Below are 56238 nucleotides of genomic sequence, written 5' to 3'. Positions count from 1 at the left end.
CGCCATGATCCACACCGACAATAAAAAAGGCCGTCCATGAACGTGATCTTCGAAGAACGCAACGCCCTGCACGGCGCCCGCATCGGCATCGCGACGCTCGACTCGGAAAAGAGCCTCAATGCGCTGAGCTTGCCGATGATAGAGGCGTTGCTGACTCAGTTCGGCCAGTGGGAAAAGGACCCGGCAGTGGTTTGTGTCGTACTGCGCGGCAATGGCGCCAAGGCGTTCTGCGCCGGGGGTGACGTCAGGCGGCTGGCCGAGGCGTGCCTGGCTCAACCCGGCGAAGTTCCGGCGTTGGCGGCACGCTTTTTCGCCGACGAGTACCGACTCGATCACAAGCTGCACCGCTTCCCCAAGCCGGTAATTGGCTGGGGCCACGGCTATGTGATGGGGGGAGGCATGGGTTTGCTGCAGGGCTGCTCGATCCGCATCGTCACCCCCGACAGCCGCCTGGCCATGCCGGAAATCGGCATTGGCCTGTATCCCGATGTCGGCGCCAGCTGGTTCCTGCAACGGCTACCGGGCAAGCTGGGCGCGTTCGTCGGGCTGACCGCCACCCAGATGAACGCACGCGACGCACTCGATATGGGCCTGGCTGATCGATGCCTGCGGCAGGATCAGCAAAACAGTCTGATCGAAGGATTGATCCAGCTGAACTGGCAGGATCAACCCGCCAGTCAGCTCAACAGCCTGCTGCGGGCCCTGGCGCAGGATGCCAGCCAACACCTGCCGCCAGCCCAACTGATGCCGCGTCGAGAAACGATCGACCAACTGCTCGATGTCGCCGATCTCCCGATGGCTTGGCGAGCCCTCACGGCGCTAGCGGACGATAACGATCCGCTGTTCAGCCGCGCCGCCGAAACCTTGCGAAACGGCTGCCCGCTGACCGGTCATCTGCTCTGGGAACAATTGCGTCGCGCGCGACACCTGTCGCTCGCTCAAGTCCTGCGCATGGAATACACGATGAGCCTGAACTGCTGCCGCCACCCGGAGTTTCCCGAAGGCGTCAGGGCGCGACTCATCGATAAGGACAACCAGCCGCGCTGGCACTGGCCTGACCCGGCGAGCGTGCCGCCCGCCGCTGTCGACGCCCACTTCCAGCCCACCTGGGATGGCGAGCACCCGCTGGCTGACCTGGACTGACGGCAGGCTACCAGCGGCGATATGACCCGTTGAACTGCCGTTGCGGCTGACCGTAGTAGCCACGAGGTTGGTGCTGATATTGCGGTGGACGGTAGCCATGCTGCGGCGGGCGGTAGCCGTGCTGCGGCGGGCGGTAATGAGGGTGTCGCTGGTCGACTCGCTGATCGTTGCGCTGCCAGCGATCCAGACGGATGTCCGTCCTGGGTTTGACGCCGGTCTGCGGCGGACGGTAGCCGGGCTGGTTCGGCAGGTTGCGCTGATACTGAGGGTGTTGCGGATAGGGGCTACGCGGATCGTACTGGTAGGAACGCACCTGCGAACCGCCGCCATAGTAGCCATGGTCGCCGGCCTTGTAGACGTAGACGCCGCCCCGGGTATCGGCATGAGCACCCAGAGCCAGACCAAGGCCCACGATTCCCACGAGAGTTCGAACGTTCATCACCACCTCCGGGCCATAGGCATGGTGCCCAGGCTTTGGACATTTGACCGCATCATCGGCGACTTGCCACAGGTTGCGAGCGTGGGTTCGTATCAGGGTGTTACGTACGTCGAGTGGGCGCCCACGCCTTTTGCCATCGGGCGCTGCGGCAACCGCCACGGTTGTATGCCCCACCCGCCTTCCCGATAATAGACGCCCTTTTTTCCCAAGACGCCCACCGGCGCGACGGATCCGATGACCGAACTCGCCCTGATCATGGTTAGCGCCATCCTGGTCAATAATTTCGTCCTGGTCCAGTTCCTCGGGCTGTGCCCCTTCATGGGCGTTTCCAAAAAAATCGAGGCCGCCATCGGCCTGTCGCTGGCGACTACCTTCGTGCTCACGCTCGCAGCCATGTGCAGCTACCTGGTGCAGCGGTACGTGCTCGCGCCGCTCGACCTGGAATACCTGCGTACCATCGGCTTCATCCTGATCATCGCGGTGGTGGTGCAGTTCACCGAAATGCTGGTGAACAAGACCAGCCCTTTGCTCTATCGAGTGCTGGGTATCTTCCTGCCGCTGATCACGACCAACTGCATCGTGCTCGGGGTCGCGTTGCTCAACGCCAATCGTCAGGAACTCAACTTCCTTACCGCGACGGCGACCGGCTTCGCGGCGGGCCTGGGCTTTTCGCTGGTGCTGGTGCTGTTCGCCGCCCTGCGGGAGCGGATCGCCATCGCCGACGTGCCCCAGGCGTTCCAGGGTGCCGCCATCGGCATGATCACAGCAGGCTTGATGTCGCTCGCGTTCATGGGCTTCAGCGGGCTGATCAAGCTATGAGCCTGGTCGTGGTAGCCGTGCTGGTGCTGGCTACGCTGTGCCTGGCCTGTGGCGCCGTGCTCGGCTTTGCCGCGATACGCTTCAGGATCGAGGGAGACCCGGTTGCCGAGCGGATCAACGCCCTGCTGCCGCAGACCCAGTGCGGCCAGTGCGGCTATCCCGGCTGCAAGCCATACGCCCAAGCCATCGCCGCCGGGGACAAGATCAACAAGTGCCCACCGGGCGGCGAGTCGACCATCCAGGCGCTGGCCGATCTGCTGGACCTGGACGCCGAACCGCTCGATGCCGAAGGCGGAGAGAAACCGCCGATGGTCGCCTACATTCGCGAGGCCGAATGCATCGGCTGCACCAAGTGCATCAAGGCCTGTCCGGTGGACGCGATCGTCGGCGCCGCCAAGTTGATGCACACAGTGATCGTCTCTGAGTGCACCGGTTGCGATCTGTGCGTTGAGCCCTGCCCGGTCGATTGCATCGACATGATCGAAGTGTCCAGCGGACTTCGGCAATGGAGCTGGGACCGACCGCCAGCGCCGGGCCGACTGATCGCCAGTGACCGGGAGCGCGCCGCATGAGCGAAGCACGGCTGTGGGACTTTCCCGGCGGCATCCATCCACCGGAGTGCAAGGCGCTCTCCAATCGCACCCCGATCCAGGCGGCGCCGCTGCCGAAATACCTGTGCGTCCCCCTCGGCCAGACCATAGGCGAGCCGGCTCAGCCGTGCGTTGCCGTTGGCGATCGGGTACTCAAGGGGCAGAAGATCGGCCAGGCCAGCGGCACCCTGGGCGTTGCCCTGCATGCGCCGAGTTCCGGCGTGGTGACCGCTATCGGCCCGCAGCCCTACCCCCATGTCTCCGGGCTGCCGGCGCCGGCCGTCGTGATCGAAACCGATGGGCTGGAACACTGGACCGACCTCGAGCCCTGCAGCGACTTTCGCCGCGAGCCTCCCGATCGTCTGCTCGAGCGCATCCGTGAGGCGGGCATCAGCGGGCTTGGCGGCGCAGGCTTTCCGACCGCGGCCAAGCTTGCCGCAGCGCCACGGCAGAAAGTCCGCACGCTGATCATCAACGGCGCCGAGTGCGAGCCCTACATCACCGCCGACGACCTGCTGATGCGCGAGAAACCGGTCGCGCTGGTGCAGGGCATCGACATCCTCGTGCACCTGCTTGACCCCGACGAGGTGCTGATCGGAGTCGAAGACAACAAGCCCGAAGCCATCACGGCACTCGAAGCCGCCATTGGCGAACGCCCATTCGCCGTGCGGGTCATCCCGACCCGCTATCCGTCGGGCGGCGAAAAGCAACTGATCCAGATTCTCACCGGCCTCGAGGTGCCCTCCGGCGGTCTGCCGATGGACGTCGGCGTGCTCTGCCAGAACGTCGGCACCTGCGTCGCGATCCACGACGCCATCATGCTGGGGCGCCCGCTGATCTCGCGGATCACCACCCTGACCGGCGAAGCGCTCGAGCGGCCGATGAATGTCGAGGCCTTGATCGGTACGCCGGTAGCCGAACTGCTGGCGCTCGCTGGGTTGCGCGACAGTCGCCTGCAACGCCTGCTGATGGGCGGCCCGCTGATGGGCTTCGCGCTACCCTCTCGCGACGTACCGCTGATCAAGACCACCAATTGCCTGCTCGCCGGCACCGCGGCCGAACTGCCGCCACCAGCCCCCGAGTTACCCTGTATCCGCTGCGGCGACTGCGCGCAGGTTTGCCCGGCGAGCCTGCTGCCCCAGCAGTTGCACTTCTTCGCGCTGGGCGAGGATCACTCGCAGCTCAAGGCACACAATCTGTTCGACTGCATCGAATGTGGCGCCTGCGCTTACGTCTGCCCTTCGAATCTGCCGCTCGTGCAGTCCTACCGGGCGGCGAAGGCGGACATCCGCGAGATCGAGCAGCGCCAGCACAAGGCCGAGCAGTCGCGGATGCGCTTCGAACAGCGCCAGGAACGCCTGCGCCGCGCCGACGAGCAGAAGGAGGCCGACCGCAAGGCGCGCGCCGAGAAACGGGTCCGCACTCAGGCCGTGGACGCCGAGACCCGCTCGGTGCCTGTCCAGGACGACCCGTTGGCTCGTGTGCAGGCGCAGAAGGCCAGCACGCTGTCGGACATGCAGAAGAAGCTGAAGATAGAAGCGAGCATGGCCCAGGTGGCACTGAAGAAGGCTCAGAAACAACTGGCGGCCCATGCTTCGCCCGAACTCGAGCGCCAGGTCGAGGAGCTGCGCAGCGTTGCCGAAGCCGCCCAGGCAGCGCTGGAACGCGCCCTGACCGAACAGCCGCAGCAGGAACAGCCCGCGGCGATGGACGAAGCGGCCCTGAAGAAGCTCAAGATCGAGGCCGCCATGCTGCGCGCACAGTTACGCAAGCTGGAAAAGCTCGGCTCGCCCGGCGCCGACCAAGAGCGCGAGCTCCGGCAACTGCGCGAGGCACTTCAGGCCGCAGAACAGAAACTGGCTGAACCCCAGCCCAGCGAGAAGGCAGCGACACCCACTTCTGGCGGTCCGCTGAAGAAAGCCAAGATCGACTTGGCCATGCGCCGAGCCGCGCTGAAAAAAGCCGAAACCGCCGGTGCCGACGAAAGCGAGCTGCAACCTCTGCGCGAGCAGCTCGGTGTGGCCGAACAGGCGCTACATGCCGCTGAAGAACAGTCGCAGCATCCAGCTCCCGAGCTGATCCGCATCGACAAGCGCCCCATCGACGAAGTTACCCGCGCATTGAAGACCGAGCTTGCTTATGCGCGTGCCGACCTGCAAAGGCTAGAGCGTGATGACGCGGTCGCTGCCGACGAACTGGAGGCGGCCCGCATACGCCTGACCGAAGCGGAACGCCGGCTATCCGAGCGCCACACTGAATCGCAGCCGTGAAAGGCGTCGAAAACGCGGCGCCCCTGACCGCCAACTGATCAACCGAACCGGAGAGCCGATGGCCCTGCCCCGTCCCACCTCACCCCATGCCAAGGGCGGCAACCGCACCCAGCAAGTCATGCTGACGGTGTTGGCCGCAACCGTGCCGGGGGCGCTCGTGCTGACCTGGCTGTATGGCGCCGGCACCCTGATCAACCTGCTCTGGGCAAGCAGCGCGGCGCTGGCCATCGAAGCGGTGATCCTGCGGCTGCGCCGGCGGCCGGTGGGTTTCTTCCTGCGCGACGGCAGCGCGCTGGTCACCGCGGTGCTACTGGCGCTCGCGCTGCCGCCATACGCGCCCTGGTGGCTGACGCTGATCGCGGTCACCAGCGCCATCGTGCTCGGCAAGCAGCTCTATGGTGGCCTGGGGCAGAACCCGTTCAACCCGGCGATGGTCGGCTATGTGGTGGTGCTGGTCTCGTTTCCCCTGCAGATGACCACCTGGCCGGTCGCCCACGCCGTGTCCCTGGGCACGGGCCTGCAACAGATTCTCGGCCTGGTCGCGGCACCCGACGCCTGGACCCAGGCTACCGCGCTGGACGTACTGAAGAACAACCAGAGCCTGACCGTCGATGAGCTCTGGCAAGGGTCTGCGTTCGGCCATTTCGGCGGCATCGGTTCGGAAGTGGTGAACCTCGCGTTTCTCGCCGGCGGGCTGTTCCTGCTGCACAAGCGGCTTTTCACCTGGCACGCACCGCTGGGCATGCTGACCGCGCTGTTCGTCATGAGCCTGGTGTTCTGGAACGGCTCGGGCTCGGACTCCAACGGCTCGCCGCTGTTTCACCTGCTCAGCGGCGCGACCATGCTCGGCGCCTTCTTCATCGTCACCGACCCGGTCAGCGGCGCCACCAGCAACCGTGGCCGGCTCATCTTCGGCATCGGTGTCGGGGTGCTGGTCTACGTCATTCGCGCCTGGGGCGGCTATCCCGACGGCATCGCCTTTGCGGTGCTGTTGATGAACCTCGCGGCACCCACCATCGACTACTACACCCGCCCTCGCACCTATGGCCATGACAAGCCGGTGCGCGGTCTGAAGACGGAGGACTAGCCATGGCGCTGCCGGAAATCAGCCGCTCGATGCTGCGCAATGGCCTGGTCCTGGCGCTTTTCGCGGTCGTCACGGTCGGCAGCGTCAGCCTGCTGCGCCAGGCGACCGCCGAACGCATCCACGAGGCCGAGCGCGCGGCTCAGTTTCGCGTCCTGCAGGAAATCCTGCCGCCAGACAGCCACGACAACCTGCTGCTCGACAGCACCCGCGACGTGCAACACCCCCTGCTCGGCTACAGCAGCCCGTTGCCGGCCTATGTCGCCATGCGCCAGGGCGTCCCCACCGCGGTGATCCTGCAAGTGCTGGCGCCGGACGGCTACAGCGGTGCCATCCATCTGCTGGTCGGAGTCAACGCCGACGGCCGACTCGCTGGCGTACGCGTGGTCAGCCATCGCGAGACGCCCGGGCTAGGGGATCGCATCGAGACAGGCAAAAGCGACTGGATCCTGGGATTCACAGGCACGTCGCTGCAGGAACCGGAACCGTCACGCTGGGCGGTCAAGCGCGACCGCGGCGCCTTCGACCAGTTCGTCGGTGCCACCATCACCCCACGGGCGGTGGTCAGGGCGGTGCACAACGCGCTGCAGTACTTCGATGCCAACCGTGAGACATTGCTCGCCACCGATGCCCTGCAGCCAGCCCCCGAAGATGCGCTGGAGCGGCCCGAGTCTGTCAGGGAGCCCGCCCGCCATTCCAGGGCCGGCAGCGATGCGGCGAGCGACCATCTACCGGCTAACCAACCCCACGTGCAGGACGGAGCGTCCCGATGAGCACACCGAATCTTCGCGAGCTGAGCGTCAACGGCCTATGGCACAACAACCCGGGGCTGGTGCAGCTGCTGGGCCTCTGCCCGCTGCTGGGCGTCAGCAATTCGGCGGTCAATGCGCTGGGGCTGGGACTTGCGACCCTGCTGGTGCTGACCTGCTCCAACATTGCCGTCTCGCTGGTACGCGGCGTGGTGAACACCGCCGTGCGCCTGCCGGCATTCGTGATGATCATCGCTGCGCTGACCACCTGCATCGAATTGCTGATGCAGGCCTTCACCTATGAGCTGTACCAGATCCTCGGCATCTTCATCCCGCTGATCACCACCAATTGCGTGATCCTCGGCCGCGCCGACGGCTTCGCCTCGCGCCACAACCCGCTCATCGCAGCCTACGACGGCGTCATGATGGGCCTGGGCTTCTGCGCCGTACTGGTGGTGCTTGGTAGCCTGCGGGAGCTGATCGGCACCGGCGCGGTGCTGGCCAACATGCACCTGCTGTTCGGCCCCATTGCGGCAGGCTGGACGATCACCCTGTTCCAGCATCACGAAGGCTTTCTGCTGGCGATTTTGCCGCCTGGTGCCTTCATCGTTCTCGGCCTGCTGATCGCGCTGAAGAACCGCATCGACCACCACCTCGCCGAGCGTGCCCGGGCAGCCGTGCAACCACAGGCTCCGTCGGCCAGCCGCCGGGTCCGCGTCACCGGCGTGATCGACTAAGACCCCATGGCCCTCATCATCCACTCCATCCGCGTCGAGCCTGTATGAACGCCGCAAAACGTCTGGAAATCTTCCGCCGCTTCCACCGGGAAAATCCCGAGCCCAAGACCGAGCTGGCCTACAGCACGCCGTTCGAGTTGCTGATCGCCGTGATCCTGTCCGCCCAGGCCACCGATGTCGGGGTCAACAAGGCGACCGCCCGGCTTTACCCGGTGGCCAACACGCCCGAGGCGATCTACGCGCTCGGCTACGACGGCCTGTGCGAGTACATCAAGACCATCGGCCTGTACCCGAGCAAGGCGAAGAACGTTCTGGAGACCTGCCGGATCCTGATCGAGAAGCACGGCAGCCAGGTACCCGACAACCGAGAGGACCTCGAAGCCCTGCCCGGCGTCGGCCGCAAGACGGCGAACGTAGTGCTCAACACAGCCTTCCGCCAGTTCACCATGGCGGTGGACACCCATATCTTCCGGGTCAGCAACCGCACCAATATCGCGCCCGGGAAGAATGTGCTCGAGGTCGAACGCAAGCTGATCAAGTTCGTGCCCAAGGATTATCTGCTCGACGCCCATCACTGGCTGATCCTGCATGGCCGCTACGTCTGCAAGGCCCGCAGGCCGCAATGCGGCAGCTGCCTGATCGAGGATCTGTGCGAGTACAAGCACAAGACCTCGGACGATTGAGCGATCCAGGGATTTTTCGTCTTCTCGATTGAAAAAATCTTTTTTACCACCCTCCGGAATGCCGCTATAAGGTGCGCCAACAGCGCCCCCGCAGTAGTGGAGTGAGAACAACGTGGCCGAGAAAGAAGAAATCGAAATCGAAGACGATTTCGTTGCCGAAGATGAAGACGACGCCGCCGAAGCCCCTGTCGAAGTGGCCAAGACCAACCTGACCAAACGTCGGATCATCGACAATCTGCTCGAAGAGCGTCGCCTGCAAAAGCAGCTGAACGACTTCGACTTCGACATCTGAACAAACGAAAGCCCCGCGAAGGGGCTTTCGTTTGCCGCTGCCGTATCAGTCAGCCCGCTTGGGCGACAGCAGTTCGATCTTGTAACCGTCCGGATCCTCGACAAACGCCAGGATGCTGGTGCCGTGCATCATCGGTCCTGGCTCGCGGGTGATCTTGCCGCCTCGCGAACGGATGTCCTCGCAGGCCTTGTAGACGTCTTCCACCTCGAGCGCGATGTGACCGTAGCCGGTCCCCAGCTCGTAGCTTTCCACGCCCCAGTTGTGGGTCAGCTCGATCACGCTGTTGTGCGCCTCGTCGCCATAGCCGACGAAGGCGAGCGTGAATTTGCCCTCTGGATAGTCCTTGCGACGCAGCAGCGTCATGCCCAGCACCTCGGTATAGAAGGCGACGGAGCGCTCCATGTCGCCGACACGCAGCATGGTATGCAGCAGTCTCATCAGGGTTTCCTCATTGTTTGCCCGCAGTTGCGGCTGGATAAAATGCAGACCCCGGCTCGTGGCCGGGGTCTGCTGCGTTTATCGCTTGAACCTTTGCCGCTGTTTTATCAGAACAGCTTGCGGCCCTTGCCAGCGGCGATACGCATGCGCAGGGCGTTGAGCTTGATGAAGCCCGCCGCGTCCGCCTGGTCGTAGGCGCCGGCATCGTCCTCGAAGGTCGCGATGTTGGCGTCGAACAGCGAGTCGTCGGACTTGCGGCCAACCACGATCACGTTGCCTTTGTAGAGCTTCAGACGTACCACACCGTTCACGTTGGTCTGCGACGCGTCGATCATCTGCTGCAGCATCAGACGCTCCGGGCTCCACCAGTAGCCGGTATAGATCAGACTGGCGTACTTGGGCATCAGCTCGTCTTTCAGGTGAGCGACTTCCCGGTCCAGGGTGATCGACTCAATGGCGCGGTGAGCCTTGAGCATGATGGTGCCGCCGGGGGTCTCGTAGCAGCCGCGCGACTTCATGCCGACGTAGCGGTTCTCGACGATATCCAGACGGCCGATGCCGTTCTCACCACCGATACGGTTCAGCTCGGCCAATACCTGAGCAGGCGTCAGGTCCTTGCCGTCGATGGCGACGATGTCACCCTTGCGGTAGGTCAGCTCGATATAGGTCGGTGCATCTGGAGCTGCCTCGGGAGAGACAGTCCACTTCCACATGTCCTCCTCGTGCTCGGTCCAGGTGTCTTCCAGCACGCCGCCCTCATAGGAGATGTGCAGCAAGTTGGCATCCATGGAATACGGAGACTTCTTCTTGCCGTGACGTTCGATCGGGATCTGGTGCTTCTCGGCGTAGTCCATCAGCTTCTCACGCGACAGCAGGTCCCACTCGCGCCAGGGAGCGATCACCTTCACGCCCGGCTTGAGTGCATAGGCGCCCAGCTCGAAACGCACCTGGTCGTTGCCCTTGCCGGTGGCACCATGGGAGATGGCGTCTGCACCAGTCTCGTTGGCGATCTCGATCAGACGCTTGGCGATCAGCGGACGGGCGATGGAGGTACCGAGCAGGTACTCGCCTTCGTAGACGGTGTTGGCGCGGAACATCGGGTAGACGAAGTCGCGGACGAATTCTTCGCGCAGGTCGTCGATGTAGATTTCCTTGACACCCATGGCCTTGGCCTTGGCACGTGCCGGTTCCACTTCCTCGCCCTGGCCGAGGTCGGCGGTGAAGGTCACCACCTCACAGTTGTAGGTATCCTGCAGCCACTTGAGGATCACCGAAGTGTCCAGGCCACCGGAATACGCCAGGACCACCTTCTTTACATCGGCCATCGCCATCCACTCCCGGGGTTGTGCGGAAAAACGCGATTCTACTGGTCGCGACGGCGCTTTTACAGGGGGCGAGGGAATCAGGAGGCCGGCACTACGCCTGGCAAGACAGCGGCCGCGGTGTCGGGGGTGGGTGCATGACGCAGCAATTGCAGCGTCACCCGGCGGTTCTTGGCGCGGCTGGCGGCGTTGTTGTTCGGCACCAGTGGATAGCGTTCGCCATGAAAACGCAGGGTCACCTGATCTTCGGCGATACCGTTGGCCTGCAGGTAATCCTTGACCGCCAGCGCACGTCGACGCGACAGGTCGCGGTTGGCCAGGCGGTTGCCGCTGTTGTCCGAATGACCATCGAGCTGGATGTGCTTGATAGTGGGGTCGGCCTTGATGAACTGCAGGATGATGTCGAGCTTCGCGCGACCGATGTCGTCGAGTTCGACCGCATTGTTGGTAAAGGCGATGTTGGTCTGTTTGATCTGGTCGAAGTTCACCGGCAACAACTTCGCGGTGCAGGCCTGGTAATCCTCGTAGGCCTTGGCGAACCGTGCGGGCAGCAGGCGCACCTCCAGCGCATCGCCACCGTGCAACGTGCGATGGCGCACCACAGGGCTGCGCCCTTCGAGCAGACCGGTCAGCAAACGGCCTGCCTGCACCTGCGTACTGTTGAACGGAATCTCCCCGGACCCCACCGAAACCACACCGAGGTTGATGTCTCCGCGAGCAGGCTGCCAGGGCGCGGCGGCCGCAAGCAGCGTCGCCGAACCGGTGTCCAGCCAACGATCCTTGGCCTTGAGACGGAAAGTCGCTTGCTCGCCTGCGCGCCGCACGAACTCGCCGGCACCGAACCCGGCAATGGGTTGCGCCAACCGGCATTCGAACTGATCGCCCTCGACCTGCCACTCCACCTTTTCCAGACGCGTCTGGAACGTGATGGCATGGACCGGTTGCACGGCCAGCAGGCTGAAAAGGATAAAAGAACGCAGGCGCACAGCGGGCTCCGCAAAGGATGTATTCAACTGGAGGTATCGGTGGGTGGTGGTAAAACTTGAGCGCAAGCCCCAAGGCTGCGCGCCCCGGTCATCTAGCGAAGCCACAGCCGGGCGCTGCCGGAGCGCGGCGCAGCCCCGCATCACCGGGTAACGCGGCGTGCCGCCGCATGGCTTTTCCGGTAGCATTCCCGCACGTTCGACCCGCCTGGAACTCTGCATGTCCGATCGACTCACCCTGCTGCGCCCCGATGACTGGCACATCCACCTGCGTGACGGCGAGGCGCTGTCCCACACCGTCGCCGATGCCTCCCGCCAGTTCGCCCGGGCGATCATCATGCCCAACCTGGTTCCGCCGGTGCGCAACGCCGAAGAGGCGGACGCCTATCGCCAGCGCATCCTTGCCGCCCGGCCCGCCGGGAGCCGCTTCGACCCGCTGATGGTGCTCTACCTCACCGACGCCACGCGTCCGCAAGACGTCCGCCAGGCCAAGGCATCGGGTTTCGTCCACGCCGCCAAGCTCTACCCGGCCGGGGCGACGACCAACTCCGCCTCCGGCGTGACCCGCATCGACAATATCTTCGAGGTGCTCGAAACGATGGCCGAGGTGGGCCTGCCGTTGCTGGTGCACGGCGAGGTTACCCTCCCGGAGATCGACGTCTTCGATCGAGAAAAGCATTTCATCGACGAACATCTGACTCGTGTCGTCGAGCGCTTCCCGACGCTCAAGGTGGTGTTCGAACATATCACCACCCGCGATGCCGTGCAGTTCGTCGAGGCAGCGCCGGCCACCGTCGGCGCCACCATCACCGCGCATCACCTGCTCTACAACCGCAACCACATGTTGGTGGGCGGTATCCGGCCGCACTTCTACTGCTTGCCGATCCTCAAGCGCAACGTACATCAGGAAGCGCTGCTCGACGCGGCCACCAGCGGCAATCCCAAGTTTTTCCTCGGCACGGACTCGGCGCCCCACGCCCAGCACGCCAAGGAATCGGCCTGTGGTTGTGCCGGCTGCTACACCGCCTTTGCCGCCATTGAGCTGTATGCCGAGGCGTTCGAACAACGCGGCGCGCTCGACCGGCTGGAGCCTTTTGCCAGCCACTTCGGCGCCGATTTCTACGGGCTGCCGCGCAACACCGAGCAGATCACGCTGGTACGCGAGGGTTGGACGGTACCGAGCCACTTGCCCTTCGGCGAACGACAGGTCGTGCCCTTGCGGGCAGGCGAAACCCTGCAATGGCGACTGGAGACCGGCGCATGAGTGAAGAGCAGTTCGAGGACGAGCTGGACGGCAACCTCCCCAACGATACGCGCCATCCAATGGCACGACGCTTCCGGGGCTATCTGCCGGTGGTCGTCGACGTCGAGTGCGGTGGCTTCAATTGCACCACCGACGCGCTGCTGGAAATCGCTGCCGTCACCATTGGCATGGACGAACAGGGTTTGCTGTTTCCCGAGCACACGCACTTCTTTCGTGTCGAGCCGTTCGCGGGAGCCAACATCGAGGCGGCCGCACTGGAGTTCACTGGCATCAAGCTCGACCATCCGCTGCGCATGGCGGTTGCCGAATCCCACGCGCTGGGCGAGATCTTCCGCAGCGTGCGCAAGTCGCTGAAAGCCAACGGCTGCAAGCGCGCCATCCTGGTCGGCCACAACAGCAGTTTCGACCTGGGTTTCCTGAACGCCGCGATTGCTCGCTGCGACATCAAGCGCAACCCGTTCCATCCGTTCTCCAGCTTCGATACCGCCACCCTTGCAGGCCTCGCCTATGGGCAGACGGTACTCGCCAAGGCCTGTCAGGCAGCCGGCATCGACTTCGATGGCCGCGAGGCGCACTCGGCACGCTATGACACCGAAAAGACTGCCGAGCTGTTCTGCGGCATCGTCAATCGCTGGAAGGAGATGGGCGGCTGGGAAGACTACGAAAGCTGAGCCCTTCGAATGCCCTGTAGGAGCCGGGTGGGAGAGCTGCATACTCTCATCCGTCCTGCGAGCCACCTCTCCCGCAGGGAGAAGGGAAATGCCCGGTGCCGCCTGCCCCGCGAAGCGGTCTTGACCGCGAACAGGACGACACCGCAGCCCCGCCTCAGGCCAGCGCCCGCTCCAGCACCCTCGCCACGTGCAACGCCGTTCTCTGGGCCCCGTCGTGGATCTGGTGTCGGCAGCTGGTGCCGTCGGCCACCACCAGGTCATCCGCCTCCGCCTTGCGCACCGCCGGCAACAGCGCCAGCTCGCCCATCTGCATCGACGCCTCGTAGTGCTCGCGCTCGTAGCCGAAGCTGCCGGCCATGCCGCAGCACGAGGTCTCGACCGTCCTGACCTCCAGCTTCGGTATCCAGCGCAGCACCTGCTCCACTGGGCGCAGCGCGTCGAACGCCTTCTGGTGACAATGCCCGTGCAGCAGCGCCCGGGTTTCGGCCAGCGGCTTGAGGTCGAGCCGCAGGTGACCGGCCTGGTGCTCGCGCAGCAGGAACTCCTCGAACAGGAAGGAGGCCTTCGACAGCACCACGGCCTTCTCGCCGTAGCCATAGCGCAGGAACTCGTCGCGCATGGTGAGCAGACACGAAGGCTCCAGGCCGACGATGGCGACGCCGCGCTCGACGAACGGCAGCAGATGCTCCAGCGCCCGTTTCGCCTCGGCCTTGGCCTTCCCCACCTGCCCGGAGGCCAGGTAGGTGCGGCCGCAGCACAGCGGGCGCTGCCCTGGCGCCTGGTTGAAGTGCACCCGATAACCGGCTGCTTCCAGCACCCGCCGCGCAGCCCGTGCGTTTTCCGGCTCCATGTAGTTGTTGAAGGTGTCGACGAACAGCAGCACCTCCCGCGTCTGCGTCGCGCTCCCCGTGTCGCTGGCCTCGGCCAGGAAGTTGCCGACGAAGCTCGGCAGCGCGCGCTGGTCGGCCAGGCCCAGCCGGCGCTTGACCCAGCGCGACAGCAACGGCACCCGCTCGACCGCCGCCACCGCGCTAGCCAGATGGCGTGCATAGGGCGCATAGCGCGGCATCTCCGCAATCAGACGTTCGCGTAGCGGAATGGCGTGTTTGCTGGCCCACGCGGCGCGTGCCTCGATCTTCATCTTCGCCATGTCGACGCCGGTCGGGCACTCGCGCTTGCAGCCCTTGCAGGACACGCACAGATCCAGCGCCGCCTTCACGTCCTCGCTGGCCAGCCCTTCGCTGCCAAGCTGCCCGGACAGCGCCAGGCGCAGCGTGTTGGCGCGTCCGCGGGTCAGGTGTTGCTCGTCGCGCGTGGCGCGGTAGCTCGGACACATGGTGCCGGCGTCGAACTTGCGGCAGTGGCCGTTGTTGTTGCACATCTCCACGGCTTTGATCAGCCCGCCGGTGGGGTCGCCGGCGCTGCCCGGCGCGCTCTGCTCGCCGGTCAGCGGGTCGCGCAGCACGTCCCAGCCCGACCAGTCGAGTACCGGCGTGACCGGGATCGGCTGGTAGGTCCGCGGGAAACGGAAGTAGCTGTGATCGTCCATCCGTGGCGTGTCGACGATCTTGCCGGGGTTGAGCAGGTTGTCCGGGTCGAACAGTTGCTTGATCTCTTTGAACGCGGCGTTGAGCTGCGGGCCGAACTGCCAGGCCACCCATTCGCCGCGACAGATGCCATCGCCGTGCTCGCCGGAAAACGCGCCCTTGTACGCGCGCACCAGCTCGGACGCCTCCTCGGCGATGGCGCGCATCTTGTCCGAGCCGTCGCGACGCATGTCGAGGATCGGTCGCACATGCAGGGTGCCGACACTGGCGTGGGCGTACCAGGTCCCCTCGGTGCCGTGCTTGTGGAACACCTCGGTGAGCTTGGCGGTGTATTCGGCGAGGTGCTCCAGCGGCACCGCGCAGTCCTCGATGAAGGACACCGGCTTACCGTCGCCCTTCATGCTCATCATGATGTTCAGGCCGGCCTTGCGCACGTTCCACAGCGCTGTCTGCTCGGCGCCCTCGATCATGCAGACCACGCTGCCCGGCAGCCCGAGGTCGGCCATCAGCTCGCTCAGCCGATCCAGCTGTCGACGCAGCTCACCCGCGTCCTCGCCGGCGAACTCGACCAGCAGCAGCGCGTCCGGCTGGCCGATCAGGGCCTTCTCGATCACCGGGCGGAAGGCTGGGTTCTCCAGCGACAGCTCGATCATGGTGCGGTCGACCAGCTCGACCGCGGTGGGGTCGAGTTTGACGATGTGCTGGGTCATGTCCATCGACTGGTAAAAGCCGGGGAAATTCACCACCCCCAGCACCTTGTGACGCGGCAGCGGCGAGAGCCGGAGCTTGATCCGCCGGGTCACGCCGAGCGTGCCCTCGGAGCCGACCAGCAGATGCGCCAGGTTGACCTGTCCGTCCGGGTCGTAGGGCCGCTGGTTCTGGCAGTCGAACAGGTCGAGGTTGTAGCCGCCGACCCGTCGCAGCACCTTGGGGAAATGCTCCTGGATGTTCGGCTGCTCGCGTTCGGCGATGCGCTGCACCTGCCGGGCGAGCTCGCGCATCCGCTCGCTTGCCGGCAGTTCGTGCAGAAAACCGAAGTAGCCCTGGCTGCCGTCCGCCAGCAACGCCTCGATGCCGAGCACGTTGTGCACCATGTTGCCGTAATGGATCGAGCGCGAGCCGCAGGAGTTGTTACCGGCCATGCCGCCGATGGTGCACTGGGCCGACGTCGAGACGTCCACCGGGAACCACAGGCCGTGCGGCTTGAGCCAGCGATTGAGGTCGTCGAGCACCATGCCCGGCTCGACCACCACGGTGCGTGCCTCGGGGTCGAACTCGACCACCTGGTTCAGCCAGCGGCTGGTGTCCACCACCAGCGCGTCGCCCACGGTCTGCCCGCACTGGCTGGTGCCGCCGCCGCGCGCCAGCAGCGGCACCTTGGCCTCGCGGGCGATGTCCAGCGCGACCTGGAGGTCATGCTGGTGCCGGGGAATGACGACGCCCACCGGCATCACTTGGTAGATCGAGGCATCGGTCGAATACCGCCCGCGCGACGCGGCATCGAACAGTACCTCCCCGGCGATCTCGCGTTGCAGTCTCGCCGCCAGCTCGGTCACGCGGGCCGCCGGCACCTTGCTCGTCTGTAAACCTGATCCGCTCAACGAAGTCATCACGACCTCCTACTCTGCCGTCGGGGAAGACATCAGCTGGCGGCAGCCAGCGGATGCGCCGCGAAATAGTCCAGGGCTGCGAGCACGCCGCTGCCCTGGAGCTTCGCCCCGGACAGCTTGAGGCCGGCCTCGCAGCCGCCGAGAGTGGCGATCAGCGTCAGGTCGTTGCAGTCGCCCAGGTGGCCGATACGGAACATCTTCCCCTTGGCCTTGCCCAACCCGGTGCCCAGCGACAGGTCGAAGCGCTTGTAGATCAGGCTGCGCACGGCGTCGGCGTCGATGCCCTCGGGCATCACCACACCGGTTAGCACCGGCGAGTAGACACTCGGGTCCTGGCACTGCACTTCCAGCCCCCAGCACTCGACTGCGGCGCGCACGCCGGCCGCCCAGCGCTGGTGACGGGCGAACACCTGCTCCAGCCCCTCCTCGAGGAGCATGTCCAGCGCCTCGTTCAGGCCGTACAGCAGGTTGGTGTTGGGGGTGTACGGCCAGTAGCCGCTCTTGTTCAATTCCAGGATCTCGTCCCAGGCCCAGAAGCTCTTCGGCAGCTGCGCGCGGCGGCTGGCTTCGACGGCCTTGTCGGAGACGGCGTTGAAGCTGATGCCCGGCGGCAGCATCAGGCCCTTCTGCGAACCGGAGATGGTCACGTCGACGCCCCAGCCATCGTGCTGGTAATCGGCGCAGGCGAGGCCGGAGATGGTGTCCACCAGCAGCAGCGCCGGGTGCCGCGCCTCATCGATCGCCCGGCGCACGGCAGCGATGTTGCTGGTCACGCCGGTGGAGGTTTCATTGTGGACCACGCAGACCGCCTTGATCGTGTGGCCGCTGTCCTCCCTCAGGCGCCGTTCGATCATGTCGGCCTGCACCCCGTGACGCCAACCCTCGTACCCCTGCAGGCTGAGGAACTCGGGTTCGAGCCCAAGCCGACGCGCCATCTTTTCCCACAGCGTGGCGAAATGGCCGGTTTCGAACATCAGTACCCGGTCGCCCGGCGAGAGGGTGTTGACCAGCGCCGCTTCCCAGGCGCCGGTGCCGGAGGCCGGGTAGATGACCACCGGCTGCTGGGTCTTGAATACCTCGCGGATCTTGCGCAGCACTTCCAGCCCCAGCGCGCCGAATTCCGGGCCGCGGTGGTCGATGGTCGGCAGGCTCATGGCCCGCAGGATACGATCCGGTACCGGAGACGGACCGGGGATCTGGAGGAAATGGCGACCGGAGGGATGGAAATCGAGTTTCAACATGGCGGCTCTCCTTAACTTTTGTTCTTGTTGTTTTTTGCGTTTTGCATGCAATCCAAATCAGCAAAAACGCGGATTCAACGGACGCAGCCTTCGCTGCGCAGGCTCTGGATCTCGTCGTCGCTCATGCCGATGCCCTGCAGCACCTCGTCCGTATGCTGGGCGAACAGCGGCGCCGGATAGCGGATCTGCAAGGGGGTCCGGGAGAACTTGGTCGGGAAGCCGATCGTCTTCATCTCGCCGATCACCGGATGGCTGACCTGCTTGACCATGTCCCGCGCCAGGTAGTGCTCGTCGTGCATGGCCTGAGCGAAGTCGTTGATCGGCCCGGCCGGCACCCCAGCCGTGTCGCAGCGCTCGAGCCAGTGCTTCATCGGTTGCCGCACCAGGATTTCCTCGAGCAGCGTCTCCAGCACCTCGACGTTGCGCCCGCGGTCGCTGTTGGTGACGAAGCGCTCGTCGGTGAGCAGGTCCTCGCGGTCGATCACGTCGCGGCAGAAGCGCTCCCAGGTTCGCTGGTTGGCGCACCCGAGCATCAGATAGCCGTCCGCGGCCTTGACCGCCTGGTACGGTGCCGACACCCGATGGCGCGAACCGGTGGGCTTGGGCACGGTGCCCTCGGCAAAATAGGCGGCCGCTTCCCAGCTGAACCAGGGCAGCCCGCACTCGGCGATGGCGATGTCGATGTGCTGCCCTTCCCCGGTGTTCTGCTTGTGGATGTAGGCAGCGAGGATCGAATAGATGGCGGTAATGCCGGCCCCGATGTCATACACCGCGATGCCGGTCTTCAGCGGACGCTTGCCCGGCTCGCCGGTCATCGACATCAGCCCGGTCATACCCTGCGCGACCAGATCGAAACCGCCCTTGTTGCTGTACGGCCCGCTCTGGCCGTAGCCGGAAATCGAGCAGTAGATGATCCCTGGGTTGATCCGGCGGATCGTCTCGTAGTCGATCTCCAGCGACTGGGTCACGCCCGGCCGGTAGTTCTCCACGATCACGTCGGCGTCGGCGGCCAGCCGGTAGAACACCTCGCGCGCGCGCAGGTCCTTGAGGTTCAGCGAGATGCTCTTCTTGTTCCGGTTGATCTGGAAAAAGCAGGTGGACTCGCCGTTGACGTAGGGTCCCATCTGTCGGCTGTCGTCGCCGCCATTGGCCTTCTCGACCTTGATCACCTCGGCCCCGAGGTCGCCGAGCACCATGGTGCAGTAGGGGCCTGCCATGATCTGCGAGATGTCGAGGATTTTCACGTTGTTCAGTGGAAGCATGAGTTATCTCCAGGCAGCGGGCGCGTGACTACTGGCCGGTCCATTCGAACGGCGTCTTGCTGGCGAACCGCTCGACGGCCGTCTTGAAGTCCCGGCTGCCGTAACAGGCGCGTATCCAGTCGTCGCTGGCGTCCGCCGAGGCACGGCGGTGCGCCAGCACCCGATTGATGGTGGCCTTGGTGGCTTGCACGGTCAGCGGCGCGCGCTTGGCGAAGGCCTGTGCCTTGTGGGCAACTTCCTGACGGATCGCCTCCGCCTCGATGACGCCGCTGACCAGGCCGATCGCCGCCGCCTCCGGCGCCTCGATCAGCCGGGCGGCCATCAGCACCTCCTTGGTCCGCGCGACGCCGAGCAGATCCATCAGCCGCGAGACATTGGTCACCGACAGGCAGTTGCCAAGCGTCTGTGCGATCGGCACGCCGAACTTCAGCGACGGCGTGCAGTAGCGGAAGTCGCAGGCCAGGGCAATGGCCGCCCCGCCGCCGACGCAGAACCCCTCGAGCAGCGCGAGGGTGGGCTTGCGCATGTTCTCCAGCCCGGCGATCACGCTGTCGATACGCCGCTCGTAGGTGACCCCCGCCTCGCCGCCCTCGAAGTCGGCGAACTGGGCGATGTCGGTGCCGGCGACGAAAGCCTTGCCGCCGCAACCGTGGAACACCACGGCGAGCACCTCGGGGTTGTCGTCCACCTCCTGGCGAAGCTGGTCCAGGCTGTCGTACATGCTCCAGGTCATCGCGTTGCGGCTTTCCGGTCGGTCGAAGCCGATCCAGGCGACGCCTTGCTCGATCTGGCAGACCACCTGCCCCTGTGTCGTATCAGTCATGGTTGCGTCCTCCCGTCATATCCATCAGGTGCCGTACACCAGGTTCACCAATGCCATGGCGAAGGCCGGCACGTAGGTATTGATCAGCAGGATCAACATCAGCACGCCGAGGAACCACAGGTTGGTTCGGGTGGTGGCCCAGATATCGGCCTTGGCGATCGAGCAGGAAGCGATTAGCACGCTCGCCACCGGTGGCGTCTGCTGACCGATGGCCAGGTTCAGCGTGACGATCAGCCCGAAGTGGATTGGATCAATGCCCACCGCGAGCACCAGCGGCAACACGATGGGCACCACCAGGATGATCGCCGCCGCCGAGTGCAGGAACATGCCGAGGATGAGGAAGATGATGTTGAGCAGTGCCAGGATCACGTACTTGTTGCTGGTCAGCTCGCTGATCTGGCTGGCCAACTGTTGCGGCAGCTGGGTTTCGGTCAGGTACAGCCCCACCACCGCGGAACTGGCCACCAGCAGCATCACCACGGCGGTCTGGATACCCGCGTCGAGACAGGCCTTGTAGAAGGTCTTCAGGGTGAACTCGCGGTAGATCACAGCGCTGATGAAGATCGCCACCACCACCGCCAGGGCCGCGCCCTCGGTAGCGGTCACCACGCCGCCGAAAATGCCGCCGAGGATGATGACCGGGATCGACAGCGCCCAGATCGCGCCCTTGAACGCTTCCCAGAGCTTCTTCACACGGAACTCGCCCTCGGATGGGAAGTTGTGCTTCTTGGCCAGGTAGTAGCACATCGCGGCGAGCCCTAACGCTCCGAGCAGCCCCGGGAAGACGCCGGCGACGAACATCTTCACCACCGACTCGCCCGACATCACCGCGTAGAGAATCATCGGGATCGACGGCGGCAGGATGATCGCCAGGCTCGCCGCCGAGGACGACAGCGCCGCGGAAAACTCCTTCGAGTAGCCCTTCTTCTTCATCGCCGGGATCATGATGCTGCCGATGGCCGAGACGCCCGCCACCGCCGAGCCGGAAATCTCGGCGAAGAAGATCGAGGCGCCGATGGTGACCATCGACAAGCCGCCCTTGATGAAGCCCAGCATGGCCGAGGCCAGGTCGATCAGGCGCCGCGAGATGCTCGAAGCGTTCATGATGGCGCCGGCGAGGATGAACAGCGGGATCGCGATCAGCGGGAAGCTGGTGGTGCCGTCGTACATGACCATCCCGATGTTGGGAAGCGCCAGTGCGCCGTAACTCATGAAGATCGCCACCGCACCGACGACACCCAGCGCGATGGCTACCGGGACGTTGATGAGTATCAGGAATATCAAGCCAAGGAACATGTACAGGATGGTCATTTCTTGTTCTCCCCGAGCGCCCGCGGCGGACGCTCGTTATGCGTTTCGGCCACTCACGCCTTGGCGAGCTTGATGCCGGCCTCTTCGAGCTCGTGATCGACGAATCCGTCGCCCTTGGCACTCTCGATCACTTCCGGCAGCCGCAGCAGCTCGGCGATGATGAACAGCGCGGAACCGATCGGCAGCACGGACTGGGTCAGTTGCAGCGACACGCTGGTCAGGCTGACCAGCGTCGAGCCTTCCAGGATCAGGACCACCTGCGTGCCGGTCCAGGCCAGCAGCACGAAGAAGCCGATGGTGATCGCCTCGGCGACCAGCGCGATCGGCAGACGCAGCTTCGGCGAGAAGTAATTCACCACGCTCGGGCAGCCGATATGCGCGCCCTTGGCAGCGGCCAGCGCCGCGCCGTAATAGGTGAGCCAGGCCAGCCCGACCGAGGCCACTTCGTCGTACCAGCTGAACGGCGAGCCGGCCAACCGCGAGGCGAAGCCGATCGTGATCACCAGCGCCAGCGCCACAACGTTGATCACCACGATGACTTCAAGCAACTTGGAAAAACCCTTTCTGAAAGCAGCGACGGAATTCATCAGCTCTCTCCGATCTATCTGGGGCATCGCCGCACCGGCGTTCGGTGCGGTCATGCGGAGGCAGGTGGGGGTCACATCTGGCGGAGCTGTTTCACCTTGTCGAGCATCGCCTGGCCGCCCTCGACTTCCTTGGCGAACTTGGCGTAGATCGCGGAGGAGCCGTCGATGAAGGCCTGCTGGTCGACCTCGTTCACCTCCATCCCGGCTTCTTCCATCTTCTTCACCAGGCTTTCGTCGAGCGACTTGCCCTGCTCCAGGGCGTAGGCCTCGACCTGCTGGGCGGCTTCGCTCAGCGCCTGCCTCACGTCCTCGGGGAAGCGCTTCCAGCTCGCGCCAGCGACGACGAAGGCGGGGGTGTAAACATGGTTGGACATGGAGAGGTATTTCTGGACCTCATGGAAGCGCTGCGAATAGCTCTGCACCAGCGGGTTTTCCTGGCCGTCCATCGCACCGGTCTGCAGCGCCACGAAAGCTTCGGAGAGCGCCATGGGAGCCGGGTTGGCGCCGTAGCTCTTGAACATTTCGACGCGCCAGATGCCGTTCGGCGTCCTCAGCTTCAGGCCTTTCAGATCGCTCGGCACGACGATGGGCCGGGCGTTGTTGGTGATCTGCCGGACGCCGTTCTCCCAGACGCCGATGATCCTGTAGCCCTTGCCTTCCGCGGCCTTGTACAGCACGTCGCGAACCAGCCCGTCGCGGACACGCTTCATGTGCTCGCGATCGCTGATCAGGTAGGGCATTTCGAACAATGAGAACGCCGGCGCCACACTGCTCATCACGGTCGAGGGCAGCGCCAGGTCGAGCGAGCCGAGCTTGAGCTTGTTGAGCATCTGCGAGTCGTCGCCGAGCTGGCTGGACCCGTAGATCACGACCTTGGCCTTGCCTTCGAGCTTTTCGTTGGCGATGCGTGCGAACTCGTTGGCCGAGATTTCGAACAGCGACCCCGGGCCACCGACGTGCCCGAATTTGATCTGTCTCTCGGCCGCCTGTGCCGACGCTGCGGCAAGACCTAGCAGGGACGCGACCAATGCCGTCTTCAGGATTTTCATGCTGACCTCCACTGTTGTTTTTATTGAGGTGGTACTGCAATCACCGTCGGAGCCCAGGTGGGCAGCCCGACGCGCATCGCCGGCAGGCGGCGTTGCTGGAGCCCGGTGGATTCAGATTGCGGACAGCATCGAACCGGGCTTCAAGGAAAAATGAATTCATTATTCATCATCCCGTTCAGACCTTAGTTCAGCTTTTCGAGAGGCGCCAGAAAGGAATCGAAGAAAATTTCGGCGGTCCGTGGAGGGTTCTGAAAGGAGCTGTCGCCTACGGCAATGGGCACGCGCAGCCGGATTGCTGTCGGCGACGGAATAGACATGCAGCGGCCGGCACCGTCTGTCAGGGGCCGGCGCGGCTGGATAAGAGCGCGGCGTGTGAGAAATAGGGTCGCCGCCGACGACCATCTATCCGTGGTATCGAGACGCAAGCCGGGAGAGGCCGGTCGGCAGCGCCCCGGGTCGTGCTAGGCCGGCACGATGCCAGCCTTGAACCCTGCCGCTTCGATTCCGCTGACTGCGGCCTGCTCGTCCTCGTCCGAGGACGCGCCGCTGACACCCACCGCACCGATGACCTCTTCGTTGACGTCGAGAATCAGCACGCCGCCGGGCACCGGAACGAAGCGGCCATCGGACGCGGCAGCCACCGCGGCGAGAAAGGCCGGACGCGCTTCGTTACGTACACCGACCGTGCGGCTGGCGACGCCGTTGCCCAGCGCGGCGAAGGCCTTGCCTCTGGCGACCGCGAAACGCAGCGGGGCGCAGCCGTCCTCACGCTCGGCGGCGATGAGGTTGCCGCCGCCGTCCATGACGAAGGCGGTCAGCGGCTCCATGTCCTTCGCCCTCGCTTCGGCGAATGCCGCGTCCAGGATGCGTCGGGCCTGCGCCCGTGAAATCGCCACGCTCGAACGGTAAACCTTGCCAGCCATGCCATTTCTCCTCAGGGTGTTTCGGATCGGATGAAGTGCTTTCGCGTCTACGCAGGCACTCCGTAAACTCCACTTCTGGCTTACCGGAACGCAGCGGCGAGGTACTGTCGTCGCTCCGGCTTCGCGTAGATCGCACTTTCGAGCTACTTTGTATTCTTAATTCAAAAAGCTAGCACAGCCTGGCCAGGCGGCAATGCCGCCGACCGCTACCGAAGGTGCCGACATGACGCTACCCGCGCAGGAAAAGTCGTTGGACAAGATTCAGCACAGGATTCTCTACCAGGAAGCGGCCAACCGAATCCGCGAACTGATCGAACACGGTGCGCTGATCGCCGGGGAGAAAATCTCGGAAAAGCAGCTGTGCGAGAAATTCGGCATTTCCAGGACGCCGCTTCGTGAAGCCCTCAAGGTGCTGACGTCCGAGGGGCTGGTGGAGATCTTGCCGAATCGCGGGGCGCGGGTGAGCCGCCTGACGCTGAGCGACGTCGAGCACACCTACGACGTCATGGGTGCCCTGGAGGGGTTGGCCGGCGAAACCGCATGCCGCCACCTGACGGACGAGGAGTTCGCGCGCATCTGCGACCTGCACCGGCAGATGCTCGGGCACTACCAGCGCAAGGAGCTGCAGGCCTATTTCGAGGCCAACCGGCAGATCCACGAGTGCATCCTGCTGGCCTCGCGCAACGCCATCCTGCTGGAGATGTACAACAATCTCAGCCAGCGGATCAAAAGAATTCGCTACACCATGGAAATGAGCGATGCCTTCTGGCGCAAGGCGGTGAACGATCACGAGGAAATGATCGAAGCGCTGCGCGCACGCGACGGCAAGCGCCTGGGCGCCATCCTTCGCGGGCATCTCGGTCAGAAGATCGGGGCAGTCAACCTGGCCGGCGTGGTCAATCCCGACTGAGCTCTTTGCGCGGCGTCAGACGAGCGCCCGGCGAATGAGGAACAGCGCCAGCGCGACGAAGAGATCAGCAAGGGCGAAGCGAGCAGGGCTCGGCTCGGGATATCCGATGTAGGCAGAGATGATCTGAATAGCCATAACGGACCGGGCGCCCGCCACACCGCGATTTTTCTGAACTGGCGCTTAAGCCAGCCCCTGCCCTGCCCTCGCCGCAAGTGATTCCGGGACTATCGCCCGAGGCGGGGGCCAGAGCCGTGCAGACTTCGTCGCAGGCGCGCCAGCGCCTACAGGCGCTCATTGAAGCCTCAGGCAGCGGCGTGCTTTTCCCGTCTCCCTTGCGGCCCGCAGGGCCGGATGAGTACTGCTGCACACGGCGTCCGCGGCCCAGGCCGCTTCTACGAGAGCCCTGTACTCGCCCGCTGCCCTGGCTAAAGGTCACCACCCTTATGCACCGGCTCGCCGTGCGTCAGAGCGGCTTGCCGCGATTGCCGTGTCCGCTGACGAAGGCCTGCACCGCGGCGAGGTCGTTGGGCACTACGCTGCAGCGCTCCTCGCGTTCGAACAGGTCGGCCAGGTGAGCCGGCAGCTCCAGAGCCTTGCCCACGCCCGCCTGCTTGACCGCATCGGGGAATTTCACCGGGTGTGCGGTGCCGAGGATCACCATCGGTGTGGCCAGATTGCGCCGGCACTCGCGTGCTGCGCGCACGCCGATCGCAGTGTGCGGATCGAGCAGCTCGCCGCTCGCCTTGAACACCTCGGCAATGGTCGCACAGGTCTGAGCGTCGTCCACCGCCAGCGAATCGAACAGGCGACGCGCCTCGGTCCAGCGATCTTCCTCGACCGCCAGCTTGCCGCTGGCACGGAAGCTGTTCAGTAGCTCAGCCACCACCGCACCGTTGCGTCCGTGCAGATCGAAGAGCAGGCGCTCGAAATTGGAGGACACCATGATGTCCATCGACGGCGACAGGCTGGCGTGCAGCGTGTCCTTGTCGTAGCGGTTACCGCTCATGAAGCGGTGCAGGATGTCGTTGCGGTTGGTCGCGACGATCAACTGGGCGATCGGCAGGCCCATGTTGCGCGCCAGGTAACCGGCAAAGATGTCGCCAAAATTACCGGTGGGTACAGAGAAGGCGATCGAGCGCGCCGGGCCACCAAGCTGCAACGCCGCATGAAAGTAGTAGACGATCTGGGCCATGATCCGCGCCCAGTTGATCGAGTTGACTGCGACAAGACGCGTGCTCTTGAGAAAAGCCTGGTCGGCGAAGCTCGCCTTGACCATCTCCTGGCAATCGTCGAAGTTGCCTTCGATGGCAATGTTGTGGATGTTCTCGCCGAAAATGGTCGTCATCTGGCGGCGCTGCACTTCGGACACGCGGTTGTGCGGGTGCAGGATGAAGATATCGACGTTCTCGCAGCGGCGGCAACCCTCGATGGCAGCCGATCCGGTGTCGCCGGAGGTGGCCCCCATGATCACCACCCGCTCGCCACGCTTGGCCAGCACATAGTCCAGCAGGCGCCCGAGCAGTTGCAGGGCGAAGTCCTTGAAGGCCAGGGTCGGGCCATGGAACAGCTCGAGCACCCATTCGTTGGCGTCCAGCTGACGCAGCGGTGCCACGGCGCTGTGGGCGAACACGCCGCCTTCGCCGGTCGCGTAGGTCTCTTCGAGAATCCGCTTGAAATCGGCATCGGGAATGCTGCCGGCCACGAACGGGCGCATCACCCGGAATGCCAGCTCGTGATACGGCAGGCCGGCCCAGGAGGCGATTTCTTCCTGGGTGAAACGCGGCAGGTTTTCCGGCACATAGAGGCCGCCGTCGCTGGCCAGGCCAGCCAGCAGGACGTCTTCGAAATTCAGGGCCGGTGCCTGGCCGCGGGTACTGATGTAGCGCATGACGAACCTTTCCGGTTTCGAGCCTGAAGGCTGGCGCCGAAACACTCGCGTTCGGCGTGCAGCTCCCGGCTAGGGATTAATTGAGTTGTTCCACGCGGATGCGCACGACCGAACCGACTACGTCGTCCAGATGCTCCAGGGCGGCAATCGCGTCGTCGATGCGCTGCTCGACCACTCGGTGAGTGACCAGGATCACCGGCACCAGGCCATCGTGCTCCTCGACTTCCTTCTGCATGATCGACTCTATGTTGATTCCGCGCTCGGACAGGATGGTCGCGACCTGGGCGAGCACGCCCGGATGGTCCTTGGCCTGGATGCGCAGGTAATAGGCGCTTTCGCAGGCGCCGATCGGCAGGATCGGATGGTCCGACAGCGCGTCGGGCTGGAACGCCAGGTGAGGAACACGGTTATTCGGGTCGGTGGTCAGCGCCCGCGCCACATCCACCAGGTCGGCGACGACGGCAGAAGCCGTCGGCTCCATGCCGGCGCCAGCGCCATAATAGAGCGTCGAGCCCACGGCGTCGCCGTTGACCATCACGGCGTTCATCACGCCGTTGACGTTGGCGATCAGGCGATCTGCAGGAATCAGCGTCGGATGCACGCGAAGCTCGATACCAGCGGCGGTACGGCGGGCAACGCCCAGGTGCTTGATGCGATAACCCAGCGCCTCGGCATAATTCACGTCGGCGGTAGCCAGACGGGAAATGCCCTCGGTGTAGGCCTTGTCGAACTGCAGCGGGATGCCGAACGCGATCGACGCAAGGATGGTCAGCTTGTGGGCAGCATCGATGCCTTCGACGTCGAAGGTTGGGTCGGCCTCGGCATACCCCAGCGCCTGGGCTTCCTTGAGCACGTCCTCGAAGGTACGGCCCTTCTCGCGCATCTCGGTCAGGATGAAGTTGCCCGTGCCGTTGATGATGCCGGCGAGCCAGTTGATCTGGTTGGCGGCAAGGCCCTCGCGGATCGCCTTGATGACCGGAATGCCACCGGCTACCGACGCCTCGAACGCCACGATCACACCCTGTTCCCTGGCCCGGGCAAAGATCTCGTTGCCATGAACCGCGATCAGCGCCTTGTTGGCGGTCACCACGTGCTTGCCGTTGGCGATGGCCTTGAGTACCAGGTCGCGAGCGACCGTGTAGCCACCGATCAACTCGACGACGATATCGATTTCGGGGTTTTCGACTACCTCGAACACATCGGCGCAAATCGGCGTGGAGCCGGTATCGCACTTGGGGTTCGGCCGGCGGGTAGCAATCTGCGCAACCTCGATTCCGCGCCCGGCACGGCGGGCAATCTCCTCGGCGTTGCGTTTGAGCACATTGAAGGTACCGCCACCGACGTTACCCAGCCCACAGATGCCAACTTTCACCGGTTTCAAGCTGAACTCCCCATACCAACGAAACGGTCGGCGCACCGACCGAACAAAAGACCCGCACATTACGAAGCATGCAGGTTTTAGTCAATCGGCGCGGGGTACAGCGGGCATTGTGGCGGTTCAGCGGGAAAGCCCCAGCCGCTCGTGCCACTGCGCCAGGGATTCATCTGGGTACTCCTCGAAGACCTTGTCTTTGGGTGAGAGCTGCGGCTCCACCCAGGAGGCTTTCGAGCCAACCATCAGGTGGGTGTGCTCCGGCGGTACCGGCAACGGCGTATCGATCGCCGAAGCGTGGGGATGGACCAGGTCCGGCCAGCTCGGGTCCCAAAGCCAGAGCGCGCTGCCACAGTGCTTGCAGAAATGCCGCTGACCATCGCTGATGCTCACCTCGCCGTCATCACCGACCATCCGCGCCTGGTAAACGCTCAGATGATCACGGCCTTCGACTTGCAGGGTCCTGTGATCGGCACCCAGATTGATGGCATAACCGCCCCCGCCTGCCGTCTTGCGGCAAATGGAGCAGTAGCAACGCATGAAGGGATAGGGCTGAGCGGATTCGACGCTGAAGCGCACCGCACGGCAATGACAGGAACCTTCCAGTTTCATAGGAACACCTCGCTCGTTTCTAGCTTTGAGCGAGGGTGGTCACCAAGTTTCGAGAAGTCGCAAAGGGGACCGGGCTTTTCGGACCGGCGGCGTGGTTACTGACCCGCCTGGAGCGCGATTTCAGCCAGTTGCGGCGCAGGCTGGTAGCCCGGAATCATATGACCGTCGGCCAGAATGATCGCAGGAGTACCCTGCACGCCCATCATCTGCCCCATCGCGAACTGCTTGGCCACAGGGTTTTCGCAGCTGGCATCGGGTACGTTTTCACGGGCCTTGGCCTTGTTCATCGCAGCCTGACGATCCTTGGCGCACCAGACATTGGCGAGGGTCTTGGCACCGGCACTGCCGAGGCCCTGACGCGGAAACGCCATGTAGCGAACCTCGACGCCAAGACGGTTGAGCTCTTTCACTTCGCTGTGCAGCTTCTGGCAATAGCCGCAATCGGTATCGGTGAATACCGTAATGTGGGTCTTCGGCTTCTCGGGTGCGAAAACCACCATCTCGCTCGCAGGCACCGCGTTGATTTCCTTGGCCACGGCGCTGGCCTGAGCCTTCTCGGTGAGGTTGACCGCCTGCCCGTCCTTGAACTGGAACAGGTAACCCTGAATCAGGAACTGGCCATCGGCGCTGGCATACAGCTGGCGACCGCCAGCCAGTTGGACCTGATAGACGCCCGGCATGGGGCTTTCGGCGATGGCCTGGATCGGCATATCGGGTTGCAGGGCTTGCAGCGACTGGCGGATGGCCTGATCGGGATCGGCCGCCAGGGCCAGGGAACCGGACAGACCGAGGGCCATCGCGGCAAACAAACGAATCACGCGCATGAACTGAAATCTCCTGACAGCGGCGTGGAAAAAGTGGGCCAGCCTATCACAGCGCACATTGGGTCCGTTGCCGGCCACGACACATCCGGATCAGCCGCGAGGGTGATGCTGTGCATGGAGCTCCTGCAGGCGGGCACGTGCGATGTGGGTGTAGATCTGAGTGGTGGACAGATCGCTATGGCCGAGCAGCATCTGCACGGTGCGCAGGTCGGCCCCGTGATTGAGCAGATGGGTCGCAAAGGCATGGCGCAGCGTATGTGGCGATATCGATTTCCCGATACCGGCCACCTTCGCATGCAGCTTTATCCGGTGCCAGAACGTCTGGCGCGTCATCTGATCGCCTCGCTGACTGGGAAACAGCACATCACTGGCCTTGCCCGCCAGCAACTCGCCTCGCGCCTCGCGCAGGTAGCGCTCGATCCAGTGCATGGCCTCGTCCCCCATCGGCACCAGACGCTCCTTGTTGCCCTTGCCAAAGGTGCGCAGCACGCCCTGACGCAGGCTGACCTGCTCAAGCGTCAGGCTGATCAGCTCGGTCACCCGCAGCCCGCACGCGTAGAGGACCTCGAGCATCGCACGGTCGCGCATCCCCAACGGCTCGGCGGTGTCCGGCGCGGCCAGCAACGCCTCGACATCGGCTTCGGAAAGGGTCTTGGGCAGCGGCCGGCCCAGACGGGGCGTCTCGACACGAAGGGTCGGATCCTGGCCGACCTGCCCTTCGCGCCAGAGATAACGGTAGAAGCCGCGCAGCCCTGAAAGAAAGCGCGCAGTCGAGCGCGCCTGGTAGCCATTGCCGAGGCGCCAGGCCAGATGATCGAGAATGATTTCTCGCCCGGCGTCGCTCAAGGCTACGCCGCGCTCGTGCAGCCAGCCATTGAACAGACCCAAGTCGCTGCGATAGGCCTCGCGCGTGTTGTCGGCCAGGCCCTTCTCGAGCCAGAGGGCATCGAGAAACTGATCGATCAGGGGATCTTCGCGAACGCTCATGGGCAACCGGACTTCAAGCAGGGGCACTCAGTCTTCCACAGGCACGAAGGGAGATGCCAGCGCCTCACTCTACGAGACTGGGCAATACCGGTACCGGACGCTGCTCTTCATTGATTGCGACGAAGCTGAACGTACCCTCGATGGCTTTCTTGCGACCATCGGCGATCATGCTCTCGACGAATACCTCTACCGATACCTTGAGGCTGGTGTTGCCCACCTTGACCACCCGCCCGATCAGCTCGACGATCGAGCCCGCTGCGATCGGATGATTGAAGTCGATGCGGTCAGTGGACACCGTCACCAGCGGCAGGCGGCAGAAGCGCGTCGCGGTAATGAAGGACACCTCATCCATCCAGGCCAGGGCGGTCCCGCCGAACAAGGTATTGTGGTGATTGGTGGTAAGCGGAAACACCGCCTTGGTGACACGCGTCTCGGACAACTGCGTGCGACGCTGAATTTCTAGCTCTCTGGGGGTCATGCCGCACTCTTCGGATGTGAAGTGACTGGCCTCGTGCCGCGACTGTTGTTGTGATTGTTCTTACGCTGCCGCGCAGGCAGATGACTCGGACCGCCTGGTCAGCGATCCCCTGAATGCAAAAAAGCAGCCCGAGGGCTGCTTTTTCGATGGAACCGCTGTCCTCAGGACAGCTTTTCCTTGATGCGGGCGGCCTTGCCGGACAGCTCGCGCAGGTAGTACAGCTTGGCCTTGCGAACATCGCCGCGGCGCTTGACGCTGATGCTGTCGACCAGCGGGCTGTAGGACTGGAAGGTACGTTCCACGCCTACACCGTTGGAAATCTTGCGCACGGTGAACGCACTGTTCAGACCGCGATTGCGCTTGCCGATCACGACGCCTTCGAAGGCCTGCAGACGCTGACGGTCGCCTTCCTTCACCTTCACCTGAACGATCACGGTGTCGCCCGGGGCGAACGGCGGGATTTCCTTGGACATCTGCTCGGCTTCGAGCTGCTGGATGATCTTGTTGGTCATGCTGTGTGCTCCTAAGGCGGACCGTCGAGGGTGCGCCATCGATACGTTAACTATCGTCCCGCTGACGGATGTATTCCGCCAGCAGCTTCTGTTCTTCTCCAGAAAGCGAGCGGCTATCCAGAAGATCAGCGCGGCGTTCCCAGGTCCTTCCAAGGGACTGCTGCAAACGCCAGCGCCGGATGTGTTCATGGTTGCCGCTGAGCAGCACCTCAGGAACACGTTTGTCCGCATACACCTCGGGTCGCGTGTAATGCGGGCAGTCGAGCAGGCCGTCGGTAAACGAATCCTCCTCGGCCGAATCAGCATGACCCAGCGCTCCGGGAAGCAATCGGGTCACGGCATCGATCAGCACCATGGCCGGCAGCTCGCCACCGGACAACACGTAATCGCCAACCGACCATTCTTCATCCACATGCGCTTCGATGAAGCGCTCGTCGATACCTTCGTACCGACCGGCGATGAGGATCAATGCTTCCCCCTTCGCCATTTCACGGACGTCCGCCTGTTTAAGCTGACGTCCCTGCGGCGACAGGTAGATGACCTTCGCCTTCTCCCCTGCAGCGAGCCTGGCGTCGGCCAGCGCGCGCTCCAACGGAGCGATCTTCATCACCATCCCCGGACCACCGCCGAAAGGCCGGTCGTCCACAGTCTGGTGCCGATCTTCGGTATAGCTGCGGGGGTTCCAGCATGTCAGCTGGAGCAAGCCCTGCTTTACCGCACGACTGGTGATACCCCAATCGCTGATGGCCGCGAACATGTCCGGGAACAAGGTGATGACTTCAACGCGCAAGGTCGCCACGCCGTTCAGAAGTCCGCATCCCAGTCGACCTGCATCTGGCCAGCGTCCAGATCGACCTTCAGCACGCACTGATCGGTATAAGGCAGCAACCGTTCGCGGTCATCCAGACTACCGTCGGCCGGCTTGACCACCAGCACGTCGTTCGCACCGGTTTCAAGAAGATGATCCACCACGCCGAGCCATTGCCCTTCCTGGTTAACAACCTTCAGCCCCTGGAGCTGGAACCAGTAGTAATCGTCGCCCGCCAGGGCCGGGAGTTCGCTGCGAGGAATACAGATTTCGAAGTCGGCGTAGGTGCGCGCGACTTCTCGATCATCCAGCCCCTTCAGCTTGGCTACCAGAACCTTGTTCTGCAGCCTTCCCGAAGCCATGACGACCTGCTTGATCTCGCCACCTCGCCTCAGCGTCCAGTTGCGATAATCGAGCAGGTTTTCAATCGGATCGGTGAAGGAATACACCTTCACTTCACCGCGCACACCATGCACCGAAACGATCTTGCCGAGAACGATCAGGTCGTCGGCCGGGGCAGGCGTGGCGCTCATAGGGTTCAGGCAGCGGCCTTGGCAGCTTCCTTGAGCAGCTGAGCAACGCGCTCAGACGGCTGTGCGCCCTGGCTCAGCCAGTAGCTGGCACGCTCCTGGTCGACAGAGAGCTTCACTTCCGCACCCGAAGCGATCGGATTGAAGAAGCCGATACGCTCAACGAAACGACCATCGCGCGCATTGCGGCTGTTGGTCACGGTCAGGTGGTAGAAAGGGCGCTTCTTGGAGCCGCCACGAGCGAGACGAATGGTTACCATGTGAACATCGTTCCTGTAGTCGGTGCTGCGAATCTGGATACACGAGCCCTAGGCCCGAAAGGCCGCATATTCTAAGGATAAACGGCAGGATTGCAAATGGTTTCAGCGACAGACGCAGAAGCGCCTGCCATGCGGGTTAAAACTTGGGCATGCCGCCGCCGGGGAACATGCTGCCCATACCGCGCATCATCTTGCTCATGCCGCCCTTGGCAGTGACTTTCTTCATCATCTTCTGCATCTGCTTGTGCTGCTTGATCAGGCGACCAATATCTTGCACCTGGGTCCCCGAACCCAGGGCGATGCGCCGCTTGCGCGAACCGCTGATGATATCGGGATTGCGGCGCTCGGCAGGCGTCATCGAATTGATGATCGCCTCCATCTGCATGAACTGCTTCTCCGCCGCCCCCTGGGCATTGCCCATCTGCGAAAGGTTCATGCCGCCAATCGAAGGCAGCTTGTCCATCAATCCGCCGAGGCCGCCCATGTTCTTCATCTGCTGAAGCTGGTCGCGGAAATCCTCGAGATCGAAGCCTTTGCCTTTCTTGAGCTTCTTGGTGAGCTTTTCCGCCTTTTCGCGATCGAGCGTCTGCTCGGCCTGCTCGATGAGACTGAGCACGTCGCCCATACCGAGGATGCGCGAGGCGATGCGGTCGGGATGGAAAGGCTCGAGTGCGTCGCTTTTCTCACCCATGCCGAGAAACTTGATCGGCTTGCCGGTGATCGAGCGTACCGAGAGCGCGGCACCGCCGCGCGCGTCACCATCGACCTTGGTCAGCACCACGCCAGTGAGCGGCAGCGCATCGCCAAAGGCCTTGGCGGTATTGGCCGCATCCTGGCCGGTCATCGCATCGACCACGAACAGCGTCTCGGCCGGATTGATCGCACCATGGATAGCCTGGATCTCGGCCATCATCTCGCTGTCGATGGCCAGACGACCCGCAGTGTCGACCAGCACGACGTCGATGAACTTGAGCTTGGCTTCCCGGATCGCCGCCTGGGCGATATCGACCGGCCTCTGACTGGTGTCGGACGGAAAAAAGGTCACGCCCACTTCGGCGGCCAGCGTTTCCAACTGCTTGATCGCTGCCGGGCGATAAACGTCGGCGGAAACCACCAGCACCGTCTTTTTCTTGCGCTCCTTGAGAAAGCGCGCCAGCTTGCCGACAGTGGTGGTCTTACCCGCGCCCTGCAGGCCAGCCATCAACACCACCGCAGGCGGCGCGACGCTCAAGGACAGGTCTTCGTTGGCAGCGCCCATCAGCTCTTCGAGCTCGGCACGCACGATCTTCACGAACGCCTGGCCCGGCGTCAGGCTCTTCGAGACCTCCGTCCCGACCGCGCGATCCTTGACCCGGTTGACGAAGTCCTTGACCACCGGCAGGGCGACGTCGGCCTCGAGCAGCGCCATGCGCACTTCGCGCAGGGTGTCCTTGATGTTGTCTTCGGTCAGTTTCGCCTTGCCGGTGACATGGCGCAGGGTCAGGGAAAGACGGTCGGTAAGGTTTTCAAACATGAGCCATTCCACGCTGGATGTGGTGAGGGCGAGATTATAGAAGCTGGAAGGTGCCAGCCGGTACCCCGCCCGTCACGGTTTTCGTCAACCCCTGGCCGCTCGCCTGCTTTTGCAGGCCTGGTCTTTGTGCCACACTCAGCGCCTTTCCAGTTTGCTCCCGGGATCTATGCACCCTCTGCTACCCAGCCTCGCTGCCGCCCTCCTCTACGCTGGCGTCTCTGGATACCAAGGCCTGCGGCTGACGCAGCGCATCACGCCAGACAAACGCCTGCTCCTCGGCGTGGGCCTGCTTGCACTGCTCGCCCACGGCGTGAGCCTGGCCATGCAACTTCTGACGCCGGCCGGCCTTCACCTGGATTTTTTCACCGCCTCGAGCCTGATCGCAGCCGCTGTGATCCTGCTGATTCTGATGGCGCTGTACCGCATGCCGGTCGAGAACCTGTTGCTGCTGCTGTTTCCGCTGGGCTGCCTCACCGTTCTTTTCGCCGAATTCGCCCCCTCGGGCACCGTGCCGGCGATCATCGAACAGCCCGGCATTCTGGCGCACATCCTGCTGTCGATACTCGCCTACGGCCTGCTGACCATCGCCGTGTTCCAGGCGTTGTTGCTGCTGCTGCAGGATCACCACCTCAAACACAAGCACCCGTCCGGCCTGATCAAGAACTTCCCGCCATTGCAGACGATGGAAAGCCTGCTGTTCGGGTTTCTCTGGGCCGGCTGGCTGCTGCTGTCGGCGTCGCTGATCTCCGGCTGGATGTTCCTTGACGACCTCTTTGCCCAGCACCTGGTACACAAGACGCTTCTGTCCGTCGTCGCCTGGGTGGTCTTCGGACTTCTACTGTGGGGTCGCCATCGCCTCGGCTGGCGCGGGCACAAGGCCATCCGCTGGACCTTGGCGGGCTTTTGCCTGCTGATGCTGGCCTATTTCGGCAGCAAGCTCGTCCGCGAATTCATCCTGCACATCTGAGGCAGATCGTCACCGTGGAAAACCTTCATCCCGGCGTCCTGGTTGGCGTTCTGATCTTTTTGCTGCTCTGCTCGGCCTTCTTTTCGAGCTCCGAGACCGGCATGCTCAGCCTCAACCGCTACCGCCTGCGCCACCAGGCAAAGGAAGGCCACCGTGCGGCCAAGCGCGTCAGCAGCCTTCTGGCGCGGCCCGACCGTCTGCTGGGCACCATTCTGGTCGGCAACAATTTCGTCAACATCCTCGCCTCGTCCATCGCCACTGTGCTGGCAGTGAGGCTATGGGGCGAGGCCGGCATCGCCATCGCCACCATTGGCTTGACCGTGCTTCTGCTGATCTTCGGCGAGATCACGCCCAAGACCCTGGCCGCGTTGCGCCCCGAGAAAGTCGCCTACCCGTTCAGCCTGCCACTGCTGATGCTACAGAAGGTGTTCTACCCGCTGGTGCTGGCGCTGGGCTGGATCAGCAACGGGCTGCTGAGGATGCTTGGCGTCGACCCGGCGAGCAAGGTCACCGACAGCCTGTCCACCGAGGAATTGCGCAGCGTCGTGCGCGAGTCCGGCGCGGACCTGCCGCTGAACAGGCAGAACATGCTGCTCGGCATCCTCGACCTTGAAAAGGTGCGGGTGGACGACATCATGATTCCCCGCCACGAGGTGACCGGGATCGACCTCGAGGATGACCTCGAAACCATTGTCGCCCAGCTCAGGACCACCCCTCATACGCGCATCCCGGTGTTCCGCAAGGACATCAACCATATCGAGGGTATCGTGCACATGCGCAAGATTGCCCGCCTGCTCAGCCACGACCAGCTGACCAAGGACAACCTGCGCACGGCCTGCAGCGAGCCCTACTTCGTTCCGGAAAACACGCCGCTGTCGACCCAGCTGCTCAACTTCCAGAAGCAGAAACGCCAGATCGGCATCGTCGTCGACGAATACGGTGAGGTGCTGGGCATCGTGACCCTGGAGGATATCCTCGAGGAAATCGTCGGCGAGTTCAGCAACCAGGACAGCCTGCTCAGCCCGGACATCCATCCGCAGGAAGACGGCACCCATGTGATCGACGGCGCGGCCTACCTGCGAGAAATCAATCGGGCACTGGGGTGGCAACTGCCTGTCGACGGCCCCAAGACCGTCAACGGGCTGATCACCGAAGCCCTCGAGCACATCCCCGACAGCGGCGTCTGCCTGCAGGTGGATCGCTATCGCCTGGAGATCCTCCAGGCCTCCGACAACCGGGTCAAAAGCGTTCGCGCCTGGGCGCTTGCCGAGCCCGCAGAGGAAGACGAAGGGACTTCGTGATCGGGAAGACTGCCTACCTATGCAGGCGGGCAGCATTCAAGCCAGAAACCATCAGAGCTCGACCTTGACCGCCTGCGCCGACCGCAGGGCCTTTGCCCGCGCGTCCTTGATGGACTCGTCGCGAGCCAGAGCCACCCCCATGCGCCGCTGACCACTGACCTGAGGTTTGCCGAACAGGCGCAAGGCCGTATCAGGCTCGCTCAACGCCGCTTCGAGGTTGCCGAAACTGACCCGACTCGACTCACCTTCGACCAGAATCACCGCCGATGCCGCCGGCCCGAACTGACGAATCGCCGGAATCGGCAAGCCCAGGATGGCCCGGGCATGCAGGGCGAATTCGGACAGATCCTGGGAGATCAAGGTGACCAGCCCCGTGTCGTGCGGGCGCGGTGACACCTCGCAGAACCAGACCTTGTCGCCTTTGACGAACAGTTCGACGCCGAAGATTCCGCGCCCGCCCAACCCCTCGGTGACCGCCAAGGCGATACGCTTAGCCTCCGCACGCGCGGCCTCGCTCATTGCCTGAGGCTGCCAGGACTCCTGGTAATCGCCCTTTTCCTGGCGATGCCCGACCGGCTCGCAGAAGGTGGTGCCACCCGCGTGCCGCACGGTCAGCAAGGTGATCTCGTAATCGAAATCGATGAAGCCTTCGACAATGACGCGGCCCTGCCCCGCACGGCCGCCAGCCTGGGCATAGTTCCAGGCCGCCTCGACATCGGCGGCGCTTTTGAGCACCGACTGGCCTTTGCCGGACGAGCTCATCACCGGCTTGATCAGGCAGGGAAAGCCGAGCTCAGTAGCCGCATCGCGGCATTGCTCCAGCGAGTCGGCGAAACGGTATGGCGAGGTCGGCAGCCCCAGATCCTCGGCAGCCAGACGGCGAATACCCTCGCGATTCATGGTCAGGCGGGCCGCCCGTGCCGTCGGGATCACGGTGAACCCTTCGGATTCCAGCTCGACCAGCGTCGCCGTGGCGATCGCCTCGATCTCGGGCACGATGTAATGCGGCCGTTCCTGCTCGATGATGCGCCGCAGCGCCTCGCCATCGAGCATGTCGATCACGTGGCTGCGGTGGGCGACCTGCATGGCAGGCGCCTTGTCATAACGGTCGACGGCAATGACCTCAACGCCGAGTCGCTGCAGCTCGATGACCAGCTCCTTGCCAAGCTCGCCGCTACCGCAAAGTAGAACACGCGTGGCGCTGTCGGACAGCGGAGTACCAATACGGGACATGGAATTCCTCAAAGGTTCTATAGCAATAAGCCGGCTGCACGGGCACGCTCATGACAACGCAAGAGCACCTGGCGGCGCTCGGCGTTATCCATGCGGCCCCAGCGGGTGATTTCTTCGACCGTACGCTGGCAACCCGTACAGATATCCTCATCGTCGAGCGCGCAGATGCTCACGCACGGCGAGGCGACCGGCTTGTCGGCGCGCGCCTCGCTCAATCTTCCTGCTCCTGCAGATCACGCGCGTAGCGCTGGGCGTTGTGCACGTAGTGCGCCGCACTGGCCTCGAGCATCTTGCGCTGCGCCTCGGTCAGCTCGCGGATCACCTTGCCGGGCGAGCCGACCACCAGCGAGCCGTCGGGTATCTCTTTCCCTTCGGCGATCAGGGTATTGGCGCCGATGATGCAGTATTTGCCGATCTTCGCGCCGTTGAGCACCACGGCGTTGATTCCGATCAGGCTGTAATCTCCGACCGTGCACCCATGCAGCATCACCTTATGGCCGATGGTGACGCCCGTGCCGAGCGTCAGCGGATAGCCCATGTCGGTATGGATCACGCTGCCGTCCTGCACATTGCTGTTCGGCCCGATATGGATGAGCTCGTTGTCGCCGCGCAGCACCGCGTTGAACCACACGCTGGCCCCGGCATCGAGGCGAATCTTGCCGACCAGCGTGGCATTGGGAGCGACCCAGCTCTGCGGATCGGCGTCGACACGGGAATCACCCAGGCGGTATTTCATCATTTACCTCACGCTGTGGTTCTGCCTCAAGGATGCGCCCCGCGTGGGACGCATCATCGGCCGCTGAGATCGCGGAACGAATCGGAGGGACGGTGCAGGTCGATACCGGCGTCATAGATCAGGTTGACCAGCTCGACGATCATGATCGCCGTGAGCCCCCAGATTCGGTACTCGCCATATTGATAGGACGGCACATACCAACTCTTCCCCTGATAGTCGATGCGATGCGTGACTTCACGCGGGTCCTGGCGGAAGAACTCCAGCGGCACCGAGAACACGGCCGCGATTTCGGCATCGTTGGGCCGATACTCCACATAGTCCGGGACCAACCCGACGTAGGGCGTGACGTGGATGCCGTAGCGCGACACGAGGCTGCTGAGCGGGCCGATGACTTCCACCATGCCGGGGACCAGCCCGACTTCCTCATGCGCTTCGCGCAACGCGGTATGAACCAGATCGCGATCTTCCGGATCGCGCCGCCCACCCGGGAACGCCACCTCTCCGCCGTGCGTGGACAAGCCACTGGCACGCAGCGTCAGCACCAGTTCGGGTTCCTCCACCCTGGTGATCGGCATCAGCACCGCGGCTTCGGGTAGGTCTGCTTCAGGCTCCATCAGAAGCGGCGAATAATCGCGCACCCTTTGGAGAATGTGGTCCAGCATCGAATTTCTCGTCTTTTTCTTCGCTCAGCATCATGGCACGAAACGGTAAGCGCGCCCAAGGCTCGGAACGTCAAGTCGATTGGCGTCTTGCCGCATTGGTATGCCCAAGCCAAGATTAGCCAATCTTGGACGAGGAACCGGTATGAAATTCTGCAACCAATGTGGCGGCCCGGTGGCCGAACTCATCCCGGACGGCGACAACCGCCTGCGCTTCGTTTGCAGCAGCTGCAGCGCCATCCACTACCAGAACCCGCGCATCGTCGCCGGCTGCCTGCCGGTGTGGGAGGATCGCGTGCTGCTTTGCCGGCGAGCGATCGAACCTCGTCGCGGTTACTGGACCCTGCCGGCCGGCTTCATGGAGAACGGCGAGACGACCCGGGAGGCCGCGGAGCGCGAAACCCTCGAAGAGGCTTGCGCGCGGGTCAGGGGGCTGCAGCTTTATACATTGTTCGACCTGCCGCACATCAGCCAGGTGTACATGTTCTTTCGCGCCGAACTCGTTGACCTCGCCTTCAGCCCTGGCAGCGAGAGCCTGGAAGTCGAGTTGTTTTATCAACGGGATATCCCCTGGTCAGCGCTCGCTTTTCCCACCGTGGGCCGTACCCTAGAATGCTTCTTCGCCGACCGGGAACAGCAGACCTTCCCGGTACGCAACGAGTCGATCGCACCCATGCGGGTCGGCACGCCGAGACCGGTCTGACGCAGTAATCTGGAAGCCTCTTCGATGCGCTGGTTGTTCGCTGTTTTCTGTTTCAGCCTCGCGACACTTTCCCTTGCCAGCCCGGCACCCACTTCTACCGAAAAGCCCATCGACAAGGTGCTGGTGATCAAGTCGGAGCGAAAGCTGCACCTGATCAGCCGCAGTGAGACGCTCAAGAGCTATCGCATCTCGCTGGGCAAACAACCGGTCGGGGCCAAGGAGCGCGAAGGCGACCAGCGCACACCCGAAGGCTTCTACTGGATCAACTGGCGCAAGATCAGCGACAAGTACAACCTGGCGATGCACATTTCCTACCCCAACGCCCGCGACAGCGAGCGCGCCCGGACGCAAGGCGTGAAGCCGGGCAGCATGATCATGCTGCACGGCACCCCGCTGGATGAGGAATACCCGGAATGGTTCTTCCACACCCTGGACTGGACCGAGGGCTGCATTGCGCTGAAGAACGATGACATGCGCGATCTGTGGAGTCGGGTGCCGGACGGAACCCTGATCGAAATCAGGCCATGATTCGCGCCAGGGCACGCAACGCGGCCCTGCGCGAACTCAGAATTGCATGTCGGACAGGCGCCAGACGTCAAACGCCGGCGTCTCGTAAGGATGGGCCTTTTTCAGGGCCTTTACCGAGTCGTGAATGAGCTCGTCGGATACCACCAGCTCGACTTTCCACTCGGCGACCTGCTCGACCTTGCCCGCCTCACCGATGAACGGCTGGCTGCCCGCAAGCGGCCTGAACTGCCCCTGGCCCAGGGTCTGCCAGCAGCAGCTGTCATACGCACCGATACGACCGCCGCCGGCGGCGAATACCGCTTTCTTGACTTCGTCCAGATGCTTTTCTGGCACATAGAAGCACAGCTTGTACATCGAGGTCTCCGCACGAATTCAGCCCGGAGCGGCGTGTTTCGGCATGCCGCTCCGGAAAGATGGCAACCGCCACAAGAGTGACGGTAAGCCGCCAGTAAACAACTTCCCCGGACAGCGTCTGGCTACCTTGCTCCGCTGATTCGCTCCTGCTCCGGTGGGTGCAGGCTTGGGCGGCATCCCGCCAGCCCCAGGCCGATCAATCCACCCAGACGCGGGCGTTGCGGAACATCCGCATCCAGCCACCATCCTCTTGCCAATCGTCCGGACGCCATGAGTTAGTCACGGCCCGGAACACCCGCTCCGGATGCGGCATCATGATGGTCACCCGCCCGTCTCGGCTGCTCAACCCGGTGATACCGCGCGGCGAGCCGCTGGGGTTGGCAGGATAGCGCTCCGTAACCTTGCCGTGGTTGTCCACCAGACGCATGGCTATACAGCCCGACAGATCGGCCTCGAGCAATGCTTCCTCGCTCTCGAATTCGGCATGACCTTCGCCGTGGGCAATGGCGATCGGCAACCGGGAACCGGCCATGCCCTGCAGGAAGATGGAAGGCGAATCCTGCACCTGTACCATCGCAACCCGCGCCTCAAACTGCTCGGAGCGGTTGCGCACGAAGTGCGGCCAGAACTCGCTGCCGGGAACCAGTTCATGAAGGTTGGAGAGCATCTGGCAACCATTGCAGACGCCCAGTGCGAAGCTGTCATTGCGCTCGAAAAAGCCGCTGAACGCCTCGCGTGCACGGCTGTTGAACAGAATCGACTTAGCCCAGCCTTCACCGGCACCGAGCACGTCACCGTAGGAGAAACCGCCGCAGGCGACCAGCCCCTTGAAGCTTTCGAGCTCGATTCGCCCGGCGAGGATGTCGCTCATGTGCACATCGACCGAGGCGAAGCCTGCACGATCGAAGGCGGCCGCCATCTCGGACTGACCGTTGACGCCCTGCTCACGCAGGATCGCGACCTTCGGCCGCAGGCCTTTCTTGATGTAGGGCGCGGCGATGTCCTGATTGACGTCGAAGCTGAGCTTGGCGTGCAGGCCTGGGTTTTCTTCGTCGAGCAGCAGATCGAATTCCTCGTCGGCGCACTCGGCATTGTCGCGCAGACGCTGGACCTGATAGCTGGTCTCGGACCACTGGCGCTGCAGCAGACGGCGGTCACCTGTGAAGATATCCGCACCGTTGTAGCGCACCACCACGCGCCCGTTGTTGATCGGCCGACCGATGACACTGACGCAATCGCCAAGCCCGGCCGCGCTGAACTGAGCCAGGATCACTTCGGTATCGTCCTGACGCACCTGGATCAGCGCACCGAGCTCTTCGTTGAACAGGATCGCCGGGATCTCCTCGGCATCGTGGGCGATGCCGTCGAGATTGAGATCCAGACCGCAATGGCCGGCGAAAGCCATCTCCAGCGCAGTGGTGATCAAGCCGCCATCGGAGCGGTCGTGATAGGCGAGCAACAGGCCGTCCGCGTTCAGACCTTGCACGACGGCAAAGAAAGCCTTCAGGTCTTCAGCGTCGTCGACGTCCGGCGCCCGGCGCCCGAGCTGGCCATAAACCTGCGCCAGGATCGAGGCCCCCATGCGGTTCTGACCACGGCCGAGATCGATGAGAATGAGGTCGGTCTCGCCCTTGTCCAGGCGCAGCTGCGGCGTCAGCGTCTGGCGCACATCAGCCACCGGTGCGAACCCCGAAACGATGAGCGACAGCGGCGAGGTCACGCTCTTGTCCACGCCTTCGTCGGACCAGCGGGTCTTCATCGACATGGAATCCTTGCCGACCGGGATGGTGATCCCAAGCTCGGGGCACAGCTCCATGCCCACGGCACGCACGGTGTCGTACAGGCGAGCGTCTTCGCCTGGATGGCCGGCGGCGGCCATCCAGTTGGCGGACAGTTTGATGTCGGAAAGGCGTTCGATACGGGCAGCGGCAAGGTTGGTCAGCGTCTCGCCGATAGCCATGCGCCCCGAGGCAGGCGCATCGAGCAGCGCGAGCGGTGTGCGCTCGCCCATGGCCATCGCCTCGCCGGTATAGACGTCGTAACTGGTGGCGGTCACCGCGCAATCGGCAACCGGGACCTGCCACGGGCCGACCATCTGGTCGCGCGCCACCTGACCGGTAATGCTGCGGTCGCCGATAGTGATCAGGAAGCTTTTGCTGGCCACGGCAGGATGATGCAGCACGCGTCCGACAGCCTCGGTGAGCTCGACGCCCGCCGGCTCGAAATCATCGCCCAGCGCGCCTTCGCGGCTGGCGCTGCGGTGCATGCGCGGGGCCTTGCCCAGCAGCACGTTGAGCGGCATATCGACCGGCTTGTTGCCGAAATGGCTGTCCGACACCGTTAGACGAGGCTCCTCGGTCGCTTCGCCGACCACCGCGAACGGGCAGCGCTCGCGCTCGCAGATAGCCTTGAAGCGCTCGAAATCGGCGGTATCCACGGCAAGCACGTAGCGTTCCTGGGATTCGTTGCACCAGATCTCGTGCGGCGCCATTCCCGGCTCATCGTTGGGAATGTTGCGCAGCTCGAAGCGCCCGCCTCGACCGCCGTCGTTGACCAGTTCCGGGAAGGCGTTGGAAAGGCCACCGGCGCCAACGTCGTGAATGAACTTGATCGGGTTGCGCTCGCCAAGCTGCCAGCAGCGATCGATGACCTCCTGGCAACGGCGCTCCATTTCCGGGTTGTCGCGCTGCACCGAGGCGAAGTCGAGGTCGGCCGAACTGGTGCCGGTCGCCATCGACGACGCAGCGCCACCGCCCAGCCCGATGAGCATGGCCGGGCCACCGAGCACGATTAGCTTGGCGCCGACCGAAATCTCGCCCTTCTGCACGTGCTCCTCGCGGATGTTGCCCATGCCGCCCGCCAGCATGATGGGCTTGTGGTAGCCGCGCACTTCCTCGCCCCGTGGCGTCTGCACCGCCTGCTCGAAGGTACGGAAGTAACCGGTAAGCGCCGGACGCCCGAATTCGTTGTTGAACGCGGCGCCGCCCAGCGGGCCTTCGATCATGATGTCCAGCGCGGTGACGATGCGCTCGGGCTTGCCATAGGGCTTTTCCCAGGGCTGAACGAAACCCGGGATGTTCAGGTTGGACACCGTGAAACCGGTCAGACCGGCCTTTGGCTTGGCGCCGCGGCCGGTCGCGCCCTCGTCGCGAATCTCGCCGCCGGAGCCGGTCGAGGCGCCCGGGAACGGCGCGATGGCCGTCGGGTGATTGTGCGTTTCCACCTTCATGAGAATGTGCACGGGCTCCCGAGTCGCCGCGTACTCGCCGCTCTCGGGGTTGGGGTAGAAACGCCCGGCCACGTTACCGACGATGACCGCGGCATTGTCCTTGTAGGCCGAGAGCACACCTTCGCTGTGCATCTGGTAGGTGTTCTTGATCATGCCGAACAGGGATTTTTCCTGGCTTTCGCCATCGATGTCCCAGCTGGCGTTGAAGATCTTGTGACGGCAATGCTCGGAGTTCGCCTGGGCGAACATCATCAACTCGATGTCGTGCGGGTTGCGTCCCAGTTCGCCGAAGCTCTTGACCAGATACTCGATCTCGTCATCGGCCAGCGCCAGACCGAGGTCGGCGTTGGCACGCTCCAGCGCTGCACGGCCGCCGGCCAGCACGTCCACCGCGGTCAACGTCCTGGGCTGGGCATGGCTGAACAGCGTCGATGCATCCTCGAAGCGCTCGAGAACCAGCTGGGTCATGCGGTCGTGCAGCACGGCTGCGATCAGCGCCGCGTCGGATTCGGACAACTCGCCGGCCACGTAATAGGCGATGCCTCGCTCCAGACGCTGGATCTTGCTCAAACCGCAATTGCGGGCGATGTCGCTGGCCTTGCTGGACCAGGGCGAAATGGTGCCGAAGCGCGGAATCACCAGAAACAGGCGACCGGTCGGCTCCTGGACCGGCACGCTCGGGCCGTACTTGAGCAGGCGAGCCAGCACCTGCTGCTCATCCGCCCCGAGGGCGCCGGATACCTCGGCAAAATGGGCGAACTCGGCATAAACGCCGCTCACGGCAGCGACCTTTTCGGTCAGTTGCGCCAGGAGCTTGCCGTGACGGAAGGCGGAAAGTGCAGGAGCGCCGCGCAGGATCAACATCGTCGGAACAGCCTCGAAGGGGGGAGCGTAGAGGGCGTGCATTCTAGCTCATCAGGCGGCGCGAGGCTAAGCGCGGAACCGGATGTCGGCGGCTGGTCGCAAATTTTTCGCGACCCTCAAGCGAACGGAGGACGGGCAAACACCCGTCCTCCGTCGTAACGCCCGGCGGTGCGTTGCACACCGCCCGGCCAGCTACTGGATTCAGTGCAGGATCTGACTGAGGAACAGCTGGGTACGCTCGTTTTCCGGATTGGTGAAGAACTTCTCCGGAGCCGCCTGTTCGACGATCTCACCCTTGTCCATGAAGATCACCCGATTGGCCACGGTGCGCGCAAAGCCCATCTCGTGGGTCACGCAGAGCATGGTCATGCCGTCCTGGGCGAGCCCGATCATGGTGTCCAGCACCTCCTTGACCATTTCCGGATCGAGGGCCGAGGTCGGCTCGTCGAACAGCATGATCTTGGGCTTCATGCACAGCGCACGAGCGATCGCCACACGCTGCTGCTGGCCGCCGGAAAGCTGACCGGGATACTTGTTGGCCTGCTCCGGAATGCGCACGCGCTCCAGATATTGCATGGCTATTTCCTCGGCCTGACGCTTGGGCATCTTGCGCACCCACATCGGCGCCAGCGTGCAGTTCTGCAGCACGGTCAGATGGGGAAACAGATTGAAATGCTGGAAAACCATGCCCACTTCGCTGCGAATGGTTTCGATCTGCTTGAGGTCGTTGGTCAGCTCATGGCCATCGACGACGATCCGACCCTGCTGGTGCTCTTCAAGCCGATTGAGGCAACGAATGGTCGTCGACTTGCCCGAGCCGGAGGGACCGCACAACACGATGCGCTCACCCTGGGTGACGTTCAGGTTGATGTCCTTGAGCACGTGGAACTGGCCGTACCATTTGTGCACACCCTCCATCTGGATCATCAACTGATCGGCGCTAGCGGGCTGCTTGTTCATATCGTTCATGTTCACTCCTAACGCTTGTGGCCCCGGTCCAGCTTGTGCTCCAGATGCATGGAGTAGCGGGACATGCCGAAACAGAAAATCCAGTAGACGAACGCGGCGAAGACATAGCCCTCGGTGGACATACCCAGCCAGGCCGGGTCGGCCGTCGCGCGCTTGATGCTATTGAGGAAGTCGAACAGACCGATGATGATCACCAGACTGGTGTCCTTGAACAGCGCGATGAAGGTGTTGACGATGCCCGGGATGACCAGCTTGAGCGCCTGCGGCAGGATCACCAGCATCATGCTGCGCCAGTAGCCCAGGCCCATCGCCGCGGCCGCCTCGTACTGCCCCTTGGGAATCGCCTGCAGCCCGCCACGCACGACTTCGGCGATATAGGCCGCCTCGAAGAAGATGATCATCACCATCGCGCGCATCAGTTTGTCGAGGTTCATGCCCTCGGGCAGGAACAGCGGCAGCATGACCGACGACATGAACAGCACGGTGATCAGCGGGACGCCACGCCAGAACTCGATGAAGGTCACGCAGATCACGCGGATCGCCGGCATTTCCGAGCGACGCCCGAGCGCCAGCAGGATGCCCAGCGGCAAGGCACCGGCGATACCGACCGCCGCAATGATGATGGTTAGCATCAGACCACCCCACTGGCTGGTCGATACCGTCTGCATGCCAAGGAACCCGCCATGCAGAAGCCAGTAGGCGATCAGCGGATAGGCGATCAGATAACCGATCCCGAAACGGGCCTTGTGAGGCGTTTTCTTCAGAAACAGCGGCACCGCACCCACGACCGCCAATACCGCGGCCAGATCGACGCGCCAACGCAGGTCAGCCGGGTAGAACCCGTACATGAACTGGGCGAAACGGCTCTGGATGAACACCCAGCAAGCACCTTCACGCGAGCAGTCGGAGCGGGCATCGCCCGTCCAGTCGGCCTGGATGAAGGCCCAGTTGAGCAGCGGTGGAATGATCAGCCAGACCAGATAAAGTCCGGCCAGCGTCATCAGGGTGTTGAACCAGCTGGAGAACAGGTTGCTGCGCATCCAGCCGACGACCCCGACGTTTCTGCTCGGTGCCGGCAAGTCAGGTTTGAATATATGCGTAGTCACAGGCTTATCCTCACCGCTCGATAAGCGCGATGCGCTTGTTGTACCAGTTCATCAGGATCGAAATGCTGATGCTGATGGCCAGGTAGACACTCATGGTGATCGCCATGGTTTCGATCGCCTGACCGGTCTGGTTGAGAACCGTGCCGGCGAACAGCGAGACCATGTCGGGATAACCGATGGCGGCGGCGAGCGACGAGTTCTTCGCCAGGTTGAGGTACTGGCTGGTCAGCGGCGGGATGATCACCCGCATGGCCTGCGGTACGATCACCAGGCGCAGCGTCTGCCCAGGGCGCAGGCCCAGCGAGCCAGCCGCTTCGGTTTGCCCGTGACTGACCGATTGAATGCCCGCACGCACGGTTTCGCCGATGAAGGCAGCGGTATAGATCGACAGCGCCAGCACGATGGATACCAGCTCGGGAATGATCACCCAGCCGCCGCGGATGTTGAAGCGCTGCAGCTCCGGTACCTGCCAGTGAAACGGCGCACCGAATGCCAGCACAGCCAGCAATGGCAAGCCAATCAGCAGCCCCAGGCTGGTCCACAGCACCGGGAAGCGCTCGCCTGTCGCATGCCGCCGCAGACGCGCCCAGCGATGTAGGACGACCACCGCGACAACGGCCACCAGCAGTGCGATCAGGAACGGCCACATGCCCTCGGCCGCGAACGGCGCCGGCATCTGCAGACCGCGGTTGTTCAAGAAGAACATGTCCCACAGCGAAATGCTGTCCCTCGGACCCGGCAGCGGCGCCAGCACGGCGAAGTAAAAGAAGAAGATCTGCAGGAGTGGTGGGATGTTGCGGAAGGTTTCGATGTAGACGGTAGCGAGCTTGCGGATCAGCCAATTGGGCGATAACCGTGCGATCCCGAGGATGAATCCAAGGATGGTCGCCAGCACGATACCCACGATGCTGACCAACAGCGTGTTCAGCAAGCCAACCCAGAACACCCGACCATAACTGTCGCTTTCGGTGTAATCGATCAGATGCTGCGGAATGCCGAATCCCGCGGAATTATTGAGAAAACCGAACCCTGACGTGATCCCCCGATTCGCCAGGTTTGTTTGGGTGTTGTGGAAAAGGTACCAACCGATGCCGACAACGGCGGCGACGGCAATGATCTGGAACAGCCAGGCACGGACTTTGGGATCGCGCATGTACGACCCCGCAGACGGCGCGGCTTTACTGGTGGTTCGCATTAAAAAGCCTCACGAAACGCGACCGGCACACATAGGTGTGCCGGAAACGTTAAGCCAAAACGGAAACACGGCCGCCAGTGGCAGCGGCCGGGACGGTCAACGCACCGGCGGTGCGTATTGCAGACCACCGTTGTTCCAGAGGGCGTTGAGACCACGCTCGATCTTCAGCTCGCTGCCGGCACCGACGTTGCGGTCGAAGACTTCACCGTAGTTGCCCACCTGCTTGACGATCTGCACAGCCCAGTCTTTGGGCAGCTTCAGATCCTTGCCATATTCACCTTCGGCACCGAGCAGACGCGCCACGTCGGGATTCTTGGTGGTCTTGGCCATTTCTTCGACGTTGGCCGAGGTGAGGCCAAGCTCTTCGGCGTTGACCATCGCGAACAGCGACCAGCGCACGATGTCGAACCACTCCTCGTCGCCCTGGCGGGTCGATGGGCCGAGAGGCTCCTTGGAGATCACTTCCGGCAGTACCACGTAGTCGTCCGGGCTGGCCAGCTTGATGCGCTGGGCGTACAGCTGGGACTGGTCGGAGGTCAGCACGTCGCAACGACCGGACTCCAGCGACTTGGCGCTCTCGTCGGAGGTGTCGTAAGTGATGGGGGTGTACTGCAGGTTGTTGGCGCGGAAGTAGTCGGACAGGTTCAGCTCGGTAGTGGTACCGGCCTGGATACAAACCGTGGCACCGTCGAGCTCCTTGGCACTGGAGACACCGACTTTCTTGTTCACCAGGAAGCCCTGGCCGTCATAGTAGGTGACGCCGGTGAAGTTCAGGCCCATGGCCGCATCGCGCGAACTGGTCCAGGTGGTATTGCGCGACAGCACGTCGACTTCGCCCGACTGCAGCGCGGTGAAGCGCTCCTTGGCGGTCAGTGCGCTGTACTTGACCTTGCTGGCATCGCCGAATACCGCTGCAGCAACTGCGCGGCAAACGTCGACGTCAATCCCTTTGTACTCCCCCTTGGCATCAGCGTAGGAAAAGCCCGGAAGGCCATCGCTGATACCACATTGAACGAAACCCTTCTTCTTCACCGCATCCAGGGTGGCCCCGGCGTTGGCGATACCGGTGACGCTCAGCGCAGCTGCAGCGATCACGACAGCCAGGGTGGATTTCATCATTTTCATCAAAACCTCCAGTTGCTCTTATTGTGCGGAGTTCCGGTCCTGCTCCCTCGCCCTTGTGAGGCAGGCACGTCTCGAAGCGAAACGGGCGGAAGCAAAACTAGCCGGGAGTCTAATCGCCAAATCTTTGATCGGCCATCGACTCCCTTCTCGCTCATCGAACCGATGGGCCGAAACGATCAAAAGTTGGGATACCCGCATCGGGGCTCCGCCTACCTGCATCGGCTCGGCGTTACCGCCATGAACTCCTCGCAGCCCCGCCAGGACAAAGCAAGCGGCGTACCAGCGTGGGCCGATAGCACAACCAGATTTGTAAAACCGTAAGCGGAGCCGCGAAACACCACGGAATATCAGAGCGCCACCACCTGAATGCCCATCCGAACCGATATCAACACCCCCACATCCGTGGCCGAGGCATGACAAAAGAAGAAACCGAGCGCTACTGTTCAGTGATCGGCTGTCACCTTCCCACCCGAACGCCCTATTTCAATGCGCACATTTTTTCGAGCGCCCCAAATTGGAGCCACCATGAGCGATGCCTTGATCGTAGAACCCACCTCGCCCGCAGACAGCTGCGTCATCTGGCTGCACGGACTCGGCGCGGACCGCACCGATTTCCTTCCGGTCGCGCAAATGCTTCAGCAAAAACTTGTCTCCACGCGGTTCGTGCTTCCCCAGGCACCCACCCAGGCGGTAACCATCAACGGCGGCTGGCAGATGCCCAGCTGGTACGACATCCTCGCGATGAGCCCGGCCAGGGCGATCGATCAGGAGCAACTGGAGGCCTCGTCCGAACGGGTCATGTCATTGATCGAGGAACAGCGCGACAAGGGGATCGATCCTCGCCGCGTGATACTCGCAGGCTTTTCCCAAGGCGGCGCCGTGGTACTGCACACCGCCTTCCTGCGCTGGCCCGACGCCCTTGGGGGAGTGATCGCTCTGTCGACGTACGCCCCCACCTTCGTCGACGAGCTGTCGCTTTCGCCTAGCCAACGCGCCCTGCCCGTACTCTGTCTGCACGGTACTCGCGACGATGTGGTGCTTCCACAGATGGGCCGCACAGCCTATGACCAGCTGAAGACGGCGGGCGTGCCCGTGACCTGGCAGGACTATCCGATGGCGCATGAAGTGATGATCGAAGAGATAAACGACATCGGTGACTGGCTGGAAAAGAGGCTTGGTTCCAAGAACTGATGATCCCGCAAGCCGCTCGGCTTCGGTTTTGTGACCAAACGCATACATGAGAATCGCAACGCCGCTACGCTAGCCGCAAAAAGCGGACTGGTTCTGCTTTTCGCCTCCCGACCGAGCACCACTCGCCTCGACGGGAGTCGAAGCAGACCACCCAGACGAGGAGAGCAGTTCGCGATGTGTACGACCCGGGTAAAGCAGTTGGATGCGCTTGTGCGATGAAGACGGTTTTCTGGCAAGAGAACCTGCAGCAACTGATGCAGATGCGACTGATGCACAACGTCAACCCAGCCAGCCTCAAGCCGCTGCTCCAGGAATTGCAGGCGTGTGAACTCGAGCCGGGCGAGATACTGCTCACGCCCTTCAAGCGCAACAATTATCTTTATCTGATCCTCGGTGGCGAGCTCGAGGTCTACCTCGAATCCCTCGACAGCCAGCCGGTACGCAGCCTTGGTGTAAACGATTGCGTGGGTGAAATCAGCTTCGTCGACAATCATGCGCCCTCGGCCTATGTCGTGGCGCGTCAGCCGACCCTGCTGCTGCGTCTGCACAATCGCACCCTGCCGCTGCTCACCCAGTCGCCTGCCTTGATGCAGAACCTGGTGCAACTGCTCTGCGAACGTGTACGACAGGGCAACCGTATCATCATCGACAGCGAGCAGAACGCCAAAATCGACACGCTGACCGGGGCTTTCAACCGGCGCTGGCTCGACCATGTGTATGAACGTGAGAGCACACGCTGCGCATTCAACGAACAACCGCTGAGCATGCTCATGCTCGACGTCGACCACTTCAAGGCCTACAACGACCGGCACGGGCACCTCGCCGGTGACTACGCGTTGTGCCTGGTGGCCCACACGTTGCGCAACCAGTTGCGCCCGAAGGACAGCCTCACCCGCTACGGTGGCGAAGAATTCGTCATCCTGCTGCCCGAACTGGGCATAGATGAAGCGCGCTCGATCGGTGAACGCCTTCGCACGAGTCTCGAGCAGATCAATGACTTCTATTCCCCGGTCGGCATACTTCCCGGCGTTACCGTCTCCATCGGTCTTGCCCCCATGCGCCCGAAAGACAACCTGCAAAGCCTGATTGGCCGCGCCGACAAGGCGCTGTACAAGGCCAAACAGCAAGGCCGCAACTGCCTCTGCGGCTGAGCGCACCCCCGTCTCGACAAGCATAAGAGGTAGCGCCGCAAGCCAAGCTCGGCGCGGACTTCGCCCTGCCTGCGTCTTGCATTACACTGGCGAGTGATCCTATCAATCAATGACGAGAAGACCGTGCTCAAAGCACTCAAGAACATCTTCGCCAAGGGTTCGCCCGAACAGTCCGCCGAGCCAGCAGTTCGCACCAGCCAAGACGACGCCCAGGCAATTGACGCAACGCCACCGAGCCGTCCGCAAAGCGAACCAGCCGCTGAACCAGGCGCACCGCGACAGACCAGCAAGCCCTCCCGAGCAAAGCCCAGCAAACCGCCAATGCCAGCATGGAAACTGGAGGACTTTCAGGTCGAACCGGCCGAAGGCAAGACGCGTTTTCACGATTTCGACCTGACGCCTGAGCTGATGCATGCGATTCAGGACCTGGGCTTCCCCTATTGCACGCCGATCCAGGCGCAGGTGCTGGGATTCACGCTCAAGGGGCGCGACGCCATCGGCCGCGCCCAGACCGGCACTGGCAAGACCGCCGCCTTCCTCATCTCCATCATCAGCCAGCTGCAACAGACGCCACCTCCGAAAGAGCGCTATATGGGCGAACCGCGCGCGCTGATCATCGCCCCGACCCGTGAGCTGGTGGTGCAGATCGCCAACGATGCGCTGGCACTGACCAAGTACAGCGGCCTGAACGTCATGAGCTTCGTGGGCGGGATGGACTTCGACAAGCAGCTCAAGCAGCTCGAATCGCGATACTGCGACATTCTGGTGGCCACGCCCGGGCGCCTGCTGGACTTCAACCAGCGCGGCGAAGTGCACCTGGACATGGTCGAGGTGATGGTCCTGGACGAAGCCGACCGGATGCTGGACATGGGCTTCATTCCCCAGGTGCGCCAGATCATTCGCCAGACGCCCATGAAGGGCGAGCGCCAGACACTGCTGTTCTCGGCGACCTTCACCGAAGACGTGATGAATCTGGCCAAGCAGTGGACGGTGAACCCGGCCATCGTCGAAATCGAGCCGGAAAACGTCGCCAGCGACACCGTCGAACAACACGTCTATGCGGTGGCCAGCAGCGACAAGTACAAGCTGCTCTATAACCTCATCAGCCAGAACGACTGGGAACGCGTCATGGTGTTCGCCAATCGCAAGGACGAGGTACGCCGCATCGAGGAGCGCCTGACGCGCGACGGCATCAGCGCGGCGCAGATGTCCGGAGACGTTCCCCAGCACAAGCGCATCAAGGTGCTGGAAGGATTTCGCGAAGGCAAGATTCGCGTTCTGGTAGCCACCGATGTCGCCGGTCGAGGCATCCATGTCGACGGCATCAGCCACGTGATCAATTTTACCCTGCCAGAAGATCCGGACGACTACGTGCACCGCATCGGACGCACCGGTCGTGCCGGGACCAGCGGCATTTCGATCAGCTTCGCCGGCGAAGACGACGCCTTCGCCCTGCCCCCCATCGAAGAGCTGCTCGGCCGCAAGATCAATTGCGAGATGCCCCCCGACACACTGCTCAGGCCCGTGCCGCGCTCACGGTGATCGGTGACAAAGGCGGAGCGAAGGCTTCGCCTTTTTTATTGCAGGTCTACCGGAGATGACCCAGGTCAGATCGTCATCGCAACGGCCGTCTATAGTTTCAGGTATCAAATCCGGGCCAGAGGAGAATTCGGATGGATACCTTCCATTGGATGCTACTGCTGATCGTTGCCGGCTTCCTGCTGCTCGGCGTCGGTTTCAACTGCCGGGACAAGGAATGGGGAGTCGGACTGCTGAGCCTGGGCGTCGTCTGCATGCTCTCGTCGCTGCTCTACAAGGTGTACATCACCTTCGGCTGATCAACCGCTCGACGACCAGCCACGAGCGGCGGCTTCATCGCTCGCGCGCCCTTCCACCCAGCGCGCGCCCTCGGACGTGTCTTCCTTTTTCCAGAACGGTGCGCGGGTCTTGAGATAGTCCATCACGAAACGGCAGGCATCGAATGCCGCATCGCGGTGAGCGCTGGCGGCACCGACGAACACGATCGGATCGCCCGGCTCGAGACGCCCGACCCGATGCAGGATATCCAGCGCCAACAGTGGCCAGCGCTCATGGGCCTCGCTGGCGATCTTTTCCAGCGCATGCTCCGTCATGCCAGGCGCATGCTCGAGAAAAAGCCCGGACACCTCGAGGCCATCGTTGAAGTCCCGAACATAGCCGACGAAACTGGCGACCGCGCCAATGCCCAGGTTGGCCGAGTGCAGGGCGCCCACTTCGACGCCCGGATCGAAACTGTGCTGCTGTACGCGAATGGTCATTCAGCCTCCCGTGACGGTCGGAAAGAAGGCGACCTCGTCGCCGTCTTCGAGCGGCTCGTCCAGTGAGCAGAGTTCCTGGTTGCGTGCGCACATCAGATTCGGCTCGGCCATCAGCTCCCAGACGCCTCCGCGCGCCAACAGGAAATGGCGAAGCGCGTCGACTCTGCTAAACGTCGGCTCCCAATTCAGCTGTTCGCCGTCGAGCCCGAGCGCTTCTCGATAACGGGCAAAATACTGCACGCGAATCATGCCGGGACCTCCCAGTGACCGCTCTTGCCGCCGAGTTTTTCCAGCAGCCGAACGCCTTCGATGACCATCCCGCGGTCCACCGCCTTGCACATGTCATAAAGAGTGAGCGCCGCGACGCTTGCCGCCGTCAGCGCCTCCATCTCGACGCCCGTCTGCCCCGCCAGCCTGCAGCGCGCCACGATACGCACCCGATCTTCGCCCAGGGCGTCGAGTTCGACCTTGATGCTGGTCAGCAATAGGGGGTGGCATAGCGGGATCAATTCGTGGGTTTTCTTCGCGGCTTGTATGCCGGCGATACGAGCGACGGCGAACACGTCGCCCTTGGGGTGGCCGCCCTCCTCGATCATGCGCAAGGTTTCGGGACGCATGCGCACCAGCGCCTCGGCCGTCGCCTCGCGGGAGGTCACCGCCTTTTCGGTGACGTCGACCATGTTGGCGCGGCCCTGCGAATCCAGGTGGGTAAGCATAAAAGGTACTCCGGGAATGAACGCCGCCCATTGTATACCGGTAGGACGGCTTCATTCCGGCCCCATAGCGGGGCCGGCCGGTCTGGTTACATATGTGCTTCTGCGTATTCGGCGAGTACCGAACGCGGCACGCCTTGCAGGGTGATATGGACGCCGTGGGGGAAGTCTTTGAAGCGTTCGGTCAGGTAGGTAAGACCGGAACTGGTGGCGGACAGATAAGGCGTGTCGATCTGCGCAAGGTTGCCCAGGCACACGACTTTCGAGCCGCTACCGGCACGGGTGATGATGGTTTTCATCTGGTGCGGCGTCAGGTTCTGGCACTCGTCGATCAGGATCAGGCTCTGCTGGAAGCTTCGCCCGCGAATGTAGTTGAGTGATTTGAACTGCAGCGGCACCTTGCTGAGGATGTAATCGACGCTGCCATGGGTGCTCTCGTCCTCCATGTGCAAAGCCTCGAGGTTATCGGTAATCGCACCGAGCCAGGGTTCCATCTTTTCCGCTTCGGTGCCTGGCAGGAAGCCGATGTCCTCATCGAGCCCCTGGACACTGCGCGTCGCGATGATCCGCCGATAGCGCTTGCTGACCATGCTCTGCTCGATCGCCGCAGCCAGGGCCAGAATCGTCTTGCCCGAGCCTGCCGCACCGGACAGATTGACTAGATGGATATCCGGATCGAGCAAGGCGAAAAGCGCCAGCGCCTGGTAAATGTCACGTGGCCGTAGCCCCCAGGCCTCCTGATGCAGCAGCGGCTCCTGATGGAGATCGAGAATCAGCAGTTCGTCGGCCTTGATGCCCTTCACCCAGCCGACAAAGCCCTGCTCGTCGAGGATGAATTCGTTCACGTGCACGGCGGGCAGATTGTCGGTCAGCTGCACCCGGTGCCAGGTTCGGCCATGAGCCTGGCGCGTCTCGACCTTGCTGACGCGGTCCCAAAACGAGCCACTCATGTCGTGATAGCCGCGCGACAGCTGGCCGATATCATCCACCAACTGGTCGGTGTGGTAATCCTCGGCGGCCACACCACAGGCCCGCGCCTTGAGGCGCATGTTGATGTCCTTGGTGACCAGCACCACGGGCGTGCCGCCGCGGCGGGCCTTCAACTCCACCACCTGATTGATGATCTTGTTATCGTTGAGGTCTTCGGGAAGCCAGGTCACCGGTTCGGCGCGCTTGCTCATCAGTATCGACAAACAGCCGCACGGCCCCGCCGCGCCGCGCTGGATCGGCACCCCCATTTCAACTTCCTCCGGTGTCGCCTCGCCGAGCACCTTGTCGATCAGACGAATCGCCTGGCGGCACTCGGCGGCCACCGTATGTTTCCCGGTCTTGAGCTGGTCCAGCTCTTCGAGGACGGTCATGGGTACCGCGACGTGATGCTCCTGG

Annotated in this window: 57 protein-coding genes (1 of these 57 running past the window's edge); 20 read left to right on the top strand and 37 right to left on the bottom strand. The window is 63.2% G+C overall.

Features of this window, described 5'->3' with window-relative positions:
* The first annotated feature begins 36 nt into the window (after positions 1 to 36).
* On the top strand, positions 37 to 1143 hold the full coding sequence (locus tag G7026_RS02145; RefSeq protein ID WP_181068992.1) for an enoyl-CoA hydratase/isomerase family protein: 1107 nt from the start codon (positions 37 to 39) through the stop codon (positions 1141 to 1143).
* A 7-nt stretch (positions 1144 to 1150) separates the two neighbouring features.
* On the opposite strand, the gene G7026_RS02140 is transcribed toward G7026_RS02145, so the two are convergent.
* Positions 1151 to 1582, bottom strand: coding sequence for a hypothetical protein (locus G7026_RS02140; RefSeq protein ID WP_181068991.1), 432 nt, complete (start codon positions 1580 to 1582; stop codon positions 1151 to 1153).
* 234 nt (positions 1583 to 1816) lie between these two features.
* Between G7026_RS02140 and rsxA the strand changes: the two genes are divergently transcribed.
* The 8 genes from rsxA to G7026_RS02100 all read left to right on the top strand — a co-directional run bounded on the left by rsxA (position 1817) and on the right by G7026_RS02100 (position 8806).
* The gene (gene rsxA / locus G7026_RS02135) at positions 1817 to 2401 is read left to right on the top strand and encodes an electron transport complex subunit RsxA (protein WP_181068990.1); all 585 of its coding nucleotides are present in this window, start codon (positions 1817 to 1819) and stop codon (positions 2399 to 2401) included.
* Positions 2398 to 2973, top strand: a complete 576-nt coding sequence (gene rsxB / locus G7026_RS02130; RefSeq protein ID WP_181068989.1) for an electron transport complex subunit RsxB — start codon at positions 2398 to 2400, stop codon at positions 2971 to 2973. The genes rsxA and rsxB overlap by 4 nt, the downstream gene beginning before the upstream one ends.
* Complete coding sequence (gene rsxC / locus G7026_RS02125) at positions 2970 to 5261, top strand: electron transport complex subunit RsxC (protein WP_181068988.1); 2292 nt, start codon at positions 2970 to 2972, stop codon at positions 5259 to 5261. Before rsxB ends, rsxC begins: the two co-directional genes overlap by 4 nt.
* 58 nt (positions 5262 to 5319) lie before the next feature.
* Positions 5320 to 6348, top strand: coding sequence for an RnfABCDGE type electron transport complex subunit D (locus tag G7026_RS02120; RefSeq protein ID WP_181068987.1), 1029 nt, complete (start codon positions 5320 to 5322; stop codon positions 6346 to 6348).
* 2 nt (positions 6349 to 6350) lie between these two features.
* The gene (gene rsxG, locus G7026_RS02115) at positions 6351 to 7118 is read left to right on the top strand and encodes an electron transport complex subunit RsxG (protein WP_181068986.1); all 768 of its coding nucleotides are present in this window, start codon (positions 6351 to 6353) and stop codon (positions 7116 to 7118) included.
* Complete coding sequence (locus tag G7026_RS02110) at positions 7115 to 7831, top strand: electron transport complex subunit E (RefSeq protein ID WP_181068985.1); 717 nt, start codon at positions 7115 to 7117, stop codon at positions 7829 to 7831. The genes rsxG and G7026_RS02110 overlap by 4 nt, the downstream gene beginning before the upstream one ends.
* Positions 7832 to 7875: 44 nt before the next feature.
* A complete protein-coding gene (gene nth, locus G7026_RS02105) occupies positions 7876 to 8514 on the top strand; it encodes an endonuclease III (RefSeq protein WP_181068984.1) in 639 nt (212 codons plus the stop codon).
* 112 nt (positions 8515 to 8626) lie between these two features.
* Complete coding sequence (locus G7026_RS02100) at positions 8627 to 8806, top strand: PA3496 family putative envelope integrity protein (RefSeq protein ID WP_181068983.1); 180 nt, start codon at positions 8627 to 8629, stop codon at positions 8804 to 8806.
* Between the two features lie 45 nt (positions 8807 to 8851).
* Here G7026_RS02100 and gloA read toward each other — a convergent pair whose 3' ends face one another.
* The 3 genes from gloA to G7026_RS02085 form a co-directional block, all read right to left on the bottom strand.
* Entirely contained in the window at positions 8852 to 9244 is a 393-nt protein-coding gene (gene gloA / locus G7026_RS02095; RefSeq protein WP_181068982.1) for a lactoylglutathione lyase, read from the bottom strand.
* Between the two features lie 107 nt (positions 9245 to 9351).
* Positions 9352 to 10569, bottom strand: coding sequence for an argininosuccinate synthase (locus G7026_RS02090; protein WP_181068981.1), 1218 nt, complete (start codon positions 10567 to 10569; stop codon positions 9352 to 9354).
* Positions 10570 to 10646: 77 nt separating this feature from the next.
* Complete coding sequence (locus tag G7026_RS02085; RefSeq protein ID WP_181068980.1) at positions 10647 to 11552, bottom strand: flagellar protein MotY; 906 nt, start codon at positions 11550 to 11552, stop codon at positions 10647 to 10649.
* 217 nt (positions 11553 to 11769) lie between these two features.
* Between G7026_RS02085 and pyrC the strand changes: the two genes are divergently transcribed.
* Both pyrC and rnt read left to right on the top strand, forming a co-directional pair.
* Positions 11770 to 12813: a dihydroorotase gene (gene pyrC / locus G7026_RS02080; RefSeq protein WP_181068979.1), complete on the top strand. Its 1044-nt coding sequence runs from the start codon at positions 11770 to 11772 to the stop codon at positions 12811 to 12813.
* Entirely contained in the window at positions 12810 to 13484 is a 675-nt protein-coding gene (rnt, locus tag G7026_RS02075; RefSeq protein ID WP_181068978.1) for a ribonuclease T, read from the top strand. The genes pyrC and rnt overlap by 4 nt, the downstream gene beginning before the upstream one ends.
* A gap of 154 nt (positions 13485 to 13638) precedes the next feature.
* Here rnt and G7026_RS02070 read toward each other — a convergent pair whose 3' ends face one another.
* The 8 genes from G7026_RS02070 to G7026_RS02035 form a co-directional block, all read right to left on the bottom strand.
* Complete coding sequence (locus G7026_RS02070) at positions 13639 to 16641, bottom strand: FAD-binding and (Fe-S)-binding domain-containing protein (protein ID WP_181068977.1); 3003 nt, start codon at positions 16639 to 16641, stop codon at positions 13639 to 13641.
* A gap of 32 nt (positions 16642 to 16673) precedes the next feature.
* Complete coding sequence (locus tag G7026_RS02065; protein WP_181068976.1) at positions 16674 to 17882, bottom strand: pyridoxal-phosphate-dependent aminotransferase family protein; 1209 nt, start codon at positions 17880 to 17882, stop codon at positions 16674 to 16676.
* Positions 17883 to 17956: 74 nt separating this feature from the next.
* Positions 17957 to 19144, bottom strand: coding sequence for a CaiB/BaiF CoA transferase family protein (locus tag G7026_RS02060; protein ID WP_181068975.1), 1188 nt, complete (start codon positions 19142 to 19144; stop codon positions 17957 to 17959).
* A gap of 28 nt (positions 19145 to 19172) precedes the next feature.
* On the bottom strand, positions 19173 to 19967 hold the full coding sequence (locus G7026_RS02055; RefSeq protein WP_181068974.1) for an enoyl-CoA hydratase: 795 nt from the start codon (positions 19965 to 19967) through the stop codon (positions 19173 to 19175).
* A gap of 24 nt (positions 19968 to 19991) precedes the next feature.
* On the bottom strand, positions 19992 to 21278 hold the full coding sequence (locus tag G7026_RS02050) for a TRAP transporter large permease (protein WP_181068973.1): 1287 nt from the start codon (positions 21276 to 21278) through the stop codon (positions 19992 to 19994).
* Between the two features lie 53 nt (positions 21279 to 21331).
* Positions 21332 to 21865 carry a TRAP transporter small permease gene (locus G7026_RS02045; protein WP_181068972.1) on the bottom strand — a complete coding sequence of 178 codons (534 nt, stop codon included), beginning with the start codon at positions 21863 to 21865 and terminating at the stop codon, positions 21332 to 21334.
* Positions 21866 to 21936: 71 nt separating this feature from the next.
* Positions 21937 to 22914, bottom strand: a complete 978-nt coding sequence (locus tag G7026_RS02040) for a TRAP transporter substrate-binding protein (protein WP_181068971.1) — start codon at positions 22912 to 22914, stop codon at positions 21937 to 21939.
* Between the two features lie 461 nt (positions 22915 to 23375).
* On the bottom strand, positions 23376 to 23837 hold the full coding sequence (locus G7026_RS02035) for a GlcG/HbpS family heme-binding protein (protein WP_181068970.1): 462 nt from the start codon (positions 23835 to 23837) through the stop codon (positions 23376 to 23378).
* Between the two features lie 223 nt (positions 23838 to 24060).
* Between G7026_RS02035 and G7026_RS02030 the strand changes: the two genes are divergently transcribed.
* Complete coding sequence (locus G7026_RS02030; protein WP_181068969.1) at positions 24061 to 24747, top strand: GntR family transcriptional regulator; 687 nt, start codon at positions 24061 to 24063, stop codon at positions 24745 to 24747.
* 463 nt (positions 24748 to 25210) lie between these two features.
* Here G7026_RS02030 and thrC read toward each other — a convergent pair whose 3' ends face one another.
* The 11 genes from thrC to ffh form a co-directional block, all read right to left on the bottom strand.
* A complete protein-coding gene (gene thrC / locus G7026_RS02025) occupies positions 25211 to 26635 on the bottom strand; it encodes a threonine synthase (protein WP_181068968.1) in 1425 nt (474 codons plus the stop codon).
* 76 nt (positions 26636 to 26711) lie between these two features.
* The gene (locus tag G7026_RS02020) at positions 26712 to 28016 is read right to left on the bottom strand and encodes a homoserine dehydrogenase (RefSeq protein ID WP_181068967.1); all 1305 of its coding nucleotides are present in this window, start codon (positions 28014 to 28016) and stop codon (positions 26712 to 26714) included.
* A 117-nt stretch (positions 28017 to 28133) separates the two neighbouring features.
* A complete protein-coding gene (locus G7026_RS02015) occupies positions 28134 to 28619 on the bottom strand; it encodes a GFA family protein (protein WP_181068966.1) in 486 nt (161 codons plus the stop codon).
* A gap of 95 nt (positions 28620 to 28714) precedes the next feature.
* Positions 28715 to 29443: a thioredoxin fold domain-containing protein gene (locus G7026_RS02010; RefSeq protein WP_181068965.1), complete on the bottom strand. Its 729-nt coding sequence runs from the start codon at positions 29441 to 29443 to the stop codon at positions 28715 to 28717.
* 90 nt (positions 29444 to 29533) lie between these two features.
* The gene (gene xerD / locus G7026_RS02005; RefSeq protein ID WP_181069237.1) at positions 29534 to 30430 is read right to left on the bottom strand and encodes a site-specific tyrosine recombinase XerD; all 897 of its coding nucleotides are present in this window, start codon (positions 30428 to 30430) and stop codon (positions 29534 to 29536) included.
* Positions 30431 to 30494: 64 nt separating this feature from the next.
* Positions 30495 to 30908 (bottom strand): acyl-CoA thioesterase, encoded by a 414-nt coding sequence (locus G7026_RS02000; protein WP_181068964.1) that lies wholly within the window; start codon positions 30906 to 30908, stop codon positions 30495 to 30497.
* A gap of 161 nt (positions 30909 to 31069) precedes the next feature.
* Complete coding sequence (gene rplS / locus G7026_RS01995; RefSeq protein ID WP_181068963.1) at positions 31070 to 31420, bottom strand: 50S ribosomal protein L19; 351 nt, start codon at positions 31418 to 31420, stop codon at positions 31070 to 31072.
* 46 nt (positions 31421 to 31466) lie between these two features.
* On the bottom strand, positions 31467 to 32219 hold the full coding sequence (gene trmD, locus G7026_RS01990; protein WP_138408223.1) for a tRNA (guanosine(37)-N1)-methyltransferase TrmD: 753 nt from the start codon (positions 32217 to 32219) through the stop codon (positions 31467 to 31469).
* A 5-nt stretch (positions 32220 to 32224) separates the two neighbouring features.
* The gene (gene rimM, locus G7026_RS01985; protein WP_181068962.1) at positions 32225 to 32761 is read right to left on the bottom strand and encodes a ribosome maturation factor RimM; all 537 of its coding nucleotides are present in this window, start codon (positions 32759 to 32761) and stop codon (positions 32225 to 32227) included.
* 5 nt (positions 32762 to 32766) lie between these two features.
* Positions 32767 to 33018: a 30S ribosomal protein S16 gene (gene rpsP / locus G7026_RS01980; RefSeq protein ID WP_138408225.1), complete on the bottom strand. Its 252-nt coding sequence runs from the start codon at positions 33016 to 33018 to the stop codon at positions 32767 to 32769.
* A gap of 136 nt (positions 33019 to 33154) precedes the next feature.
* Positions 33155 to 34531, bottom strand: a complete 1377-nt coding sequence (gene ffh / locus G7026_RS01975; RefSeq protein WP_181068961.1) for a signal recognition particle protein — start codon at positions 34529 to 34531, stop codon at positions 33155 to 33157.
* 166 nt (positions 34532 to 34697) lie between these two features.
* On the opposite strand from ffh, the gene G7026_RS01970 reads away from it, so the two are divergent.
* Together G7026_RS01970 and G7026_RS01965 are read left to right on the top strand one after the other, a co-directional pair.
* Positions 34698 to 35498 carry a cytochrome C assembly family protein gene (locus tag G7026_RS01970; protein WP_181068960.1) on the top strand — a complete coding sequence of 267 codons (801 nt, stop codon included), beginning with the start codon at positions 34698 to 34700 and terminating at the stop codon, positions 35496 to 35498.
* 14 nt (positions 35499 to 35512) lie between these two features.
* Positions 35513 to 36799 carry an HlyC/CorC family transporter gene (locus G7026_RS01965; RefSeq protein WP_181068959.1) on the top strand — a complete coding sequence of 429 codons (1287 nt, stop codon included), beginning with the start codon at positions 35513 to 35515 and terminating at the stop codon, positions 36797 to 36799.
* 51 nt (positions 36800 to 36850) lie between these two features.
* On the opposite strand, the gene purT is transcribed toward G7026_RS01965, so the two are convergent.
* The 4 genes from purT to G7026_RS01945 are packed head-to-tail and all read right to left on the bottom strand — an operon-like array spanning position 36851 to position 39430.
* Complete coding sequence (gene purT, locus G7026_RS01960) at positions 36851 to 38032, bottom strand: formate-dependent phosphoribosylglycinamide formyltransferase (protein WP_181068958.1); 1182 nt, start codon at positions 38030 to 38032, stop codon at positions 36851 to 36853.
* Between the two features lie 17 nt (positions 38033 to 38049).
* The gene (locus G7026_RS01955; RefSeq protein ID WP_181068957.1) at positions 38050 to 38247 is read right to left on the bottom strand and encodes a DUF1289 domain-containing protein; all 198 of its coding nucleotides are present in this window, start codon (positions 38245 to 38247) and stop codon (positions 38050 to 38052) included.
* Positions 38244 to 38768, bottom strand: coding sequence for a gamma carbonic anhydrase family protein (locus tag G7026_RS01950; RefSeq protein WP_181069235.1), 525 nt, complete (start codon positions 38766 to 38768; stop codon positions 38244 to 38246). Before G7026_RS01950 ends, G7026_RS01955 begins: the two co-directional genes overlap by 4 nt.
* 53 nt (positions 38769 to 38821) lie before the next feature.
* Positions 38822 to 39430 carry a CoA pyrophosphatase gene (locus G7026_RS01945; protein WP_181068956.1) on the bottom strand — a complete coding sequence of 203 codons (609 nt, stop codon included), beginning with the start codon at positions 39428 to 39430 and terminating at the stop codon, positions 38822 to 38824.
* Between the two features lie 142 nt (positions 39431 to 39572).
* Here G7026_RS01945 and G7026_RS01940 point away from each other — a divergent pair, with 142 nt between their 5' ends.
* The gene (locus tag G7026_RS01940) at positions 39573 to 40130 is read left to right on the top strand and encodes an NUDIX hydrolase (RefSeq protein WP_181068955.1); all 558 of its coding nucleotides are present in this window, start codon (positions 39573 to 39575) and stop codon (positions 40128 to 40130) included.
* Between the two features lie 24 nt (positions 40131 to 40154).
* On the top strand, positions 40155 to 40658 hold the full coding sequence (locus G7026_RS01935; RefSeq protein WP_181068954.1) for a L,D-transpeptidase family protein: 504 nt from the start codon (positions 40155 to 40157) through the stop codon (positions 40656 to 40658).
* Between the two features lie 36 nt (positions 40659 to 40694).
* Here G7026_RS01935 and G7026_RS01930 read toward each other — a convergent pair whose 3' ends face one another.
* From G7026_RS01930 to G7026_RS01905, 6 genes are all read right to left on the bottom strand, one after another.
* The gene (locus tag G7026_RS01930) at positions 40695 to 41012 is read right to left on the bottom strand and encodes a Nif3-like dinuclear metal center hexameric protein (RefSeq protein ID WP_181068953.1); all 318 of its coding nucleotides are present in this window, start codon (positions 41010 to 41012) and stop codon (positions 40695 to 40697) included.
* 196 nt (positions 41013 to 41208) lie between these two features.
* Positions 41209 to 45105, bottom strand: a complete 3897-nt coding sequence (purL, locus tag G7026_RS01925) for a phosphoribosylformylglycinamidine synthase (RefSeq protein ID WP_181069233.1) — start codon at positions 45103 to 45105, stop codon at positions 41209 to 41211.
* A 201-nt stretch (positions 45106 to 45306) separates the two neighbouring features.
* Entirely contained in the window at positions 45307 to 46074 is a 768-nt protein-coding gene (locus G7026_RS01920) for an amino acid ABC transporter ATP-binding protein (RefSeq protein ID WP_181068952.1), read from the bottom strand.
* A gap of 8 nt (positions 46075 to 46082) precedes the next feature.
* Positions 46083 to 47180 carry an amino acid ABC transporter permease gene (locus G7026_RS01915; protein WP_181068951.1) on the bottom strand — a complete coding sequence of 366 codons (1098 nt, stop codon included), beginning with the start codon at positions 47178 to 47180 and terminating at the stop codon, positions 46083 to 46085.
* A gap of 10 nt (positions 47181 to 47190) precedes the next feature.
* The gene (locus tag G7026_RS01910) at positions 47191 to 48375 is read right to left on the bottom strand and encodes an amino acid ABC transporter permease (RefSeq protein WP_181068950.1); all 1185 of its coding nucleotides are present in this window, start codon (positions 48373 to 48375) and stop codon (positions 47191 to 47193) included.
* A 96-nt stretch (positions 48376 to 48471) separates the two neighbouring features.
* Positions 48472 to 49500 carry an amino acid ABC transporter substrate-binding protein gene (locus G7026_RS01905; protein WP_181068949.1) on the bottom strand — a complete coding sequence of 343 codons (1029 nt, stop codon included), beginning with the start codon at positions 49498 to 49500 and terminating at the stop codon, positions 48472 to 48474.
* 525 nt (positions 49501 to 50025) lie between these two features.
* On the opposite strand from G7026_RS01905, the gene G7026_RS01900 reads away from it, so the two are divergent.
* The 4 genes from G7026_RS01900 to G7026_RS01885 all read left to right on the top strand — a co-directional run bounded on the left by G7026_RS01900 (position 50026) and on the right by G7026_RS01885 (position 53680).
* On the top strand, positions 50026 to 50691 hold the full coding sequence (locus tag G7026_RS01900; RefSeq protein WP_181068948.1) for an alpha/beta hydrolase: 666 nt from the start codon (positions 50026 to 50028) through the stop codon (positions 50689 to 50691).
* A 215-nt stretch (positions 50692 to 50906) separates the two neighbouring features.
* Complete coding sequence (locus G7026_RS01895; RefSeq protein ID WP_181068947.1) at positions 50907 to 51842, top strand: GGDEF domain-containing protein; 936 nt, start codon at positions 50907 to 50909, stop codon at positions 51840 to 51842.
* 123 nt (positions 51843 to 51965) lie between these two features.
* The gene (gene rhlB, locus G7026_RS01890) at positions 51966 to 53384 is read left to right on the top strand and encodes an ATP-dependent RNA helicase RhlB (protein ID WP_181068946.1); all 1419 of its coding nucleotides are present in this window, start codon (positions 51966 to 51968) and stop codon (positions 53382 to 53384) included.
* 131 nt (positions 53385 to 53515) lie between these two features.
* Positions 53516 to 53680 (top strand): hypothetical protein, encoded by a 165-nt coding sequence (locus tag G7026_RS01885; RefSeq protein ID WP_178080337.1) that lies wholly within the window; start codon positions 53516 to 53518, stop codon positions 53678 to 53680.
* Here G7026_RS01885 and G7026_RS01880 read toward each other — a convergent pair whose 3' ends face one another.
* The 4 genes from G7026_RS01880 to G7026_RS01865 all read right to left on the bottom strand — a co-directional run.
* Positions 53681 to 54139 (bottom strand): molybdenum cofactor biosynthesis protein MoaE, encoded by a 459-nt coding sequence (locus G7026_RS01880; protein ID WP_181068945.1) that lies wholly within the window; start codon positions 54137 to 54139, stop codon positions 53681 to 53683.
* Positions 54140 to 54388: a MoaD/ThiS family protein gene (locus G7026_RS01875; protein WP_181068944.1), complete on the bottom strand. Its 249-nt coding sequence runs from the start codon at positions 54386 to 54388 to the stop codon at positions 54140 to 54142.
* Positions 54385 to 54855, bottom strand: a complete 471-nt coding sequence (moaC, locus tag G7026_RS01870) for a cyclic pyranopterin monophosphate synthase MoaC (protein WP_181068943.1) — start codon at positions 54853 to 54855, stop codon at positions 54385 to 54387. Before moaC ends, G7026_RS01875 begins: the two co-directional genes overlap by 4 nt.
* A gap of 86 nt (positions 54856 to 54941) precedes the next feature.
* Positions 54942 to 56238 carry the 3' portion of a PhoH family protein gene (locus G7026_RS01865; RefSeq protein WP_181068942.1) on the bottom strand. 95 nt of this gene lie beyond the right edge of the window, so only the last 1297 of its 1392 coding nucleotides appear in the window; its start codon lies off the right edge, out of view — the gene reads right to left on this strand; it ends in the stop codon at positions 54942 to 54944.

Source organism: Stutzerimonas azotifigens (assembly GCF_013522725.1).
Taxonomy (GTDB): Bacteria; Pseudomonadota; Gammaproteobacteria; order Pseudomonadales; family Pseudomonadaceae; genus Stutzerimonas; species Stutzerimonas azotifigens_A.
This window is presented reverse-complemented; position numbering and strand designations above follow the sequence as displayed.

Excerpts from the sequence above, each read along its gene's own strand:
- G7026_RS02140 (WP_181068991.1), bottom strand. The coding sequence starts at position 1,582 with ATGAACGTTCGAACTCTCGTGGGAATCGTGGGCCTTGGTCTGGCTCTG.
- G7026_RS02050 (WP_181068973.1), bottom strand. The coding sequence starts at position 21,278 with ATGACCATCCTGTACATGTTCCTTGGCTTGATATTCCTGATACTCATC.
- G7026_RS01885 (WP_178080337.1), top strand. The coding sequence starts at position 53,516 with ATGGATACCTTCCATTGGATGCTACTGCTGATCGTTGCCGGCTTCCTG.
- G7026_RS02070 (WP_181068977.1), bottom strand. The coding sequence starts at position 16,641 with ATGACTTCGTTGAGCGGATCAGGTTTACAGACGAGCAAGGTGCCGGCG.
- G7026_RS02045 (WP_181068972.1), bottom strand. The coding sequence starts at position 21,865 with ATGAATTCCGTCGCTGCTTTCAGAAAGGGTTTTTCCAAGTTGCTTGAA.
- xerD (WP_181069237.1), bottom strand. The coding sequence starts at position 30,430 with ATGAGCGTTCGCGAAGATCCCCTGATCGATCAGTTTCTCGATGCCCTC.
- G7026_RS01940 (WP_181068955.1), top strand. The coding sequence starts at position 39,573 with ATGAAATTCTGCAACCAATGTGGCGGCCCGGTGGCCGAACTCATCCCG.
- G7026_RS01930 (WP_181068953.1), bottom strand. The coding sequence starts at position 41,012 with ATGTACAAGCTGTGCTTCTATGTGCCAGAAAAGCATCTGGACGAAGTC.
- G7026_RS01920 (WP_181068952.1), bottom strand. The coding sequence starts at position 46,074 with ATGAACGATATGAACAAGCAGCCCGCTAGCGCCGATCAGTTGATGATC.
- G7026_RS02000 (WP_181068964.1), bottom strand. The coding sequence starts at position 30,908 with ATGACCCCCAGAGAGCTAGAAATTCAGCGTCGCACGCAGTTGTCCGAG.
- G7026_RS02035 (WP_181068970.1), bottom strand. The coding sequence starts at position 23,837 with ATGGCTGGCAAGGTTTACCGTTCGAGCGTGGCGATTTCACGGGCGCAG.
- G7026_RS01880 (WP_181068945.1), bottom strand. The coding sequence starts at position 54,139 with ATGACCATTCGCGTACAGCAGCACAGTTTCGATCCGGGCGTCGAAGTG.
- rplS (WP_181068963.1), bottom strand. The coding sequence starts at position 31,420 with ATGACCAACAAGATCATCCAGCAGCTCGAAGCCGAGCAGATGTCCAAG.
- G7026_RS02145 (WP_181068992.1), top strand. The coding sequence starts at position 37 with ATGAACGTGATCTTCGAAGAACGCAACGCCCTGCACGGCGCCCGCATC.
- rsxC (WP_181068988.1), top strand. The coding sequence starts at position 2,970 with ATGAGCGAAGCACGGCTGTGGGACTTTCCCGGCGGCATCCATCCACCG.
- G7026_RS02055 (WP_181068974.1), bottom strand. The coding sequence starts at position 19,967 with ATGACTGATACGACACAGGGGCAGGTGGTCTGCCAGATCGAGCAAGGC.
- G7026_RS02120 (WP_181068987.1), top strand. The coding sequence starts at position 5,320 with ATGGCCCTGCCCCGTCCCACCTCACCCCATGCCAAGGGCGGCAACCGC.
- moaC (WP_181068943.1), bottom strand. The coding sequence starts at position 54,855 with ATGCTTACCCACCTGGATTCGCAGGGCCGCGCCAACATGGTCGACGTC.
- G7026_RS02010 (WP_181068965.1), bottom strand. The coding sequence starts at position 29,443 with ATGCGCGTGATTCGTTTGTTTGCCGCGATGGCCCTCGGTCTGTCCGGT.
- G7026_RS02015 (WP_181068966.1), bottom strand. The coding sequence starts at position 28,619 with ATGAAACTGGAAGGTTCCTGTCATTGCCGTGCGGTGCGCTTCAGCGTC.
- G7026_RS01895 (WP_181068947.1), top strand. The coding sequence starts at position 50,907 with ATGAAGACGGTTTTCTGGCAAGAGAACCTGCAGCAACTGATGCAGATG.
- thrC (WP_181068968.1), bottom strand. The coding sequence starts at position 26,635 with ATGCGCTACATCAGTACCCGCGGCCAGGCACCGGCCCTGAATTTCGAA.
- G7026_RS02030 (WP_181068969.1), top strand. The coding sequence starts at position 24,061 with ATGACGCTACCCGCGCAGGAAAAGTCGTTGGACAAGATTCAGCACAGG.
- G7026_RS01910 (WP_181068950.1), bottom strand. The coding sequence starts at position 48,375 with ATGCGAACCACCAGTAAAGCCGCGCCGTCTGCGGGGTCGTACATGCGC.
- purL (WP_181069233.1), bottom strand. The coding sequence starts at position 45,105 with ATGTTGATCCTGCGCGGCGCTCCTGCACTTTCCGCCTTCCGTCACGGC.
- pyrC (WP_181068979.1), top strand. The coding sequence starts at position 11,770 with ATGTCCGATCGACTCACCCTGCTGCGCCCCGATGACTGGCACATCCAC.
- rnt (WP_181068978.1), top strand. The coding sequence starts at position 12,810 with ATGAGTGAAGAGCAGTTCGAGGACGAGCTGGACGGCAACCTCCCCAAC.
- G7026_RS01875 (WP_181068944.1), bottom strand. The coding sequence starts at position 54,388 with ATGATTCGCGTGCAGTATTTTGCCCGTTATCGAGAAGCGCTCGGGCTC.
- G7026_RS01900 (WP_181068948.1), top strand. The coding sequence starts at position 50,026 with ATGAGCGATGCCTTGATCGTAGAACCCACCTCGCCCGCAGACAGCTGC.
- rsxB (WP_181068989.1), top strand. The coding sequence starts at position 2,398 with ATGAGCCTGGTCGTGGTAGCCGTGCTGGTGCTGGCTACGCTGTGCCTG.
- G7026_RS02110 (WP_181068985.1), top strand. The coding sequence starts at position 7,115 with ATGAGCACACCGAATCTTCGCGAGCTGAGCGTCAACGGCCTATGGCAC.
- G7026_RS01970 (WP_181068960.1), top strand. The coding sequence starts at position 34,698 with ATGCACCCTCTGCTACCCAGCCTCGCTGCCGCCCTCCTCTACGCTGGC.
- G7026_RS01935 (WP_181068954.1), top strand. The coding sequence starts at position 40,155 with ATGCGCTGGTTGTTCGCTGTTTTCTGTTTCAGCCTCGCGACACTTTCC.
- gloA (WP_181068982.1), bottom strand. The coding sequence starts at position 9,244 with ATGAGACTGCTGCATACCATGCTGCGTGTCGGCGACATGGAGCGCTCC.
- rsxA (WP_181068990.1), top strand. The coding sequence starts at position 1,817 with ATGACCGAACTCGCCCTGATCATGGTTAGCGCCATCCTGGTCAATAAT.
- rpsP (WP_138408225.1), bottom strand. The coding sequence starts at position 33,018 with ATGGTAACCATTCGTCTCGCTCGTGGCGGCTCCAAGAAGCGCCCTTTC.
- G7026_RS01945 (WP_181068956.1), bottom strand. The coding sequence starts at position 39,430 with ATGCTGGACCACATTCTCCAAAGGGTGCGCGATTATTCGCCGCTTCTG.
- G7026_RS01905 (WP_181068949.1), bottom strand. The coding sequence starts at position 49,500 with ATGAAAATGATGAAATCCACCCTGGCTGTCGTGATCGCTGCAGCTGCG.
- rsxG (WP_181068986.1), top strand. The coding sequence starts at position 6,351 with ATGGCGCTGCCGGAAATCAGCCGCTCGATGCTGCGCAATGGCCTGGTC.
- nth (WP_181068984.1), top strand. The coding sequence starts at position 7,876 with ATGAACGCCGCAAAACGTCTGGAAATCTTCCGCCGCTTCCACCGGGAA.
- G7026_RS02090 (WP_181068981.1), bottom strand. The coding sequence starts at position 10,569 with ATGGCCGATGTAAAGAAGGTGGTCCTGGCGTATTCCGGTGGCCTGGAC.
- G7026_RS01950 (WP_181069235.1), bottom strand. The coding sequence starts at position 38,768 with ATGAAATACCGCCTGGGTGATTCCCGTGTCGACGCCGATCCGCAGAGC.
- G7026_RS02060 (WP_181068975.1), bottom strand. The coding sequence starts at position 19,144 with ATGCTTCCACTGAACAACGTGAAAATCCTCGACATCTCGCAGATCATG.
- G7026_RS02065 (WP_181068976.1), bottom strand. The coding sequence starts at position 17,882 with ATGTTGAAACTCGATTTCCATCCCTCCGGTCGCCATTTCCTCCAGATC.
- ffh (WP_181068961.1), bottom strand. The coding sequence starts at position 34,531 with ATGTTTGAAAACCTTACCGACCGTCTTTCCCTGACCCTGCGCCATGTC.
- rimM (WP_181068962.1), bottom strand. The coding sequence starts at position 32,761 with ATGAGCGCCACGCCTGCCCCGGCCGACGACCTGATCGTTCTCGGCAAG.
- G7026_RS02040 (WP_181068971.1), bottom strand. The coding sequence starts at position 22,914 with ATGAAAATCCTGAAGACGGCATTGGTCGCGTCCCTGCTAGGTCTTGCC.
- purT (WP_181068958.1), bottom strand. The coding sequence starts at position 38,032 with ATGTCCCGTATTGGTACTCCGCTGTCCGACAGCGCCACGCGTGTTCTA.